The organism is Halomonas almeriensis (assembly GCF_030409235.1).
GTDB lineage: Bacteria > Pseudomonadota > Gammaproteobacteria > Pseudomonadales > Halomonadaceae > Halomonas > Halomonas almeriensis.
In genome coordinates this window covers 55757-113131 of sequence record NZ_JAUFPO010000006.1, presented here as the reverse complement: position 1 = coordinate 113131, position 57375 = coordinate 55757, and the positions used below count along the sequence as shown (strand labels likewise).

Sequence of the window (57375 nt, the reverse complement as noted above, 5' to 3'; positions counted from 1 at the left end):
GGCCACCGGCGAGCCCAGACCGCCGACCCCGACCACCAGGGCGCGGCCGTTCAACAGACGCTGCTGACCCTCGATATCGATGGCCTCGAGCATGATCTGACGGCTATAGCGCAACAGCGCCTGGTCGTCCATGGAGCTCACTTGTCGTCGAACTCTTCGATATCGGGCACATGCAGGGACACGTCTTCCTTGACCTCTTCCATGACCACATAGCTCTTGGATTCCTTGACCCCCGGCAATGTCAGCACTACATCACCAAGCAATTGGCGGTAGGCCGCCATCTCGGGAATCCGGCACTTGAGAATATAGTCGAACTGCCCCGACACCAGATGGCACTCTTGGATCTGCGGCAGGCTGGAGACGGCGCGGCGAAACTCATCGAATACCGAGGGCGACTGCGTTTCCAGGCTGATCTCGACGAAGACCAGCAGGTTCGCCCTAAGTGCCCGGGGATCGAGCAGCGCCTTGTAGCCACGGATCACACCGGTGCGCTCGAGTCGCTTGACCCGCTCCAGGCAGGGCGTGGTCGAAAGACCGACCTGGGACGCCAGGTCGACATAGGAAATTCGAGCGTTGTCCTGCAGGCAACGCAGAATGTTGAGATCAATGCGATCGAGAGAGCGAGCCTTGGTTTTCATTATCATCCTGACACGCGGTGGGCACAGGCCTGGCAGACGACTACAGGCATTCAGCCTGAACAGCCGGTCTTGAAGGCAGTTGCATGGCATTCCATCTCGCCAGCGTGGCGATGCGGAGTGCTTCATTCCAGAAACAGATGTAACACATGCCACCCGGACGGCTCCAGCCCGCGTGCCACGGCGGTGTAAACGGCTCAGGCAGGACGCTGGCCGAGGCTCACTCGTTCATGCCCGGCCAGGTCACATTCGCTGGTCACCGCGTCATACCCCCTCGCCACCAGGGCGCGACGGGCGGCCTCCGCCTGCTCGGCGCCATGCTCGAGCAACAGCCAGCCCCCGGGCAACAGATGCGCCCGGGCCGCCTCGATCAGATAATACAGGTCGGCCAGGCCCCGTTGGCCCGCCACCAGCGCGCTTCTGGGCTCGAAGCGCACATCGCCATGCGCCAGGTGCGGATCATCATCGGCCAGGTAAGGCGGGTTGGCGACAATGACCGAGAAGGTGCGCTGCTCGAGTTTCTCAAACCAGTCGCCGACCTCCAGGCTCACCCCGGTGAGCCCCAGCCGCTCGGCATTGCGCGTCGCCAGTGCCACGGCATCCGGATTGCAGTCAACCCCCTGAATGCGCCAGCCAGGCCGTTCACTGGCCAGCGCCAGGGCCACGGCGCCACTGCCGACACCCAAATCGAGCAGTTCGCCCTCTTCCGCCGGCATGCGTGCCAGCGCCGCCGCCACCAGGGTTTCGGTATCCGGGCGCGGAATCAGGGTGCTCGGCCCGGTGAGCAGCGACAATCCCCAGAATTCGCGCTCGCCGGTCAGGTACGCCACTGGCTGGCCACCTGCCCGCGCGGCCACCAGGGCGTCGAAGCGCGCATGCGACCAGGGGTCGAGCGGCCGGTCTCCCCAGGTATACAGCCAGGCACGGTCGACATTGAGGACATGGCAAAGCAGGACTTCGGCATCCAGCCGCGCCGTGGGTGACGCGGCCCGCGCAAGGCGCTGAGACGCCCGCGCCAAGAGAGTGTCCAGACGCATCAGGGCTCCTGCTGCAGGGCCGCCAGCTGCTCGGCCTGATATTCGTTGATCAGCGGCTCGATGACCTCATCCAGCCCCTCGCCGCTGACCACATCGTTGAGCTTGTACAGCGTCAGGTTGATGCGGTGATCGGTCAGCCGCCCTTGGGGAAAGTTATAGGTGCGGATACGTTCACTGCGATCCCCCGACCCTACCAGCGAGCGCCTGGCATCGGCCTGCTGCTGACGCTGACTGTCCTGGGCCGCCTGCTTGAGGCGCGCGGCGAGCAGTGCCATGGCCTTGGCACGATTCTTGTGCTGGCTACGCTCTTCCTGGCACTCCACCACGACACCGGTCGGCAAGTGCGTGATGCGAATCGCCGAATCCGTGGTGTTGACGTGCTGACCACCGGCCCCGCTGGCGCGAAAGGTGTCGACCCTGAGGTCATTGCTATCTAGCTCGACATCGCCGACCTCGGCGGCCTCCGGCATCACGGCCACCGTGCAGGCCGAGGTGTGGATGCGCCCCTGGGACTCGGTGGCCGGTACCCGTTGCACCCGGTGGGCCCCGGACTCGAACTTCAGCCTTGCGTAGACCCTTTCTCCGCGCACTCGCGAGATTACCTCCTTGTAGCCCCCCTGATCCCCATGGCTGACGCTGATGACCTCGATTTTCCAGCCCTGTTGCTCGGCATAGCGCGAGTACATGCGGAAAAGGTCACCGGCGAAGAGTGCCGCTTCATCGCCACCGGTGCCGGCCCGGACCTCCAGGAAGACGTTGCTGTCGTCATCGGGATCACGCGGCACCAGCAACTGCTTGAGGCGGGCCTCCAGCCCTTCGAGTTTCGCCTCACCATCGGCGCGCTCCATCTCGGCCAGCTCGCGCATCTCGGCATCGCTGTCATTGGCCATGCTCGCGGCGGTGGCCATGTCCTGCTCGACGGCACAATAGTCCCGCCAGGCCGCCACCAGGTCCTCCAGCTCGGCATACTCTCGCGAATAGTGTCGAAAGCTGGTCTGATCGGCAATCACGTCCGGGTCCGACATCAGGGCGGCAAGTTCCTCGAAACGCTCGGAGAAGCTATCGAGACGCTGACGCAGGGAAGCTTTCATCAACAGATCCTATCGGGGTGGGTCAGAGGGTTCGTCCAGCAACAAGGTGGCGGCGGCGTCCATCAGATCACGCCGGTCGTCGGACGCGGCTTTCCGCAAGGCCAGGGTGGGACGATGCAGGAGACGGTTGGTCAGCTGGTGGGCCAAGCGCTGCACGACCCGCTCAGGATCTTCGCCCTTGGCAAGGCGCGCCAGCGCCTGATCACAGGCTGCGTCGCGCAGTGACTCGCCGTGCGCGCGCAGATCGCGGATCAGCTCGCCCCCGCTACGCAGGCGGCGATCATGCTGCCAGCGATCCACACCGCTCTCGATCAGGGACTCGGCCTGGTCGGCTTCCACCTGACGATGGCGACGATTGGCATCGATGACTTCTTGCAGATCATCCACCGTATACAGGAAGACATCCCCCAGCTCGCCCACCTGCGGCTCGATATCCCGAGGCACGGCAATGTCAACCATGAAGACCGGCCGGTGCCGACGTTTCTTGAGCGCCCTTTCCACCATGCCCTTGCCCAGGATCGGCAGGGGCGCGGCCGTGGAAGAAATAACAATGTCGGCGTGCTCCAGCGCAGCGGGAATCTCATCCAAGAAGATGGTCTCGCCGCCCAAAGGCTCCGCCAACTGATGCGCGCGCTCATGCGTCCGGTTGGCCACGGTCAGATGGCGCACACCAGCTTCGTGCAGGTGGCGCGCCACCAACTCGATGGTCTCGCCAGCCCCGATCAGCAACGCCCGCGAACGCCCCAGGTTTTCGAAAATGCGGCTGGCCAGGCTGACCGCGGCATAGGCAATAGACACCGGGTTGCGACCAATGCCGGTTTCGGTCCGCACCTGCTTGGCGACGGCGAAGGTCTGCTGAAAGAGTGCCTCGAGCTCGCCGCCCAGGCCACTGGTATCGCGAGCGGTCTGATAAGCCTCCTTGAGCTGACCGAGTATCTGCGGCTCGCCGAGCACCATGGAATCCAGGCCGACCGCCACCCGCATCAGATGACGCGCCGCATCCGCCTCGAGGAAATGATAGGCACAGTGGGTCAGGGACTCCACGGGCATGTCATGAAAGCGTCCCAGCCACTCGTACAAGGTGCTCTCTGCGCCTTCTCCGATCACGCAGTAGAGTTCCGTGCGATTGCAGGTCGAGAGCACGACCGCCTCATGGACGGCCGGCAGTGCACGCAGCTCACTCAGCGCCTGCTCGAGCTGCGTCGGCGTAAAGGCCACCTGTTCGCGAACATCCAGGCTCGCGGTGCGGTGATTAATTCCCAGGGCAAGAAGCGTCATGCGTCGGAGTCTAAGCGGTAAGTGAGCCGGCAGCGACAAGGCCGGAAAGTGACGCGGCACCCGAACCGGGTCTGTCAGCGAACCACAGGATTCTACCACAGCGCATCGGGCCGGGGTGCTAACGCCCTCCTTTGCCCAGCGCAGACAAGCCGTTATGCTGGCGACTGGCCTATCTAGCGAGACCTCCATGTCCCGAAGACGAATCACGATACGCGCCGGCTCAGGTGGCATAGCGCTGTTCGCCCTGGCCATGATGCTGGTGGGTTGCCATAGCCTGCCATCCCCCCCTCCCCTGGAGGACCCGGTGGCCGAGGCACCGCCGGTTGCGCGCGGCCTGAATGCGCAAGGGCTGTCTTCCCTGCTGGTCGCCGAACTGGCCGGACAACGGGGCGATTACCAACGCGCCGGGCGTGGCTACATGGCGAGTGCCAGGCGCTATACCTCGGCCAGCCTGGCCGAGCGGGCCGCCCTGGCATCGCGCTTCAGCAATGACCGCGAGCTCGTCGAGGAAGCCGCCCGGCTCTGGCAGCGGCTGGCACCTAACGACACCAGCCCTGGTCGACTGCTGGCGGAACTCGCGGTGCAGCGCAACGACTGGGAGCAGGCCCTGGCGTATCAGCTCGACCTCCTAGGCCAGTCCGAAGGCAGTGAAACTGAGCAAGGAGCCCGGTCGCTGGTGCCCTTCGTCGAGACGGCACTCGAAGCCGGCGCGTCGCCGGCACCGCTGCTCGATCGCCTGCGCGAATTCAGCGCCCCTCCACAGGCTCGCCAGGAACTCGACCTGGCCCGCGCCCTGCTGGAAGCCGCCGGCGGCCTGGACGAAACCGCTGAACAGCGCCTTGCCCGCCTGGCTGACGAATCGCCACGTCTGCCCGGGCTGTGGCGCATTCGCGCCGCCGTGGCCCTGGAGGCCGGCCGGGCGCAACAAGCCGAACGCATGGCGCGCCGCGGACTCGGCTATCTGCCCGGCGACCCGCGGCTGATCCTGCTGCAGGTCCAGGCCGACATCCGCCAGGGCAATATTGCCGCTGCCGAAACCAACACTGACGCACTGTTGAAGAAGCATGGTGACACGCCCGACCTGCGTCAGGCCCTGGCCCGGCTGTATCTCGAGGAGGAACACCAGGATCCCGCCCGGCGTCTGTTGCTGCCCCTGACCAGCCGCGATTCCACACCGCCGGAGGTGTATCTGCTGCTGGGCACTATCGCCGAGCAGCAGAGCGAAGTCGACAACGCTCTGCTCTACTATCGACAGGTGCCCGAGGGTCAGAACTTCCTCACGGCAAGGTCCAATGCCGCGCGAATGCTGTTCGACAACAGCAGACCCCAGGATGCCCGCACCTTCCTGCAGGTCGAGCGACTGCGTCATCCGTCCTACGCAGCGGACTTGCTGTCACTGGAGGTGGAACTGCTGGAGCAGCATGCCACTCCCGAGCAGGCCGGCGCCCTGCTCGACCGAGCCATCGAGCGCCATCCGGACAGCAGCCAACTGCGCTACCAGCGTGCCATGCGAGCGGCCCGCCAGGGGCAACTGGCGGTCATGGAACGTGACCTGCGCCGGTTGCTCGAACAGCAGCCGGACAATGCCAACGCACTCAACGCCCTAGGGTATACCCTAGCTGACCTGGACGTGACCGAGCGCCTCGACGAGGCCAGGCAACTGATCGAGCGGGCCCTGGCATTGTCCCCGGAAAACCCGGCCATCCTCGACAGCATGGGCTGGGTTCGCTATCGCCAGGGCGAGCTGGAGGCAGCACTGCCCTGGCTGGAACGCGCCTGGCAGGGCATGAAGGACCAGGAGGTCGCGGCACACCTCATCGAGGTGCTCTGGCAACTCGGCCAGCGCGAGCGAGCCCGGGAGATACTCGAGCAATCGCTCCAGCGCTTCGAGACACAGCCCAAGGTTGACGAGTTGCTCGAGCGATTTCCCGAACTGGACCCCGACGCCTGAACCGCCCCATGCGCCATGAACAGAACCCTCAAGGCTCCGCATGTACCCCGCGCCCGAGAGCCGATCAGGGCCAGCGCCGCCTGCCTACCGACACAAAGGACATCATCATGCGATCTTCCCTCACGTTGCGCCTGGGTGGCATGACCTTGGCGCTCGGGCTGCTCGCCGGCTGTGCCGGCCAGACAGCCACTACCGGTGAAATGTCACGTAGCGAGGGCCAGTGGCAGGCCCAGCAATCCCGGCTGGGCCAGCTGCAAGGCTGGGACCTGCAAGGCAAGGCGGGGCTGCGCACACCGCAGGACTCCACCAGTGCCAATCTCGACTGGCTGCAGACCCCTCACTACTTCCGCATTCTACTCAGCGGCCCCTTCGGAACCGGGCGCAGTGTGCTGGAAGGCCGCGAGGGACGCGTTTCCCTGACCACGGGCGAGGGCCGTGCCGAGGCCGAGAGCCCCCAGGCGCTGATGCAGCAGGAACTGGGCTGGTCGCTGCCGGTATCCGCCCTGACCGACTGGGTCAGGGGCAAGCCCGCCGACCGAGCGCACGAGATGCAGAAGGATTCGCTGGGTTTTCCGACCCTGCTGAAGCAGGACGGCTGGACCATCGACTATCGTGCCTGGGCGCGTGTCGGCGAGCTCTGGTTGCCACGCCGCCTGAAGATGACCTATGACAACCTCGACGTCACCCTGGTGGTGACACGCTGGCAGCCGGAATTTAACGACGATGACTGACCCATCCCGGCTGACCCTGCCGGCTCCCGCCAAGCTCAACCGCCTGCTGCATATCACCGGCCGTCGTGACGACGGCTACCACCTGCTGCAGACCCTCTTCCAGTTCCTGGATCATGGCGACACCCTGACATTCCGCGAGAGCAGCGACGAACGACTGGAGCTCGACTCCCCGCTGGCGGAGATGGCCGATGACGACAACCTGGTGCTGCGCGCCGCCCGACGGCTGCAGCAACGGAGCGGGACGTCCTGCGGCGCCAGAATCCGGCTGCATAAGACATTGCCCATGGGCGGCGGACTCGGTGGCGGCAGCAGTGATGCCGCCACCACCCTGCATGGCCTCAACCGACTCTGGCGACTCGGCCTGAGGACACCGGAACTGGCCGAGATCGGCCTCGAACTGGGTGCCGATGTTCCGGTCTTCGTGCACGGACATGCGGCCTGGGCCGAAGGCATCGGCGAGCAGTTGACCCGGGTCGAGCTGGACACCCCCTGGTTCCTGGTGATTCACCCCGGTGTGAATGTCTCGACGCCGACGGTGTTCAAGGACCCGGAATTGACACGCGACACCCCCCCCATTACCATTACGCGCGCCCTCCAAGGGGGAGCATCAGGCTGGCGCAATGACTGCGAAGCCACGGTCAGAAGGCTGTATCCTGCTGTCGACGCGGCACTGGATTGGCTGGGCTCAAGGGCCCCGACAATGCTGACCGGCACCGGGGCCTGCGTCTTTGCCCGTCTGGAAAGCCAGGCAGAGGCGGCATCCCTGGCACGGGAACTGCCCGTGGCATGGCAGGCTTTCGTGGCACGCGGTGTCAACCGCTCTCCCTTGCAGGATGCTCTGGATCGCTGAGCGTCCACACGGACGCCAATCTCGATCCGGCATGGCAAATCGCTGGGGTATCGCCAAGTGGTAAGGCACTGGTTTTTGGTATCAGCATGCGCAGGTTCGAATCCTGCTACCCCAGCCAATGTCAGCCGACAGATCAAGGCAATCCGAACATTGAAGCCCTAACACTGCAAAGGTGGCTGCGCGTGTCAAATTTGATGGTTTTCGCCGGGAATGCCAACCCCGAGCTCGCCCAGAAGGTCGCCGAGAGCCTGGATAACCGCCTGGGTCATGCCACGGTCGGACAATTCAGTGACGGCGAAGTCGCGGTCGAGATCAACGAGAACGTGCGCGGCAAGGATGTTTTCATCCTGCAGCCAACCTGCGAACCGACCAATGACAACCTGATGGAACTCATCCTGATGGTGGATTCCCTGCGCCGCGCATCGGCGGCCAGGGTTACGGCCGTGGTACCCTACTTCGGTTATGCCCGCCAGGACCGTCGTGTACGCTCCGCCCGCGTGCCTATCTCGGCCAAGATCGTGGCCGACATGATGGTCAAGGCCGGCGTCGACCGCGTGATGACCATGGACCTGCATGCCGATCAGATTCAGGGCTTCTTCGACGTGCCGGTGGATAACGTCTATGGCTCACCGATTCTGCTCGACGACATCGAACGTCAGAACTACGAAAATCTGGTCGTGGTGTCACCGGATGTCGGCGGCGTGGTGAGAGCCCGCGCCATCGCCAAGCAACTCAACGCCGATCTGGCCATCATCGACAAGCGCCGCCCGCAAGCCAACCAGGCCCAGGTGATGCACATCATCGGCGAAATCCAGGACCGCACCTGTGTGGTCGTGGACGACATGATCGATACCGCCGGGACACTCTGCAAGGCCGGTGAAGCGCTCAAGGATCACGGCGCCTGCCGTGTGGTGGCCTATGCCACCCACCCCATCCTATCCGGCCCGGCGGTCGACAACATCAGTGGCTCGGTGCTCGACGAAGTCGTGGTCGCCGATACCATCCCGCTGTCCGAACACGCCCGCCGCAGCGGCAAGATTCGTCAGCTCAGCGTGGCCGGCCTGATCGCCGAAGCGATCCGCCGTGTCAGCAACGAGGAATCCGTCAGCGCCATGTTCCACTGAGCCAAACCTCAGTCAGCATGACGCCGGAAAGCGCCCCACGGGGCACCTGAGAGCGTCAGGGATTGGTCGCGATCCCTGGCGTTCTTGTTATCTTTCAGCAAGAGGCAACATCATGTCCGAATATACCCTCACCGCCAGCGTTCGCCACGACCTGGGGAAAGGTGCGAGCCGCCGCCTGCGTCGTGCGAACGAACAAGTGCCTGCCATCATCTATGGTGGCGAGCAGGCACCGCAGGCCATCGCCGTCGACAAGACCATCTTCTACAAGTCGATCGAGGAAGAAGCCTTTTTCTCTTCCCTGATCAACCTGGAAGTTGAAGGCAAGTCCCAGCAGGTCGTCGTCCGTGACCTCCAGCGCCACCCCTACAAGCCGCTGGTAACGCACGCCGACTTCATGCGCGTCGATGCCACTCACGAAATCAGCATGCGTGTTCCGCTGCACGTGGTCGGCCAGGATGAATCCACGGCCATCAAGGAGCAGGATGGCGAACCGCACCAGCTGGCCAATGACGTCGAGATCAGCTGCCTGCCGAAGGACCTGCCCGACTACCTCGAGGTCAACATCGCCGAGCTCGAGATCGGCTCTACCCTGCACCTCTCCGATATTCAGGTACCGGCCGGCGTGACCCTGGTCGAGCTGTCGCACGGCGAAGACCACGACCAGGCCATCGTCAACCTGACCAAGGCCAAGGAAATGCAGGCCGAGGAAGACGAGGAAGCCGAAGACACCACCGAGGCGGGTGGAAACGACCAGGCCGAGGAAGGTGACAAGGGCGACGACGAGGAAGAAGACAACAAGGAATAATCGCTTGTCGACCTCCTGGGGCCACTTCGGTGGCCCCTTTCGTTTGCCCCGCCGACGATTGGCCCCACGTCGACTTTGCCCGCCCTCTGTTCCGCGGGTGGCGCGCAAAGCCGACCTGACCTTCGTGTTACAGGATTTTGACGGAGACCCAGCATGGCACGTATCAAGGCCCTGATCGGGCTCGCCAACCCGGGCGAGAAGTATGCTGCCACGCGCCATAATGCCGGCGCCTGGCTGGCCGAGAGCGTGGCCCGGGAAACGGGCGCCAGCCTGCGAGCGGACAGGAAGTTTCTCGGGCTCTATGCCAAGGCCATGGTCGATGGGCAAGATCTGCACCTGCTGGTCCCGACCACCTACATGAACCGCTCCGGGGGCGCCGTGGCCGCCCTCGCCAACTTTTTCAAGCTGGCGCCCGAGGAAATCCTCGTCGCCCACGATGAACTCGACCTGGCGCCGGGCTGCGCCCGCTACAAACAGGGCGGCGGTCATGGCGGGCACAACGGCCTGCGCGACATCATCCGTGCCCTGGGTAACGCCAATACCTTTCAACGCGCCCGCATCGGCATCGGCCACCCCGGCCACGCCAGCCAGGTGACCCAGTACGTGCTCAACCGCCCCGGCAAGCAGGAACGCCAGGCCATCGACGACGCCATCAGCGAATGCCACGCCACTCTGCCCGACGCCATCAACGGCGAATGGCACCGCGCCATGCAGCGGTTGCACAGCTTCCAGTCAGCATAACGGACGAGCGGCGAGCCACGAGCTACGAGACGCGAGTAGCTCGTAGCTCGTAGCTCGTAGCTCGTAGCTCGTAGCTCGTAGCTCGTAGCTCGTAGCTCGTAGCCACTGTAGAATACCGGCCATTATATTTTCGAACACCTTTCCAGGATGCTCCCATGGGTTTCAACTGCGGTATCGTCGGTCTGCCCAATGTCGGCAAGTCGACCCTCTTCAATGCCCTGACCAAGTCCGGCATCGACGCCGAAAACTTTCCGTTCTGCACCATCGAACCCAATGTGGGCATCGTGCCGATGCCCGATCCGCGTCTCGACAAGCTGGCGAGCATGGTCCAGCCCGAGAAGGTGATTCCCACCACCATGGAGTTCGTCGATATCGCCGGCCTGGTCGCCGGCGCCTCCAAGGGTGAGGGCCTCGGCAACCAGTTCCTGGCCAATATCCGCGAGACCCAGGCGATCGCCCATGTAGTGCGCTGCTTCGAGAACGACAACGTCATCCACGTCGCCAACGAAGTGGATCCGAAGGCCGATATCGAAACCATCAACCTGGAGCTTGCACTGGCTGACCTGGACACCGTCGAGCGCGCCAGTCAGCGGCTGGCCCGTGTCGCCAAGGGCGGCGACAAGGACGCCATGGCCACCAAGGCCATCCTCGACCGCATCCACCCGCACCTGGCCGAAGGCCAGCCACTGCGCAGCTTCGGCCTGAATGATGACGAAAAGCACCAGCTCAAGAGCTATGGTCTGCTGACGCTCAAGCCGACGATGTACATCGCCAACGTCAACGAGGACGGCTTCGAGGACAACCCCTACCTGGATACCGTCAGGGCCATCGCCGAGGAAGAAGGCGCCGTTGTGGTGCCGGTCTGCAACCAGATCGAAGCCGAAATCGCCGAGCTCGATGACGAGGAACGCGCCATGTTCCTCGACGAAATGGGCATGGCGGAACCCGGTCTGGATCGCGTGATCCGGGCCGGTTATGCCCTCCTCGGCCTGCAGACCTACTTCACCGCCGGCGTGAAGGAAGTTCGCGCCTGGACGGTCAAGGTCGGCGCGACCGCGCCCGAAGGGGCCGGAGCCATCCACACCGACTTCCAGAAGGGCTTCATCCGCGCCGAAGTCATCGCCTATGACGACTATGTCAGCCTGGGCGGCGAACAGGGCGCCAAGGATGCCGGCAAGTGGCGCCTGGAAGGCAAGGACTACATCGTCCATGACGGCGATGTGATCCACTTCCGCTTCAACGTCTAGCCATGACGTCTGAAGACAGGAGCCTGGACACAAGGCCTTGACGAGCCCCGGAGAAATCCGTATTATTCGCTCCCGTTGTCGGCTACGTAGCTCAGCTGGTTAGAGCACATCACTCATAATGATGGGGTCCCCTGTTCGAATCAGGGCGTAGCCACCAGAACACCGAAAAGCCCGCCTGGTTCGCCCGGCGGGCTTTTTGCGTTTCTCGCCACGAGTTTCGAGATGCGAGTTTCGAGCTGCGAGCTGCGGGTAGCAAGTGCCGAACATGAGCCCCCGAGCTGGCTACCAACAGCTCGTTACTCGTTTCTCGCAGCTCGTTTTGAGCCTCGAGCAGCAAGTGCCGAACATGAGCCACAAACCCCGAGCTGGCTGCCAACAGCTCGTTACTCGTATCTCGCAGCTCGGTACTCGTTTCTCACAGCTCGTTTCTCGCTATCTCGCCACTCGCGCGCTTACAGCTCCTCCCGCTCGAAGAAGGCGGTCAGCACCCGGGTCAAGTGTTCAACGTCCCTGGCACCGGCCGTTTCGCGAATCGAGTGCATGGCCCATTGCGGCACGCCAACGTCCAGGGTCGGCACACCAAGCTCGGTGGCCGTGATCGGCCCGATGGTGCTGCCACAGCCCATGTCGGCACGCGTGACGAAGGTCTGCACCGGAACATCAGCCTGACGGCAAAGCTCACGGAACATGGCCGACGTGGCACTGTTGGTGGCATAACGCTGGTTGGCATTGACCTTGATCACCGGGCCGCCGTTGATGGCCGGGCCATGAGCCGCGTCATGCTTGTCGCGGAAGTTCGGGTGCAGGGCATGGGCGTTGTCACAGGAGATCATCCGCGAGGACTGAACCAGGCGGATGAAGCCCTCATCCCCCGGCTCACCCAGCGAGGCGTTGACCCGCTTGAGCACATCGCCGAGGAAGGGGCCCTGGGCACCGCAGGCACTGGCACTGCCGACCTCTTCGTGATCATTGGCGACCAGCACGGCCCCCTGGCGACCATCGCTCTGAAGCAGGGCTTCAAGCCCGATGAAGCACGACAGTAGATTGTCGAGGCGCGCACTGGCGATCAATTCGCCATCGACGCCGACGCGAGACGGTGGCTGAACGTCATGCAGGGCCAGCTCGAAATCAACGATCTCGACGCCCTCCAGCCCGTGCTGTTCGGCAACCCAGCGACGCAGCAGTCGATCCAGGTCGGCATCCTCGCCACCCTGCAGGAGCACTGGTGGCATTTCGGTCTGCGGATTGATGGAGCGACCATTGTTGGCTTCGCGGTCCAGGTGAATCGCCAAGCTTGGCACGATGGCCAGAGGGCGGTCCAGGTGCAACAGAACTCCTTCCAGCCGGCCATCGGCATGTCGCACCTGGACACGCCCGGCCAGCCCCAGGTCGCGATCGAACCAGGGGGCCAGCAAGGCCCCGCCATAGACCTCGACCCCCAGCTGCAGCCAGCCGGCGCCAACCTGCGGAGCATGCGGTTTGAGACGCAGTCCTGGGCTGTCGGTGTGAGCCCCGATCATGCGCAGGGCATCCAGCCGGCCTTGCGGCAGTTGCAGGGCCACCAGGGAAGAATCATTGCGCGTGATGTAGACACGCTCGCCGGGCGTCAGTTGCCAGGCGGCCGTTTCATCCAGTCGCCGGTAACCGGCGTCTTCCAAACGCTCGGCCATATTGGCGGTGGCGTGCCAGGGGGTCGGCGAGCGCTGCAGAAAGTCAAACAAGCGCGCCAGACGATCATGCTGGGACATAAGGTCCTCTTAATGGGTATTCAGGGCGGATCAATGCAGAAAGTGGCGGACGATTCAAGAGAATCCCGGCAGGGGGTCTTGGCATCTCGTCGTAGCTGCTACAATGCTCGCTCAGTCTATTGACTCGACCGCCGAGTCACCATCCGAATAGACAGAGTGTACATGATTCGGGGAGTCCATCATCGATGAGCCTGTTTGCCAACCCGGGGCGCCTATCGGCCCTGGCCATGCTGCTGGTCACCGCGCCGGCCCTGGCCGAGCTCTCGCCCAGCGATGCTCAACGCCAGACCGCCGAGGAAGTCGCCGACTCCCTGCTCAATAGCCACTACTCGGAAGTTCAGCTTGACGACGCCTGGTCGAGGCAGGCCTTTCAGGGCTACCTGGACGTCCTGGATGGCCAACGCGCCTATCTGCTACGCAGCGATGTCGAGGACTTCAAGGGACTGCGCACCGGCCTGGACGAGGCCGTGCTGGAGGGCGAGCTAGACGCCGCCTTCGATCTCCACGAGCGCTATCAGCAACGCGTCGAGGCACGCCTGGAGTGGCTGCTGGAACGTCTCGACCAGGGCCTGGACTTCAGCTTCGAGGGCAATCAGCGTCTGGCGCTCGACCGGGCCGACACGCCCTGGGCCACCCATCAGGACGAGCTCGACACCTTGTGGACCAAGCGCCTGAAGAATGCCGCCCTGCAACTGACCATCAACCGCCAGGATGCCGAAGCACGAGAGGACACTGACGACACGCGGAGCAGCGAAAAGGACGATGCCTCGAGCGGCCGCCAAAAGACCATCGAAGAGACCCTTCGCGAGCGATACGAGAGCCAGCTCAGCAGGGTACGCCAGACCAAGCGCGATGATGTCTTCGACTTGGTCATGACCGCCGTGACCGATACCATCGACCCCCACACCGATTACATGTCGCCCCGCGAGAGCGAGGACTTCGACATCCAGATGAAGCTCTCCCTGGAAGGAATCGGCGCCCTCCTCCAGGCCGATGGCGAGTACGTCAAGGTCTCCAGCCTGGTGCCCGGCGGGCCGGCCGAGAAGGCCGGGGTGCTCAAGCCGGCTGACCGCATCATCGGTGTGGGCCAGGAAGACGAGGAAATCGTCAACGTGGTCGGCATGCGCCTGGATGAAGTTGTCGACATGATTCGTGGCCCCAAGGGATCCGTTGTTCAGCTGGAAATCGTCCCCGGCCAGGCCATGGACATGACCCGCTCGAAGGTCATCGAGATCACCCGGGACACCGTCAAGCTGGAGGACCAGGCGGCCCAGAGTGAGGTCCTGGAAATCGAGCGCGAGGACGGCATGCATCGCGTCGGCGTTATCGAGGTGCCGGCCTTCTATGTCGACTTCGACGCCTGGCAGGCCGGAGAAGACGACTACCGCAGCACCACCCGGGACGTGGCCAAGGAGGTCAGAAAGCTGCGGGACCAGAACGTCGAGGGCATCGTGCTCGATCTGCGCAACAATGGCGGTGGCGCCCTGCAGGAGGCCAACTCGATGCTCGGCCTGTTCATCGATCGCGGGCCGACGGTGCAGGTTCGCGACGCCCGGGGACGCATTAACCTCTATGGTGACACCGAGAGCGGCAGCCTCTACGACGGCCCTCTGGTAGTGTTGATCAACCGCCTCTCGGCCTCCGCCTCGGAAATCTTCGCGGGGGCTATCCAGGACTACGGCCGTGGCCTGGTGGTGGGCAGCAACACCTTCGGCAAGGGCACGGTCCAGACGCTCAATGAGCTCAACGAGGGCCAGATCAAGCTGACACGCGCCAAGTTCTATCGCATCTCCGGCGACAGCACCCAGAATCGCGGAGTGGCACCGGATATCGAGTTCCCCAGCCTGGTTGACCCGGAAACCATCGGCGAAAGCAGCCTGGACAACGCCCTGGCCTGGGACAGCGTACGCAAGGTGCAATATCGCCAGTACGGCAACCCGCGTCGCTTCCTCGACATCCTGCGCCAGCGACATCAGCAGCGTGCCCAGGCGCACCCCAACTTTCATTACCTGGAAGAGCGCTCCACCCTCGCCGAGCGCCTGCGCGAGCAGCACACCAGCGTCAGCCTCAACCAGCAGCAGCGCCGCCGCGAGACCCAGGCCCGCGAGGACGAGCAGCTCGCCCTAGAAAACCGTCGCCGCGAGGCCCTCGGCCTGGAGCCGCTGGACAACTGGATCGACAGCCGCAGCCAGGAAGATGAGGACGATACCCAGCCACTCGAGCGCGCCCCGCTCACCGAGTCGGCCCAGATTCTGCTCGACTACTCGCGGCTGGATAGCGGTATTCAGTTCGTCGAACACCAACAATAGCCGTAACCGGCGCTGCCTAACCCGAAGACGCCGGCCCTCGAGGCCGGCCCTCTTTCATGGGTGGCGGCAAACCAACGCAGGCTCGGGAGTCAGGCGGCAGCGGGACAAGTCCGGGGGGTCAGACACTCGCGCGCACGCTGACGACCAGGCAGGAGTGGCCCGGCAGTAAACTGGTAACAACAGAAAAGCGTCTCAATCGAGAAAAGCGTCTCAATCGGCAAAAGGACGCGACGCATGGCGCATCATGGCTCCCCGAGCAGGACTCGAACCTGCGACCCAATGATTAACAGTCATTTGCTCTACCAACTGAGCTATCGGGGAATGATGACGATGCTGTCCCGGAACGGGCAGAAAGAAAGGGGGTAGGTGGCTCCCCGAGCAGGACTCGAACCTGCGACCCAATGATTAACAGTCATTTGCTCTACCAACTGAGCTATCGGGGAATAACCTGATGCGCCGTGATCAGCGCGGGTTCACATCTGACGAAATCAGATGATTGGCTCCCCGAGCAGGACTCGAACCTGCGACCCAATGATTAACAGTCATTTGCTCTACCAACTGAGCTATCGGGGAACGACCTCGAACACGGGACGTAGTATACGGATCGACTCGCCGACGTCAAGTCCTCGCCTGGAGTTTCGGGGGCCGGGGCTGAAACGACGTCGCCCGAGCGGCTGGACCGATCGGGCGACATTCGAACAAGACTGGTGGCTACGCCCTGATTCGAACAGGGGACCCCATCATTATGAGTGATGTGCTCTAACCAGCTGAGCTACGTAGCCTTTCGGCGGCTGGCCGAAACGAAAAAGGATTATGCATGCGGGCCTGCCGCCTGGCAAGCCCGCGTTGCGCCTCACTCCCCGATGGACAACGCCTGTTTGACGGCCGGCAGCGCGGGCTCGCCTTGCAGGGTGGACACGCCCTCGAGCCAGTCATCCAGCACGGCAGGGTTGGCCTTGAGGTAGTCGCGTGCCGCCTGTCCCGGCTCCACCCCTTCTTCCATGATGGTGCCCATCAACTGGTTCTCCATCTCCAGGGTGAAACGCAGGTTATCCAGCAGGTTGCCGACATTGGGACAGGCCTCGCTGAAGCCGCCGCGGATATTGGTGTAGACAGTCGCTCCCCCCAGGTTCGGGCCAAAGTAGTCATCCGCTCCCTCGAGGTAGGCCATCTCGAAATTGGTGTTCATGGGGTGCGGCTCCCAGCCCAGAAACACCATCCAGTCTTCATCGGGCACTCTGGCCCTAAGCTCCGCCAGCATGCCGGCTTCGCTGGAATCGACCAGTTGCCAGTCGCCCAGCCCGAAGGCATCGTCGTCGATCATCTGCTGGATCAGCTCATTGCCATCATTGCCGGCCTCGATGCCATGCAGCTGGCTGTCGAAACGCTCGGCATGTGCTGCCAGGTCCTCGACCGAGGTCACGCCGGCATCATGTACATACTGCGGCACCGCCAGGGTGTACTTGGCCCCTTTCAGGTTGGCTCCCAGACGCTCGACCTCGCCACGTTCGACATAGGGGTCACTGATCGAGGCCATGGAGGGCATCCAGTTACCCAGGAAGACATCGAAGTCGCCGTTTTTCATGCCCGAGTAGGCAATGGGAACCGACACCGTATCGATACGTGCCTCGTAGCCCATGGCGCCGAGCACCTGGGTCGTCAGCGCAGTGGTCGCGGTAATGTCGGTCCAGCCGACCTCGGCGAAACGCACCGGCTGGCAACTCTCGTCGGCCGCCATCGAAGGTGCGGCGGCAAGCACCAGCGTCGTACTCAGCAAACCCTTGGTCATCTTGTTCATCGAGCTATCTCCCTTGTCAAAGTGGACAGTCTGAACGAACGTCCGGATGGGACGTTGGCCGCTGTGCTCGTGCTATCCGCGACGAGGCGACAAATGCCTCTGGCAGGGCTATCGGCCAGACTGGTTATTTTTATTGATTGAACATTCAATAAAAAAGTGCCAGACTATCCCTATCGTAATCATGGCGGTACAGCAGATTGCAAGGCGACAACCGCTTCGCCGCTCAACGGTCAGCACTCACAGAGGAGGCAGCAAGGTGCCCAAGGTTGGAATGGAACCTATCCGCCGCCAGCAGCTGATCAAGGCCACCATGGCCGCCATCGACGATGTCGGCCTGGCGGATGCCACGGTGATGCGTATTGCCCGTCAGGCCGGCGTCTCGGCGGGGATCATCAGTCACTATTTCGGCGGCAAGGACGGCCTGATGGAAGCGACCATGCGCCAGATTCTCAATGATCTCAGGGCCAGCGTCGCGGCCCGGCGCCGGGCGTTGTCGAGCCGGGCCCCGCGTGCCCACCTGGAAGCCATCATCGACGGCAACTTCGATCGCAGCCAGGTGACCGGCCCCGTGGCCAAGACCTGGCTGGCCTTCTGGTCCAGCAGCATGCATCAGCCGCGCCTGCAACGCCTGCAGAACGTCAATGATCGGCGCCTATACGCCAACCTGAGCCATCAGTTCTGCCGCCTGATGCCACGCGAGGAAGGTCGTGACGCGGCCCGCGCCCTGGCCGCCATGATCGACGGACTCTGGCTGCGCGGCGCCCTCACCCAGGAAGGTCTGGATGCCGAGCAGGCGCGTCGCCTGGCGCGGGACTACCTGGATCAATTGCTGCCCTCCACCGAAGCCAGCGACTCACGGCCTTGCCCCCCTCTTCATGCCGAATCCTGACAGGAGCCACCATGACACAGCTTGATACCCAGACCCTCTACATCAACGGCGCTCATGTGGACGCCACCTCCGGTGAGACCTTCGAGGTTGTGAATCCCTACGACGGCAGCCTGCTGGCCAGGGTTCAACAGGCCAGCGAAGCCGACGTGGACAGCGCCATTGCGGCGGCCCGTCAAGGCCAGCGCACCTGGGCGGCCATGACCGGTGCCGAGCGGGGTCGCATCCTCGCGCGCGCCGTGGCGCTGCTGCGCGAGCGCAACGACGACATTGCCGAACTCGAGTCACGCAATACCGGCAAGCCGATCAGCGAGACCTCCGCCGTGGACATCGCCACCGGTACTGAGGTGCTCGAATACTACGCCGGCCTGGCCGGCGCCATCGAGGGCAGCCAGATCCCGCTGCGCGACACCTCCTTCGTCTATACGCGACCAGAGCCGCTGGGGGTGATCGGGGCCATCGGCGCTTGGAACTATCCGATCCAGATCGCCTGCTGGAAGTCCGCCCCGGCGCTGGCCGCCGGCAACGCCGTGGTCTTCAAGCCCAGCGAGGTCACCCCGCTGACCGCCATGGTGCTGGCCGAGGTGTTCAGCGAAGCCGGCATGCCCGATGGCGTCTTCAATGTGGTACATGGTGATGGCCGCGTCGGTCAACTGATCACCGGTCACGGCGGCATCGACAAGGTGTCGTTCACCGGCGAGGTGGGCACCGGCAAGAAGGTGATGTCGGCATCCGCCGCCTCCAGCCTCAAGGACGTGACCATGGAGCTCGGCGGCAAGTCGCCGCTGATCGTCTTCGACGATGCCGACCTGGACCGTGCCGCCGATGGCGCCATGATGGCCAACTTCTACTCAAGCGGCCAGATCTGCACCAATGGCACACGCGTGTTCGTCGACAGCTCCATCAAGGAGGCCTTCGAAGCGAAGATCGCCGAGCGCGTGGCACGCATCAAGGCCGGTGATCCGCTGAACCCGACGGTCAACTTCGGCCCGCTGGTCAGCTTTGAACATCAGGAAAAGGTTCTGTCCTACATCGAGCTGGGCAAGCAGGAAGGCGCCCGCGTGCTGGCCGGTGGTGATGCCTGGAATCAGGGCTCCTGGGCCAACGGAGCCTGGGCGGCGCCCACCGTCTTTACCGACTGCGACGACAGCATGCGCATCGTCCGGGAGGAGATCTTCGGGCCGGTGATGTCGATTCTGGCCTTCGATGACGAGGAGGACGTGATTCGTCGCGCCAACGACACACACTACGGCTTGGCCGCCGGCGTCTTCACCGAGGGCCTGAATCGCGCCCATCGGGTGATTCACCGCCTCGAGGCGGGCATCTGCTGGATCAACACCTGGGGCGATTCCCCTGCCGAGATGCCGGTGGGCGGCTACAAGCAGTCCGGTGTGGGCCGCGAGAACGGCCTGGAAACACTGGGCCACTATACCCAGACCAAGTCCGTACAGGTGGAAATGGGGCCCTTTGAGTCGGTGTTCTAGGTCACAGCCCCGAGCTTCGAGCCAAGAGCCACGAGCCAGAGCGGCGCCGGGGACAGGTCGTGGAGGGGGTCCGATGCCAGGGGTGAGGAGCATTGCTCCGAACGGGCTGGCCATGGATGGCCAGCACCGGACCTGCAAGCAGGGCATCGGTAGCGTCCAGGGAAGGATGCACAGCGCCCCCTCATAGACCTGTCCACGGATCAACCGCAGCGGGCCAGGCAACCACCGCCCGAAATCCACCTCCGTTTCAGCCTTGAGAGGCTCCCATGTCCCAGATTCGTGAATTCGATTATGTCATCATCGGCGCCGGTTCTGCCGGCAATGTCCTGGCCGCGCGCCTGACCGAAGACCCGGATGTCCAGGTCCTGCTGCTCGAGGCCGGCGGCCCCGACTACCGCTTCGACTTCCGCACCCAGATGCCCGCGGCACTGGCCTACCCCCTGCAGGGCAAACGCTACAACTGGGCCTTCGAAACCGACCCGGAACCGCACATGGACGGCCGACGCATGGAGTGCGGGCGCGGCAAGGGCTTGGGCGGCTCCTCGCTGATCAACGGCATGTGCTACATCCGCGGCAACGCCCTGGACTATGACAACTGGGCCAAGCGCGACGGCCTGGAAGACTGGACCTATGCCGACTGCCTGCCCTACTTCCGCAAGGCCGAGACCCGCGACATCGGCCCCAATGACTATCATGGCGGCGATGGACCGGTCAGCGTGACCACTCCCAAGGCCGGCAACAACCCGCTCTACCACGCCTTCATCGAGGCCGGCCAACAGGCCGGGTATCCCGCTACCGAAGACGTCAACGGCTATCAGCAGGAAGGCTTCGGTCCCATGGACCGTTTCGTCACGCCCAATGGCCGCCGCGCCTCCACGGCACGCGGCTACCTCGACCAGGTCAAGGACCGCCCCAATCTGACCATCGAGACCCGTGCCATGACCGACGTCATCACCTTCGAGGGCAAACGCGCCACGGGGGTACGTTACGCCCGCAAGGGCAATACCCAGCAGGTCCGAGCGCGTCTTGAAGTCCTGCTGTGTGCCGGAGCCGTGGCCTCGCCGCAGATTCTGCAGCGCTCTGGCGTCGGCCCGCGGGATGTCCTCGATGAGTTCGACATCGAGCCGGTGCTTGTCAACGACAACGTCGGCATCCATCTTCAGGATCACCTGGAGATGTACATCCAGTACGAGTGCACCCAGCCCATCTCGCTGTATCCGGCCCTGAAGTGGTGGAACCAGCCGAAGATCGGTGCCGAGTGGATGCTGCTGGGCAAGGGCGTCGGCGCCAGCAACCAGTTCGAGGCCGCCGGTTTCATCCGCAGTCGCGACGAGGAGGAATGGCCCAACCTGCAGTACCACTTCCTGCCCATCGCCATCAGCTACAACGGCAAGAGCGCGGTCGAGGCCCACGGTTTCCAGGCACATGTCGGCTCCATGCGCTCCGAGAGCGAGGGCCGCATTCGGCTGACATCCCGGGATCCGGCGGCGGCGCCCAGCATCCTGTTCAACTACATGTCCACCGACAAGGACTGGCAGGAATTTCGCGACGCCATTCGCCTGACCCGAGAAATCATCCAGCAGCCGGCGTTCGACGACTATCGCGGCCGGGAGATCGCCCCGGGGCCGGACGTTCAATCCGATGCCGAGCTCGACGCCTTCGTCCGGGCGCACGCCGAGACCGCCTACCACCCGTGCGGTAGCTGTCGCATGGGCGAAGGCGAGGACAGCGTGGTCGATGGTGCCGGGCGGGTGCATGGTCTGGAGGGCCTGCGCGTCGTCGATGCCTCCCTGTTCCCGGTGATACCCACCGGCAACCTCAACGCCCCGACGATCATGCTGGCCGAGAAAATGGCCGACAAGATCCGTGGCCGCGAGGCCCTGCCGAAGAGCGATGCGCCCTATTACGTGGCCCAGGGAGCCCCTGCCCAGAAGACGCCCATGCGCAACACTACCCGCCCGCCGAGCAACGCGTAACGAGCAGCGAGTGGTTGGCAGCCGCAGCTCCAGGACCGAGAAACGAGCAGCGAGAAACGAGCGGTTGGCAGCCGCAGCTCCAGGACCGAGAAACGAGCAGCGAGAAACGAGCGGTTGGCAGCCAACTGCTCGTGGCCCGACTGGCCTACTGGTCAGTTGCAGGGAAGTGGGCTATTCTGCAAGAATTCAAACATACGTTCGAACTCTATCTCACACTCGGAGATGCTCATGTTGACCTTGATACTGCTCGTGCTGGCCGTGGCCGGCTTGCTGATCGTGATGCGCCGTGAGGCAGGCGCCCTGCCGGCACTGGCGGTCACCGGCGTTACCGGTCTGATCGGTGTTGCGGCCGGCGCCTCGGTGATCGGCATACTGCTGCTGATCGTCACCGCCGCCATTGCCGCCTGTGGCCTGGCCGGCATTCGCGGCGCCTGGTTGACTCCCCGCCTCTTTGCCGTCTTCAAAAAGATAGCGCCAAAGGTCTCCGAGACCGAGCACACCGCTCTGGAGGCCGGCAGCGTGGCCTGGGACGGCGAGATTTTCTCGGGCCGCCCCGACTGGCAGCGTCTGCTGGACTTCAAGGATGATGGCCTAAGCGACGCGGAGCGCGCCTTTGTCGACCAGCAGTGCAGTGTCGCGGCCGGTATGTGCAATGCCTGGGACATCGCGCGCGAACGCGCCGACCTGCCCCAGGAGCTCTGGGACTATCTCAAGCGCGAGCGCTTCTTCGGCATGATCATCCCCGAAGAGTATGGCGGCCTGGGCTTTTCCGCCAAGGCGCAATCGACCATCCTGCAGAAGCTCTCGGCCAATGAGACGCTGATGGTCACCGTCGGCGTGCCCAACTCCCTGGGGCCGGGCGAACTACTGCTCAAGTATGGCACCCAGGAACAGAAGGATCACTACCTGCCACGCCTGGCCGATGGCCGCGAGATCCCCTGCTTCGGCCTGACCGGCCCCAGGGCCGGCAGCGACGCCACTTCCCTGCCGGATGTCGGTGTGGTGGTCAAGCGCGAAGTGGATGGCGAAGAGATGCTGGGCCTCGAGCTGACCTTCGAGAAACGCTGGATCACCCTGGCGCCGATCGCCAGCGTGGTCGGCCTGGCCTTCCGCCTGTTCGATCCGGAGCACCTGCTGGGCGACGAGGAAGACCGCGGCATCACCCTGGCGTTGGTGCCACGCGAGACCGAGGGCATGCAGATCGGCCGCCGTCACCATCCCATCGGCAGCCCCTTCCTCAACGGCCCGATCAAGGGCAACAAGGTCTTCGTGCCGCTGTCGACCATCATCGGCGGCGAGGAAATGATCGGTCAGGGCTGGCGGATGCTGGTCGAGTGCCTCTCAGTCGGCCGCTGCATTACCCTGCCTTCCGGCGCCACCGGCACGGCCCGCTACGCCATCGGCTGGAGCGGCGGCTTCGCGCGCATCCGTCGTCAGTTCAACGTGCCGGTCGCCGAAATGGAAGGCGTTCAGGAGCCCCTGGCGCGCATGACCGCCATGGCCTACATCGCCCAGGCCGCGGTCTACCAGACCGCCAACACCATCGACTATGGCCAGAAACCCGCCGTGCCCTCGGCGATTCTCAAGAGTCAGCTGACCGAATTTCAGCGCGTGATCCTCGCCGATGCCATGGACATCCATGGCGGCAAGGCAGTGACGCTCGGGCCACGCAACTATCTGGGTATCGGCTACAGCGCCAACCCGGTGGCCATCACCGTCGAGGGCGCCAACATCATGACGCGCAATCTGATGATCTTCGGTCAGGGGGCGATTCGCTGCCATCCGTATGTGCTCGAGGAGCTGGCCGCCAAGGACGCCGATGACATCAAGGCCTTCGACCGCGCCTTCTTCAATCATGCCGGTCTGATTCTGGGCAATGCCGCCCGCGCTCTGACCCAAGGCATGGGCATCGGCAAGCCGGACGTGCCCTTCGATAAGGTCGCCGCGCCCTACGCGAAGGACATCGCGCGCCTCTCGGCTGGTTTCGGTCTGGCCGCGGATGCCGCCATGGCTAGCCTAGGCTCGAAGCTCAAGCAGCGCGAGATGCTCTCCGCACGCCTCGGTGACGTGCTCTCCAACCTCTACCTGGCCAGTATGCTGCTCAAGCAGTGGCAGGAAGGCGAACGCGTGGAGGGCGAGGACACCCTGCTGCACTATGCCGCTCGCTTCCTGCTGAATCGCGCCGAGCAGGCCTTCGTCGAGCTCTTCGACAACCTGCCCAATCGTGCTCTGGGCCGCACCCTGCGGCTGATCATCATGCCCCGCGGGCGTCGCTGGTCGCGCCCAGAAGATAACCTGTCACGCGGGATCGCCCAGGCCATCACCCGCGACAGCGCCCTGCGCCACAAGCTGACGGCCAATACCTGGGACGCCGACGACGGTCCCCAGGACAACCCCCTGGCCCGCTACAATGCCCTGCTGGCCACGCAGGAGCACGCCGAGGCACTATATCGCACGGTCGGCAAGGCCCACTCCAAGGGCGAGATCCCCACCGAGGCATTGCATCCGGAGCAGCAAGTCGACGCAGCACTGGAAGCCGGCCTGATCAGCGAGGACGACGCGAACTTCATGCGTCAGCGCGAGGCGGAGGTGCTGGACATGCTCAGCGTCGACGACTTCGAGTACGACGCCTTCGTCACCGACAAGTCCAAGGTGCTGCGCCACCATCCAGCGTAAGTTGTAAGGGGCGTGAGGGGTGATGAGCACCTCACCCCTCACTTCTCACCCCTACCCTTCCCCCTCACCCCGCGGCGGTTCTGCGAATGGCAGGGGGTCGCTGCCGCGACGCACCTCGAAGACGTTCAGGGTCATGGCGACCAAGGCGTAGTAGCCGAAAACCCCGACCAGCTCTACCACCGCGGCTTCGCCGAGGGCCGCGACCGCTTCGGCATAGAGGCCATCATCAACGCGCTTGTGGGAATAGATGGTCTGCCCCAGGCGCACCACCAGCGCCTCGTCGTCATGCTCGAGGTCCAGCGCTCGCCCCTCGCGCAGGGCCTCGATCAGCGATTCGGACACACCTGCCTCGCGGGCGATCGGGGCGTGGATCTGCCATTCCGCCTGGGACTGCCACCAGGCAGCAGTAACCAGGATGGCCAGCTCGGTCAGTCGCAGCGGCAGGCGTGTGCCGTAGCGGCAGAAGGCCCCCAGCCGCTGGGCATGATCGGCCAGGCCGGGGCTGTGCACCCAGGCCAGAAAGGGGCCATCCAGATTGCCCCGCGGACCGCTGAGAATCTCCTCGAGCACACGACGCTGCTCGGCATCCATGTGTTCCTGCTGCAGAGGAGACAAACGGGATTCGATGTTCATGCGGGGCCTCCTTCAGCGCAGCGGCAGAACGCGTTCGAGTGTCGCATCGAGCTTGTCGACGATTTCGTCCAACTGGGCGTCTTCGAGGATGAAGGGCGGCGCCAGCAGGATATGATCACCGGTTCGCCCATCCAGGGTGCCGCCCATGGGATAGCACATCAGGCCGGCGTCCATGGCCGTGCGCTTGATGGCGGCATGCAGCTTGTGCGAGGGGTCGAAGGGCGTCCTGAGCTCACGCTCCGCGACCAGTTCAAGACCGCGTAAGAGGCCTCGTCCGCGAATATCGCCGACATGGGGGTGCTCGCCGAAGCGCTCGACCAAGCGGTCCTGCAGGCCCTCCCCGAGCTTGCGTACTCGCGCCAGCAGGCCGCGCTCCTCGATGCTTCGCTGTACCGCCAGGGCCGCCGCGCAGGCCGTGGCATGGCCGATGTAGGTATGGCCATGCTGGAAGAACCCCGAACCCTCGGCAATGGTCCGCCGGATCTCGTCACTGACCAGGGTGGCACCGATCGGCTGGTAGCCACCGCCCAGGCCCTTAGCGATGGTCGTCAGATCGGCGGTAACGCCTTCCTGCTCGGCGGCAAACAGGCTGCCGGTGCGGCCCATGCCGCACATGACCTCGTCGAGAATCAGAAGGATGCCATGTCGGTCACAGATCTCGCGCACGCGCTTGAAGTAACCGGGCACGGCGGGCACCGCCCCCAGGGTCGCCCCGACCACCGGCTCGGCGACGAAGGCCATGACCGTCTCGGGGCCGAGCCGCTGGATCTCCTCTTCCAGCTCCACCGCCAGGCGCTCGCCATAGGCCTCGGGGGACTCGTCCGCCGCCTGCCCCCGGTAGGCATAACAGGGACTGACATGGCTCACGTCAGACAGCAGCGGCTCGAACTGGCGGCGGCGCCAGGCGTTGCCGCCGGTGGCCAGTGCGCCGAGCGTATTGCCATGATAGCTCTGACGGCGCGCAATCAGCTTGTGGCGCCCCGGCTCACCACGCTCGAGAAAGTACTGACGCGCCATCTTCAGCGCAGCCTCGATCGCCTCCGAACCACCGGACACGAAATAGACCGAGGAAAAGCCGGCGGGCGCCCGCTCGATCAGGAAGTCCGCCAGCGCCTCCATGGGCTCGGTGGTGAAGAAGGAGCTATGGGCATAGGCCAGCTGTCCGACCTGCTGCTGGATGGCGTCGATCACCCGGGTATCGCTGTGGCCCAGACAGGACACGGCGGCCCCGCCACTGGCATCCAGATAGCGCCGCCCCTCGGCATCGATCAGATAGGCGCCCTCGCCGGCCACGGCGGTAGGGTAGGCGTGTGACAGCTGTCGATGAAACACATGGCTCATGGTGACTTCCCGGATTTTGCAAATATAATTGCCATTTTCAATTTATGGAAAAATATTTGCAATATATGGCAACATGGTGCCACAGGATACCGCTCACCGACTCTCCAGGATGCCCCATGTCGCCCACCGAAACGCCCTGCCCGACCCGCCTCGAGGATCTGGAAAGGCTGCTGAGCGAGCTGGCCGATGACACCAGTCCGATTCGCCTCGGCAAGCGCTCGCGTCAGGTGCTGGCGGCGCTGGTCGCAGCACCCCAGGAGACCGCGGTGTCGTCGATCAGCCATCTCGCCGAGCGCCTCGGCGTCAGCCCCTCGACCCTGTCGCGCCTGGCTCAGCGTCTGGGCTTCAGCGGCTTCGCCGGCCTGCAGGATATCTTTCGTCGTCATGTCACCCAGGGCCGGCATTTCTACAGCGACCAGGTCTCGCGCCTGCTGGCCGACCAGCCGGAAAATGGCGGCATGGAGCGGCTGTCGCGGCTGGAAAAGCAGGAAGGCGCCAACCTGGCAGACCTGTTGGCGGGCCTCGACGCACGGACCTTCCAGCAGGCTGCCGAGTTACTGGCCGAGGCGCCGCGGGTCCGGGTGCACGGCATGCGCCAGTTTGCCTCCCTGGCATCCTTCATGACCTATGGGCTGGGCATGCTGCGTGGCGATGCGGCCATGCTGGATGCGGCCCGCCATGGCGCCGCCGACGCTCTGGCCCAGCTGGATGAAGACGACGTCCTGGTGGTGGCGAGCGGCTTCCCCTATACCCCCAGCGTGCTGGCCACCGCCGAGGTCGCGGCGCGTCAGGGCATTCAGGTCATTGCCTTGACGAACTCGCCCGCCTCGCCCCTGGCCGGGCTGGCGAAATACCACTTCGTGGTTCCCGACCAGAGCCTGTTCTTCAGCAACAGCATGTGCGCTTTCATGCTGCTCGCCGAGGGGCTGCTCAGCGAGACCGCCAGCCGCCTGGGCAATGCCGGCCTGGAAGCCCTCAAGCGCCGCGAGCGGCTGATCGGCGAGCTCGATGCATCCTTGTAAACGCCCCGGGCCCCCTCAGGGCAGCAGAATGGTCGAGCCGGTGGTCTGACGGTCGGCCAGCGCCTGCTGGGCCTTGCCGGCGTCGGCCAGCGGGAAACGTTGACCGATGTCGATGGTCACCTCGCCGCTTTCCAGCATGGCGAACAGATCGATGCACATCGACTCGAGGCGCTCGCGGGTATCGGCGTAGCCGTTGAGGCTGGGCCGCGTCACGTACAGCGCACCCTTCTGGTTGAGGATACCGATGTTGACGCCTTCCACCGGCCCGGAGGCGTTGCCGAAGCTGACCATCAGGCCACGCTTCCTGAGGCAGTCCAGCGAGGTTTCCCAGGTATCCTTGCCCACCGAGTCATAGACGACATCGCACATCTCGCCGGCGGTCAGTTCGCGCACTCGCTCGACGACATCCTCGCGCGTGTAATCGATGGTCGCCCAGGCGCCGTTGCGCTCGGCCAGCGCCGCCTTCTCCGGAGAACTGACCGTGCCGATGAGCTTGACGCCGAGTGCTCGCGCCCATTGGCAGGCGATCGAGCCGACACCGCCGGCCGCCGCATGAAAGAGGATGGTTTCGCCGCCCTGCAGCGGGTAGGTCTGACGCAGCAGATACTGGACGGTCAGCCCCTTGAGCATGGCCGCCGCCGCCGTCTCGAAAGCGACGCCATCCGGCAGCGCCACCACATGATCCGCGGCAATGACACGCTCCTCGGCATAGGCGCCCAGCGGCCCCTGGGCATAGGCGACCCGGTCGCCGACGGCCAGATGCTCGACCCCCTCGCCCACCGCCTCGACGACACCGGCGGCCTCGGTGCCCAGTCCGGAAGGCAGCGAAGGCGCCGGGTAGAGGCCGGTACGGAAATAGATATCGATGAAGTTCAGGCCGACGGCATGATGCCGAACGCGCACTTCGCCCTCCCCCGGGGCGGCAACGGAGGTCTCGACCAGTTGCAGCACCTCGGGGCCACCCGTTTGCGAAAACTCGATACGCTGTGCCATGAGCGGATTCCTTGATTGGCCAACCACGATCAGTCAATCGCTTGAAGGGCGCCGGGTCAAGCCGGCACTGGCGAGGCCATGCCCGACATGGCGCGCAAGACAAGCGTAACTCAGGCGTTATAATGGTGTCCTAGGGATATTCACCGAACGATACACGAGGCACTCATGACGATACTCAAGGGACTTCTGGCGACGGCCGGCCTGGCCACTGCTCTGATCGGCACACCAGTAATGGCCAGTGACGACGCCTGCCAGCTGACCATCGAGAGCAACGACCAGTTGCAGTTCGACCGAGACTCGCTGAGCGTGCCGGCCAGTTGCGATAGCGTCTCCCTGACGCTGGAACACACGGGCTCCATGCCCGCTGATGCCATGGGACACAACTGGGTACTGGCGGCCACGGCGGATGCCCAGGCACTGGCCATGGACGGCATGCGGGCCGGCCCGGACGCCGACTATCTACCGGAGGGAGACGACCGGGTGATCGCCGCCACCGAGATCATCGGCGGCGGCGAGAGCACGCGCATCACCTTCGACACCGCGGGGTTGGCCGGACGTGACCTGACCTTCTTCTGTTCCTTCCCCGGGCACTTCGCGTCCATGCAGGGCAGTTTCCGGGTCCAGGAATGACGCTCACAGCGTGGCCGGAAAGGACTCCAGGCCACGGATGAAGCGGCGCTTGTAGTCCTCGAAGGCCTCGGGGTCACGCTTGAAGGATTGCGCCACAGCTTGCTCGTCCACCGTCAGGGTGCGGGGCAGATCACTGAGGTCACGGGTCGGATGCTTGGGCCCGAGGCCGATGCGCACGCCGCTCTTGCCATCCAGCCAGCGTGTGATGCCGGCGGCTTCGAAGCGTTGCTGCTGGGCCTCGTTCATGGCGTCGACGCGCAGCGGGGCGCGGTTGGCCAGCTCGGCGATCAGCCGCATACCGGGGTCGGTGCCGTCCGCCTCGACGAGCGAGGCGACCTGCATGACATTCATGCTCTGGCCCGTTTCATCCATCGCCAGCAGCGCCAGCGCAATCGGCCGAGCGTCGTCATCGACCAGCGCCAGCACGCGGGCCGCCTCCTGCTTGATCAACACGCCCAGCACACCGGCAAATACCGACAGCGGTGCCAGACCCGCCTGATGGCCGTAGACTTCCGCACACAACCGCGCCAGGCAGGACTCGCGCTGCGCCTCGTTTTTGATATGCATCACCCGCATCGACTTCTCCCTCGTCCGTCGCTCACCACGCTAGAAACCGCGCAGCCTACCACACTTGGCACTCCCGGCTCATGGCGAGAAACGAGTGGCGAGAACCAGCGGCGAGAAACGAGTGGCGAGAAACGAGTGGCGAGAAGCGAGCGGTTGGCAACCCGCAGCCCGCTTCTCGTAGCTCGTAGCTCGTGGCTCGTGGCTCGTGGCTCGTGGCTCGTGGCTCGCATCTGCAACATGGCGTCGGCGACAACCATGATCTAACTTTCATGCAACTGTCATCAGCCACGTCTGATAATGGAACCTGACCCGAAAAGACAAGGAGAAACCGATGCTGCGTATCCATCATCTGGGAGCACTGACGCTAAGCATGGCCGCCGCCAGCCTGTCACTCTCGGCACATAGTGCCACCGAGATCGACTGGTGGCATGCCATGGGCGGGGAACTCGGCAACAAAGTCGACGAGATCGCCGCCAACTTCAACGAATCCCAGGACGAATACGTCGTCAAACCGTCGTTTCGCGGCAACTACTCCGAAACCATGACCGGCGCCATCGCCGCCTTCCGTGCCAACGAGGCTCCGGCCATCGTGCAGATCTATGAAGTCGGCACGGCCACCATGATGAACGCCAAAGGAGCCATCGTGCCGGTCCATGAGCTGATGGCCGAGTCGGACCTGGACTTCGACCCGGATGCCTTCCTGTCGGCCGTCACGGGATACTACACCACCCCCGAGGGCCAGATGCTGTCCATGCCCTTCAATTCCTCGACTCCCGTGGTCTATGTCAATCGCGACATCATGGCCGAGGCCGGCGTGGAAGAGGTGCCGGCCACCTGGGAAGGCCTGGGCGAGACACTGGGCACCATTGTCGATTCCGGCGCCGCCGAGTGCGGCATGACCACTACCTGGCCGTCCTGGATCCAGCTCGAGAACTTCTCCGCCCGTCACGACATCCCCTTCGCCAGCCAGCAGAACGGCTTCGGTGGCCTGGATGCCCGCCTCAAGATCAATGAAACCGCAGCGGTCGATCACATTCAGCGCCTGGCCGACTGGCAGCAGGATGGCCGCTTCGATTACGGTGGCCGCTTTGATGAAGCTGCACCGGCCTTCTATACAGGGCGCTGCGCCATGATGATGGCCTCCTCCGCCTCGCTGGCCGGCGTGCGTTCCAATGCCGAGGGCTTCGAGTTCTCCGTGGAATCGCTGCCCTACTCCAGCGAAGTCATTGAGACACCGCAGAACAGCATCATCGGCGGAGCTTCGCTGTGGGTCCTCGAAGGCCAGAGCGACGAGGTCTACCAGGGTGTTGCCGAGTTCTTCGACTACCTGTCATCCGCCGAGGTACAGGCCGACTGGCACCAGTTCTCCGGCTACCTGCCCATCACCCAGGCCGCCTACGACCTGGGCCAGGAACAGGGCTTCTATGATGACAACCCGGGCAGTGCCGTCTCCATCGAGCAGATGACCGGCGTGACGCCGACGGCAAACTCCAAAGGGCTGCGCCTGGGCAACATGCCGCAGATCCGCGATGTTCTCGAGGAGCAACTGGAGAAAATCTTCAACGGCGACGTCGAGGTCCAGGAAGGCCTGGATGAAGCCGTGCGCCGCAGCAACGAGCTGTTGGAGCGCTTCCAGCAAGCCAACGGCTGATCCCCCGGTCGCGCGCCGGAACGTCCTTTGGGCGTTCCGGCGTTTCCGCTTTCACGATAACGGACGATCATGGCGACCTTTCAACGTCACCGCCTCACCCCCTGGCTGCTTCTCTCGCCACAACTGGCCATCGTCGCGATCTTTTTCTTCTGGCCGGCTGCCCAGGCGGTCTTCCAGGCCTTCTATGTCGAGGACCCGTTCGGGCTCGGCCGAACTTTCGTGGCCTTCGAGAACTTTACCCGACTGTTCGGCTCGGCGGAGTACTATCGAGCCCTGGGCATCACCATCACCTTCAGCATCAGCGTGGCGCTGGGCGCCATGGCCCTGGCATTGCTGCTGGCGGTTCTCGCCGACCGGGTCATCAAGGGCGCGAATGGCTACAAGACCCTGCTGATCTGGCCCTATGCCGTGGCGCCTGCCGTGGCGGGGGTCCTGTGGGTCTTCATGCTCGACCCGGAGCTTGGCCTGATTAGCGCCTGGTTGGGCGCCGTGGGCATCGACTGGAACCATCAGCTCAACGGCGGCCAGGCCATGGCACTGGTGATCATGGCCTCGATCTGGAAGCAGATGAGCTACAACTTCGTGTTTTTCCTGGCCGGGCTGCAGGCCATTCCGAGGAGCCTGCTGGAAGCCGCGGCCATGGACAACGCCGGCCCCTGGCGACGCTTCTGGACGATCACTTTTCCGCTTTTGTCACCGACCAGTTTCTTTCTGCTGGTCATGAACAGCGTCTATGCCTTCTTCGAGACCTTCGGCACCATCGATGCCACCACGGCGGGCGGCCCCGGCGGCGCCACGCGCACCCTGGTCTACAAGGTCTATGAAGACGGCTTCATCGGTTATGACCTGGGGTCCAGCGCGGCCCAGTCGGTGTTGCTGATGCTGCTGGTGGGGCTGCTCACTCTGTTGCAGTTCCGCTACCTCGAAAGCAAGGTCCAGTACTGACTCCGGAGACCCGTCACGATGCGCTATCGCCGCCCCGGCCTCGACGCCATCAGTCACATCCTGCTGATCCTTGCCCTGCTGGCCTTCAGCCTGCCGGTGTGGCTGGCGATCATCGCCGCCACGCACGATCAGTCTTCGCTGTACACGGGCACGGCCCCGCTGTGGTTCGGCGACCAGGGGCTGGACAATTTTCGCGCCATTCTCAGCGAGCCGGTGGCCCGGCTGGGCACGGATGTCGCGCGGCTGTTGTTCAACTCCACGGTCATGGCCCTGGGCATCGCCTGCGGCAAGATCTTCATTGCCATCCTCGCCGCCTATGCCATCGTCTTCTTTCGCTTCCCGCTACGGCGGCTGTGTTTCTGGCTGATCTTCATCACCCTGATGCTGCCGGTGGAGGTCCGCATCATGCCGACCTACAAGATCGCCGCCGACCTCAACCTGCTGAATTCCTATGCCGGACTGATCCTGCCGCTGATCGCCAGCGCCACCGCCACCTTCCTGTTCCGCCAGTTCTACATGACGGTTCCGCCGGAACTGCTCGAGGCGGCACGCGTGGATGGCGCCGGCCCCTGGCGGTTTCTCAGGGACATCCTGCTGCCGTTGTCGAAGACCAATATCGCGGCACTGTTCGTGATCATGTTCCTCTACGGCTGGAACCAGTATCTTTGGCCATTGCTGATCACCACCGAATCGGACTACATGACCATCGTCGTCAGCCTCAAGCGCATGCTGTCCTCGGCCGACAATCTGGTGCCCTGGCAGGCCGTGATGGCCACCGCCCTGCTGGCCATGCTGCCGCCGGTCGCTGTCATCGTGCTGATGCAGCGCTATTTCGTGAAAGGCCTGGTCGATGCCGAGAAATAACCCTATGACTGTATGGATCGCACCCCCATGGCAACCCTGAGTCTGGACGCCCTGAGCAAGACCTATCCCAATGGCGTCACCGCCCTGCATGGCGTCGACCTGACCATCGACGACGGCGAACTGATCGTCGTGGTCGGCCCCTCAGGCTGTGGCAAATCCACCCTGCTGCGCATGCTGGCCGGACTGGAGTCGATCAGCAGCGGCGAACTCGCCATCGATGGCCGGCGCGTCAATGACTTGGAACCCGCCGAGCGGGATATCGCCATGGTCTTCCAGAACTACGCCCTCTACCCGCACATGAGCGTGGCCGACAACATGGGCTATGCGCTGAAGAACCAGGGCGTGCCCAGGGCCGAACGACGCCGCAAGGTCGAGGAGACGGCGCGCCTGATCGGCCTGGAGGACTTGCTCGACCGGCGTCCCAAGCAGCTTTCCGGCGGCCAGCGTCAGCGCGTGGCCATGGGCCGGGCCATCGTCCGCGAGCCCAAGGTGTTCCTGTTCGACGAGCCGCTGTCCAACCTGGATGCCAAGCTGCGCGTGCAGATGCGCATCGAGATCCGCCGATTGCAGAAGCGACTCGGCGTGACGGCGGTCTACGTCACCCATGACCAGGTCGAGGCCATGACCCTGGCCGATCGCCTGGTGGTGATGAACGGCGGGCACATCGAGCAGGTGGGCACGCCCATGCACCTCTATGACCAGCCGGCCAGCCGCTTCGTGGCCAGCTTCATCGGCTCGCCGTCGATGAACTTCATCGAGGCTCGGCATGCCGATGGCGTCCTCACGCTGCCCTGTGGCACACACCTGCCGCTGCGGGACGGGGCATCGACCGAGAGCGGCGATGCCGTGTGTCTGGGAGTACGGCCGGAGCATCTGGTACAAGTCGGCCAGGGCGATGACACCACCCTGACCACGCAGGTCGAACTGGTCGAGCCCCTGGGGGCCGACACCCTGGCCCATGTCAGGCTCGACGGTCAGGCGGAACTGCTGGTGGCCCGCCTGAATGGCGCCCAGCAGATTGCCGAGGGCGACCGGCTCTATCTACGCCCGGACCCCGAGCGCCTGCACCTCTTCGACCCGCAGGAGGGACACAGTCTGGCCGCGCCGGAGACCGTCTCATGACCCATGCGCCACGCCTGATCGCCCATCGTGGTCTCTCGGCTCAGGCGCCGGAAAACACCCTGACGGCCGTACGCGCGGCCCACGATGCCGGCATCGACTGGGTGGAACTGGATGTCCAGCTACTGGGCGACGGTACACCGGTGATCTGGCACGACCGCGACCTCAGGCGCTGCAGCAACGGGCGTGGCCGTCTCGACGACCTGAGCCGCTACGCCGCCGCCCGCCTGGATGCCGGAAGCTGGTTCGGCGCGGCCTTCGCCGGCGAGCCCATGGCCACCCTGGCGCAGATGCTGGAGCTGATCGACGCCCTCGATATGGGCCTCAACCTGGAGCTCAAGGTCAATCGCGGCCGCGACCCCGAGGCACTGGCCGACCGCGTGCTGCCCATGCTGCTCGAGGCCCGCCCTGCCCAGCGCCTGATCGTGTCATCCTTCCATGCCCCGGCCCTGGCACGCGCTCGTCGCCATGCCCCGCCGGAAAGACTGCCGCTGGGCGCCCTCTTCGAGCGCGTCCCCGGCGACTGGGCGAGCCGCTGTGAGGCCATCGACGCCTACAGTGTGCACACCGACTGGCGCCGCCTGCGGCCCGCCCGGGCAGGCGAGATTACTCAGGCTGGCTACCCCCTCTTGTGCTACACCGCCAACGACCCCATCGCCTTCGCGTCACGCTGGCAATGGGGCGTCAGCGGCGTGATCAGCGACGACCCGCGAGTCTTTCGGGCGGCCGGGTAGCCGAGTTCCGGGTGGCAGCCAGATCATCGGCCCGGAGCAATTGGCGATGGTCGAAATCCTTGGCCAGGGTGGGCTTGATGATCCGGAAATACGGCGACATACCGACATCACGCGGCACGCAGTACGAGTCGTGGCGCTGGTTGAGGTTGCCCCCAGGCCACCGGTAACAGTTCAGACCCGCGGCACGAAGACCGGCGCGCCGTCGGCCTCGACGAGCGTCAGCGGTTGATCGTAGAGCTTCTCCAGGGCCGCGGGCTCCAGCATTGCCTCCGCCGGGCCCCAGCAGGCCTCGCCATCGGGATACAGCAGCAAGAGGTGGCTGCACCAGCGCGCCGCCAGGTTGAGGTCATGCAGGCACATCACCACGCCGCACCCGGCGCTGGCCTGCTCCTCGAGCAGGCGCATGGTGGCCACCTGGTGATGCAGGTCGAGATGATTGGTCGGTTCATCGACCAGCCACCAGCCGGGTGCCTGGGTCAGCACCGTGGCCAGGCTGACGCGCTGCCGCTCGCCTCCGGACAGGGTCGAGACCAGTCGCGAGGCGAGATGTTCGAGGTCGAGGCGCCGCAGCGCCGCCTGCGCGAGCGCCACCTCGGCATCGCTTTCGCGCTGCCAGGGGGAGAGATAGGGATGCCGGCCGATCATGGCGGTTTCCATGACCGTGGCGGGGAAATCGTCGTGACGCTCCTGGAAGACCACGCCCAGCCTGCGGGCCAGCTCGCGGCGTCGCCAGCGCGCAAGCGCCCGCTGGTCGAGCCATACCTCGCCGGCCCGCGGCGCCCGCAGCCCCGCCAGGGTATGCAGCAGCGTCGTTTTGCCGGCGCCGTTGGGGCCCAGCACGCCCCAGCGCTCACCGGGCTGCATCCGCAGGTCGAGGCAACGGCCGTCGGCGCGGCCCGGCACATCGATGAGCAGTTGATGGGTCTCGAGGCTGGCCATCAGCGGCTCCGGTAGAGCAGGTAGAGGAAGCTGGGCACGCCCAGCAGGGCGGTAATGACCCCCACCGGCAGTTGCTGAGGCGCCACCATGGTACGCGCCAGAGTGTCGGCCAGGGTCAGCAGGGTACCACCGGCCAGCAGGCTGGCCGGCAGGATGAGGCGTTGGTCGTTGCCGAGCTTGAGGCGCAGCATGTGCGGCACCATCAGGCCGACGAAGCCGATGCTGCCGGCCGTGGTCACGGCCACGGCGGTCAACAGGCTGGCCAGCAGGTACAGCAGCCACTCCATGCGGCGCACGTTGACGCCGAGCACGGCCGCCTGCAGACCGCCGCGGGCCAGCACATTGAGGGTGCGACCCAGCGGCAGCATGACCAGCAGGCTGGCGGCCGCCACGCCCAGCACCGGCCAGGGAGAGTCGGCATAGGCCAGATCGCCCATCAGCCAGTAGAGCATGCCGGGCAGCTGCTCGACCGGGCTCACCGTCAGCAGGAAGCTGATCAGTGCGCCCCAGCCCGCCGCCATCACCACGCCGGTAAGCAGCATGCGGGTCGGCGTCCAGCTGCCGGTGCCGTGGGCCAGGCCGAACACGATCAGCGTCGAGGCGAGCGCGCCGGCAAAGGACGAGCCGGCGACCAGGCTGGTGCCGAACCCTGCCAGCATGGCCAGCAGGGCCGCCACCGAGGCCCCGCCGGAGAGCCCGAGCACATAGGGGTCGGCCAGCGGATTGCGCAACAGCACCTGCATCAGCGCGCCGGCCAGCGCCAGCAGGCCCCCCGTGCCGAAAGCGGCCAGGGCACGCGGCAGGCGCAGTTCGAGTACCAGGGTGCGATGCAGTGACTCGCCGCCCCCGGCGAGCACCGCGCCCAGGGCATCCAGCGGGATGGCGACACTGCCCAGTACCAGCGCCAGCCCCTGGGACAGCAGCGCCGCCAGCAACAGCCAGACCAGGGGTGGCATGCGCCCTGCCCGTCCCCGGAACGAAAAGTCAGCGTCGTTCACGCACCGCCTCCAGGTGGCGACAGATATCCCGGGTGCCCTCCACCAGCCGCGGTGTCGCGCGCTGCACCAGATCCGGGTTGATGAAGAAGAGGTTATCCTGTCGCACCGCTGTCATGTCGGGGAATTCGCGCCAGGCATCCAGCCAGGCGGCGTCGGCCTTGCCCCTGCCGCCGGTGATGATGGCCTCCGGGTCCCGCCCGAGCACGGCCTCGACGCCGATGCGCGGCACCAGCGCCGACTGCTCGGCGAAGAGATTCACGCCGCCGCACAGGGCCAGCGCCTGGCTGACCCAGTGCTCGCCATTGAGGGTCATCAGGGGCGACTCCCAGACCTGATAGAAGACACTGACTGGCTCGGCATCCGCATGCCGCCGGCGCAGCGCTGCCACTTCGGCCCTCAGTTGACTCGCTGTCTGATGTGCCGTGGCTTGGGTATTCGCCAGCGCGCCCAGCCGTTCCAGGCTGGAGGCGATGGTGGCGAAGTCATCGGCAGCGGAGTAGAAGACCGGTATCCCCAGGCGGATCAGGCGCTCGACCTGTTCTTCAGGGTTGCCGCCCGACCAGGCCACCACCAGGTCCGGCGACAGCGCCAGCATGGCCTCGAGGTCCAGCCGATCGGAACTGCCGACACGCGGCAGCTCGGCGGCCGCGGCGGGATGGTCACTGAAGCTGACCGCGCCCACCAGCCGCTCCCCTGCCCCGGCGGCATACAGCAGCTCGGTCACTCCCGGCGACAGGGCGATGATGCGCTCGGCCGGGCGCTCCACACAGACCTCCCGGCCGGCATCATCGGTCACGCACACCGCCGCGCCTGCCTCGCCTGATGCCGCCCCTGCTACCCCCAGGGCCAGCGCGACCACGCCGAGAACGATCAACAGGCGTGTCATTGGTCACCTAGGCTCACGCTGAAGAAGGCTGTGCGTCCGGCGCTGTCGTAGCCGCCGACGGTCTGGTACGCCTTGTCGAACAGGTTTTCCAGTGTCAGACGGGCCGACCAGCCCGGCGCGAAGTCCCAGCCGGCGCGCAGGTCGAGGGTCGCGAAGCCGCCGAGGCGCTGCGTATTGTCGGCATCATCAAAGCGCTCGCCCTGCGCAATCACCGAGCCACCCAGCGTCCAGTCACCCAGCGCGCGGTCGGCGTCGAAGCGCAGGCTCTCCGAGGCGCGACCTGCCAGGCGCTTGCCGGTCTCGCGGTTCTCGGGGTCGGTGTAGGTCAGGGCGGCGCGCAGCGTCCAGTCGTCGACCTCGGCACCGGTGGCGACTTCCACGCCACGAATCCGCGCGCGTTCCACGTTCTGCGGTGTATCCACGAAGCCATCGCCGTCGGTATCGATATTGGTAATCAGGTCGTCGACCTCGCTGCGGTAGACCGCCAGGTCCCAGAAGCCGCGACCGAACTGCCCCCGCAGGCCCAGCTCGACGCTCTTCGAGGTTTCCGGGTCGAGATCGGGGTTGCTGAAATCGGGATAGTAGAGCTCATTGAAGGTCGGTGCGCGGAAGGCCGTGCCATAGCTGGCACGCAGGGTATGCTGCTCGTCCAGCGCATAGCCCAGCGCCAGGCTGCCGGTCGTCTCCTCGCCGAAGGCCTCGTTGTCGTCGTGGCGCAGCGAGGCCTGGACGGTCAGCGGCGAGGCGTCCATCAGTGCCTGGATGAAGACGGCCGTGTTGTCGCGGCTGTCTTCGTCATAGTCGATGCTGGCGTCGACGTCGTCGCGCGAATGCTCGGCCCCGGCGACCAGTTCGTGACGGCCGAGGGACAGGGTGTTCTCCCAGCGGGCGGTGCGAGTCTGGGTATCGAAGACCGACACGCCGGGACCGCCGTGGGTCTCGCGTTCATCGCGGGCATCGCTGAGCGTCAGGCGACTCGTCCAGGCCTCGGTGACCGGCAGTTCGCCGTACACACCGGCCACCTGCTGGACATAATCGGTGTCGCGAGGCGAGCCAAAGGCATCGAATTCGGTATTGCCGCGCGCCCGCAGCGCCAGCACGCCCAGCTCGGCGTCGTCGGCGAAGGTATGCGAGAGCTTCATCAGTCCGGTGGTATTGTCATAGCCCTTGTCACCCTCGCCCTCGACGATTTCGTAACCGTCGCTCTCCAGGCGGCTGGCGGCCATGTAATAGCGGGTGCCGCCCTCACTGCCGGACAAGGAGGCGCTGGCGCGGCGGGTATCGAAGCTGCCGGCGCCGAGACTGAGATGCGGGCTCGGTGCGCCCTCACCGCGGGGCGTGAACAGCTGGACCACGCCGCCCACGGCATCGGCACCGTAGAGACTACCGCGCGGGCCGCGCACTACCTCGACGCGCTCGAACATGCGCGGCTCGAGAAACTCCCAGGCCGGCGCGCCGGCGGTCGCGGAACGCAGGCGAATACCGTCGATCATCAGCGGCGTGGACTGGCTGCCGGTGCCGCGCAGGTAGACGCCGGTGTTCTTGCCGAAGCCGCCGTTGGACGACACGTCGACGCCGGGCTGGGCACGCAGCACATCGGTGAGGTCCGTCGGGTCCTGACGACGCAGCTGCGCCTCGTCGATCACCGTGACCGAGGCCAGACTCTGGTCGGCCGTCAGCGGGGCCAGAGCGGCGGTCACCACCACGGGGTTGAGAGTCTCGGAGGCGCTGTCAGGGGCCACAGCGGAATCGTCGTTCTGGGCCTGGACGGCCAACGGCATGGCGGCCAGGACGAAGACCGCCCGGCCACGAGGGGAGTTGCGCTTGTTCATGGGTATCCTTGCTCACCGTACTCACCCGCACGGCTTGTCGGTTATATCGAGCCACGGGGCGATCCGACACATCGTGGCGTTGGCTCACAGGCCGGTCTCCGGGCTGACGAGCAAGCACCTGGCTTGAAACTGCCGCCTTCCCGTGCAGCGCGGCACAGTGGCATAGGGCAGTTCTTGGCTCGATCACCGTTGCGGGGGCAGCGTCGGATTGAAACGCCATGAGCGCACCGACTTCCCGTTTCATCCGGCCCTTCATGGCAAGGGCCGCGACACCTGAGAGTGCGGGTAAGCTAGCAACCCGGTCACGGCCCGTCAACGCGGGCCGAGAGAGCGCCAGCGTGTCAGGACAGGGCGCGATTGCGGGACACCGGCAGGACGTTATACTGTATATATAAACAGCTTTAACACCTGGTGCCCCGACATGACCTCGTCCGCGTCCAATCCAGCACGACCCTATCGCGGCCGGGGCGCGACCTTCGCCCCGCCCAACCGCTTCGCGCCGACTGTCAGCGAGGCGGTCGACGATGGCTGGTGGCAGGACGCGGTACCCGAACGCCTGGCCACCGAGGTCACCACCGAGGCGTCACGCAGCGCGCTGTCCTGGAACCGCTCGCCGGACCTGCCCTTCGATCGTTCCCTGAACCCCTATCGGGGCTGCGAGCATGGCTGCATCTACTGCTATGCCCGCCCCAGTCACGCCTACTGGGACCTCTCCCCCGGCCTCGATTTCGAGACCCGGTTGATCGCCCGCGAGGGGCTGGTGGAGCGCCTGGAGGAAGAGCTGGCCCGACCGGGCTATGTCTGCCGCCCGATCAACCTGTCCGGCAATACCGATGCCTATCAGCCGCTGGAAGCCGAGCGTCGGACCACCCGCCGGCTGCTGGCGGTGCTGCTCAAGCATCGCCATCCCGTCACCCTGGTGACCAAGGGAGCCCTGATAGTGCGTGACCTCGATTTGCTGGCCGAGCTGGCCGAACACCGGCTGGTGCGCGTGATGATCAGCCTGACCAGCCTGGACACCGACCTGAAGCGCACCCTGGAACCCCGAACCGCTTCGCCCGAGGCGCGGCTGAGAGTCATCCGCCGGCTCAGCGCGGCCGGCGTGCCGGTGGGCACCCTGATATCGCCGGTGATTCCCGGCCTGACCGATCACGAACTGGAAGCACTGCTGAAGGCCGCCCACGCAGCCGGCGCCAGCAGTGCGTCCTGGATGCTGCTGCGCCTGCCGCGGGAGGTGGCTCCCCTGTTCGAGGACTGGCTGCAGACCCACTACCCGGAGCGCGCCGCCAGGGTCATGAGCCTGATGCGCCAATGTCGCGACGGCCAGACCTACGACTCGCGCTTCGGCCACCGCATGCGCGGCCAGGGTGTCTTCGCCGAACTGCTCGCCCAGCGCTTCGCCAAGTGCTACCGCCAGCTCGGCTTTGAGGGTGACATCAGCCTGGATACCTCGGCATTTCGACCACCGGGCGCACAGGGGGACCTGTTTGCGCCCTGACACAACTCACGCCATAACGGCATGTGGCTCAGAACAGTCCAGGGTTGGCGGGCTCATCTGATGACGGCTCGACGCCGTGGAGCTCGACCTCATAGCCGGTAAACTTGCGCAGATTGATGACGCCGGTATCGAGGATCAGATACTGGCCCTTGATCCCCAGCAGGCGGCCGCTCACTGAGGCCTGCTTGTCGAAGTTGTGCGAGGTCACCTTGCCCGGGAACTCGAGCACCGGATAGTCGAAGCGGTACGCCTCGGCATCGAGCTCTTGAATGGCCTGCTCGCCAAAACGCTGGCGCAGCTCATCCAGGCCATCGCCGAGCCGGGCCAGCAGGCGGTCGCGCTCGGCGGCCAGATCCAGCACCGGCGCCTCGCCCTTGAGCATGGTGCGCCAGTTGGTGCGATCCGATACGACTTCCTTGAACAGGACCTCGACCAGCCCCGACTGCTGACGCGAGGCCACTTCGAGAATCGGCAAGGCCTGGGTGGCGCCCTGGTCGAGCCAGCGCGTCGGGATCTGGGTGAGGCGCGTGATGCCGACCTTCAGGCCGGAGGCATTGGCCAGATAGACCAGATGCGGCTGGAAACAGTGCGCCTCGCCCCACTCCGGCTCACGGCAGGTGCCCTGAAAGTAGTGGCAGAGCTCGGGTTTCATGATGCAGGTGTCGCAGCGCGCCAGCTTCTTGAAGCAGGGATAGCAATGCCCCTGGCCGAAGCTCTTGCGGGTGGCACGACCGCAGTGGGTGCAGGCAATGGCACCGGTCCAGTCGAGCAGCAGGGTGGCGCCGAGCCAGTCCGCCAGTGGCACCCGGTCCGCGCCGGCAATCAGGGTGTAGCGCGCCGGTGATCCCGGCTCGACGGCCATCTTGCTCAGGCAACCACGTGCCAGGGGTTCAGCCACGGCTCACGTCCTGGCCCAGGCCGGCCTGCTCCGGCGACACATCGCTGCCGCTGCTGTCGGCGCCACAGGTGCGACGCTCCAGATAGCCGACACGCTGCTCGGCGGGCACGTTGTTCTCGGCTTCATAGCGCATCACCGCCTCCAGGCAGAGCTCGGTCTGCTCGGCGGTGAGAAAGCGTCCATCCGGCCACTTGCGCAGGGCCACCGCCTGCTTGAGGCTTTCGTAGATGGTGGGCGTCATCTGCTGGATCATGCGTTCGAAGGTCATGTCGCTCATCGTGAGTCTCCCGTTGAATCCTGGGCTCAGGGCTGACGCCTGGCGTGACGAGAATAATACCAGCCCAACAGCAGACCCACGACCAGGCCGCCCAGATGGGCTTCATTGGCAATGTTGCCAAAGCCGACCAGCCCGGCCATGTCTGTCATGGTGAAGACCATCCAGCCCAGCATGAGCACGACCAGCATTTGCGGCACGAAGAAGCCGCTGCCCGGCGATCGACGCGACATCAGCCAGACATAGCCCAGCAGGGCAAAGTCGACGCCGGACATGCCACCGAACAACACCGTCCCCGTGGCATATTGCGCGAGGTTGCCGCCCAGGGCCGCTAGCAGCACCACCAGCAGCATGCGCCGGCTGCCGTGCAGTGCCTCGACCTGCCGGCCGAACACCCACAGCCAGAGCATGTTGAAAATCAGATGCATCCAGCCGAAATGCAGCAGCACCGGCGAGACAAGACGCCAGGCCTGGCCGGAAGCCAGCCCGGCGCCGAGGCTTTCGGGGACCGGTTGTCCGCCGACGATGCCCACGGGCACGATCGCCAGGGCGGTAATCACGGCATCCCCCAGCAGCCCGAGGGCGGCAAACACCAGGATGCACAATGCCAGTGTCAGGCTCGTCACCGGCAGCTGACGCAGCAGTGCCATGCCGTGAGACAGGCTGGCGCCGCCCGCGCCGCGGGGAACTTTTCCTTTCTCGGGCATCAGGGGCTCGCCCCTTTGCCACTGATTGAGCAGGGTCAGCATGGCTTGCTGCTGGGCGGGATCGACCAGCCACAGGACCTGTCCCTCGCGCTCCTCGGTGATGCGATGACCGATACGGTGCGCCCAGAGCGCTTGCCGCAGGGTGCTCAAGTCGGCATCAAGGGGCAGCAGTATTACCCGATACATGGGGCCTCCGTCGTGCGGTTGCCGAGGCAAGGGGCCTTGTGCAGGCACGCAACTCGAGCGCTGAATGAAAAAATCCGGCGGAGGGGGCCGCCGGACAAAGCAAGGGATCATTCAAGGGAACACCTTTTTGGAGGGGCCCTGACGTCAAAAGTTCCATGGCTGACCCGGCAATCATCAAACAGGGCGTCTCAATCGACATCGGTTTCCCAGGGCATCGCGGGGACGCCCTCCTCCCCGGACACCTCGACCCAGGCAAAGTGGTCCGCCGTCAAACGCGCCTCGCCGCTCCAGCGATAGGCCACCAGGCGCCCGAACTTCACGGCGCTGTAGTCGAGACAGGCGATGTTGGGAGCCGGCAGCGCGGGTATCCCCGCGCACCAATAGTGGCCGATGAAAAGAGGGGGCTGGCGGGTGTCATAGTGACCCAGCCGTACCCGTTCGTCCTCGCTCAGCGCGCGAGACTCCAGCGCCGCGGGCAGACGGTCCGGCTGAAAGACCACATCCCCCCAGGTTCTCGGCTGTCTCGCCCAGAAGTGGGCGCGGGCAGTACGGCGCACGGTGCCATCCTCGGAGTGGATATCCATGCCCTCGGGCAACACCAGGTAGTGTCCCCGGGTCAGGCGTTCCACGATACAGGCCTCCTCGGTACCCGGACGCATGGCAGCGGCAAGGAAGTCCAGGTCGATCCGCCCCTCCTGGCGCAGGTCGCGCAGCCGTTCGACACACGACGGATCCCAGCAGGCATGCACGACGCGCAGCCCCGGAAGCTCCAGATAGAGCGGTTGCTGGAGGAACCACGCCAGGGTCTGCTGCCATTCCGTGGGGTGGTCCTGGTACTGCGCCAGGGTTTCCTCCAGGATGCGCGCATTGCGTGGCGTGTGGGCGCGCATCCAGTCATCTTCAGAGCCGCCGGGGGATCGATGGCAATAGGCCAGGGCGTGGATTTCATGATTGCCAAGCACCATGTAGGCCTCACCGGCCTCGACCATGCGCCGGGCAATCGTCACCGCCTGGCGGATGCGCGGGCCACGGTCGATCAGGTCGCCGAGAAAGATGACCCGGCGATCAGGGTGGCGATAGACGCCGTCTTGCTGATGATACCCCAGCCGCTCGAGCAGCAACGCCAGGGTGGCGCCGCAGCCATGAACATCGCCGATCAGGTCATACCCTTCCACCGCCGGTGCATCGTCCACCTCAATCTCCCAGCCGGTTGCTCCACCCCAGCTTTCTGCGCAGGATCTCGTAAAAGTTGTGCCCCAGCGGATGAACCAGCTGAACTCGCTGAGGCTTGCGCCGTATCACCAGCACATCGTCGGGCTTGGCCACGGCACGGGTCTGCCCGTCACAGCTGATGTGGGGATAGGTCTGATTGGTCTCGCCGATGTGCACTCGAATTTCGCTGTCGGCGCCAATGACGATGGGCCGGCTCGACAGGGTATGCGGGAACATCGGCACCAGCGAGATGGCTTCCAGCCGCGGGTGCAGGATGGGACCACCACCGGATAGCGCATAAGCGGTGGAGCCGGTCGGCGTGGCGATGATCAGGCCATCGCTACGCTGGCTGTGCACGAACTGATCATCAATGAACAGTTCGAACTCGATCATGCGCACTGCCTTGCCGGGGTGCAACACGATCTCGTTGAGCGCATCCCCATTGCCCACGGGATCCCCTTCTCGATACAGCTCGGCATCCAGCAGGAAGCGCTCCTCGACCTCGTAATGGCCATCGAGCACCGCCTCTACCCGGGCCTCGAGCTCATCCGGCGAAATATCGGTCAAGAAGCCGAGGCGCCCGCGGTTGACGCCGAGCACCAGAGTGCCGCTGTGGCACAGGGTGCGGGCCGCACCCAGCAGGCTGCCATCGCCGCCCACCACGATCACCAGGTCACATAGTTCGCCGAGCAGGCGCCGGCTGGCTTCGGCGTGCCCATGATCCAGCAGCACGGTCGCCGTGCGATCCTCGATGATGACGTGGTAGCCGGCACCATCGAGAAAGCGACTGAGGCGCTTCAGGGTATCGACCACCTGGGCACTCCCCAGGCGACCGATAAGACCAATGTTTTTAAAGACTTGCATGCGCGGGCCCCTCGCTTCGCGACGAACCATTATGGCCAGCCGGCGGCCGGGGGGCAAACCCGGCGACATGGCCGACTCGCGGAGCTGAAGGTTCCTCAGGCGGTAACCGGCGTGCGCCGCTGCCACCAGTCATTGAGCAACAGGGAAGCGACGATGATGGCACCGCCCAGCGCCAGGCGCAGCAGGTCGGCATCGCGATTCCAGATCAGCAGGTTGACCAGCAGCCCCGCCGGCACCAGAGCGTTGTTCATGATGGCCAGGGCGCCGGCATCGACCCGGACGGCGCCGAGGTTCCACAGGAAGTAACCGACGCCGGAGGCCACCAGCCCCAGCCAGGCCAGGACGCCCCATTGCACGCCGGTTATGGGCAGTGCCGAGGCGTCCCCCAGCACCACGAACGCCGGCAGCGCCACCGCCAGGGCCCCCAGATAGAACCAGGCAAACACCGACAGGCGCGGCAGGTCATCCGGCAGGCCGGCCGAAAGGCGTCGATAGCCGACCTGTCCCAGGGCGAAGCAGAGGTTGGCGCCCTGGACCACCAGAAAGCCTAGCCAGTAGTCATCGGTCAGGCCCTTGAAGCGAATCACCGCGGCCCCCAGCACGGCCAGTGCCGCCGTCAGCAGATGAAACGGCGTGAAGCGCCGGAAGAGCGCGTCGTCGAGCAAAGCAATGTAGAGCGGTGTGAGAACGGTGAACAGCAGCACTTCGGGAACCGAGAGCAACAGAAAGGACTGATAGAAAAAGATGTACATCACGCCAAGTTGCACGGCTCCCAGCGCCATCAGCGCCAGCCGCTGCCGCCCCTTCAACAGGCGGGGCCGAAGCAGCGGCAGAAACACCAGGGCCGCCAGCGCAATGCGCAGCATCACGGCAAAATAGCTGTCCACCTGCCCCGCTAGGTAGACACCGATCAGCGAAAAGGAAAAGGCCCACAACACCGTGACACCGACGAGATAGCCCAATGGTCAACTCCTATTTACTGGAAAGTTGACGGGATTATACGCACATCGGCGCCGCCGCATAGCGGTGATCGAAGCTCAGCGTCGCCGCAACCAGAGGACCGCATCCAGGGCCCCGGGGATCCAGAACAGCAGGGTCAGGCCCAGCGAGACCAGGATGCGTCGCCCCCCGGCACCTCCGAGGGCCATGGCCAGCGGCGGCATCAATACCGCCAGCATAATGATGGCGGCATATGGCTCCGGCCGACTCGGCGCCGCCTGACGTGGAGCGCTTCGCCGGGCATAGGACTCGGCCTGAGCCTGAGCGGCATCGGCCGCCGCATCCGCCTGCCACACCGCATCGGCCGTGTCCGTCGCGTCAGGGGTCTTGCCGGGAATGAAGTGCTCCACCCCACCGCTGGCGGCGTCGGGGGTCGCGTCCTCAGGCGGACGATGCGCCTGGTGGTCGATCTTCTGTTCGATGGCTTCGGCACCCTCGGCCAGCGTCTGGTGATAACGCTCCCAGTCCTCCCAGTCATGCGGTGTGCCGGACCGGGGGCGATGGTCAGCGGACTCCCGGGCACGCGACCACGCCTTCTCTTCCAGCGTGTTGGGACGCTCCTTGTCGCGCTCTCCGTCGAGGCCCTTGCGAGCCAGGTATTCACGGGCATCCATGGGATCACCTCCTCAATAGTTGACACACCGCCCACGGGACGGATTTATTAGCACCATTGTGACATATTGGAGTGGCTGGGCCCGATCACGGTTCCCACGACTGGAGAGCATCGCATTCGACGCCAGCCGCGCTATGATGAAACCGAGACCTCCCGGTGGAACGGCCCCACCCTCTGTACGCTGCAGAGCCCACAGGCCAACCGGTCAGGCTCACTATCGCCGGCACAAGGAGAACCGCCATGCCCAACAAGGCCCCTACCATCGTCCGCGAGATCATGTCCCGCGACTGCTACCGGGTCACCGGCAAGACCTCTGTCTCCAACCTGGCCAAGGGTCTGTCCCTGCACCGTTTGCCCGGCGCGCCCGTGGTCGACGCACACGATCACCTGACCGGCTTCATTTCCGAACAGGATGTCATCGGCAAGGTGCTGGAAAGCGCCTACCTCAATGACGAGCCGCCGCTCGTCCAGGAACTGATGCGCAATGAAGTGCTGACGGTAACCCCCAACAAGAGCATCACCGACCTCGCTCAGGAAATGCTGGGCGCCAAACCCAAGGTCTATCCGGTCACCGAACAATCCCGACTGGTGGGCATCGTGACGCGACGTGACGTGCTCAACGCCCTGCTGCGCATGCGGCATCGCTGACCGATGAATCGCTCCGGCACCCGAAGTGGTGCCGGTCATTCTGGCCGAGCCGCTGATGTCAGGCGGCCGGGACGTCCGCCAGGCAGTCCGGACAGCACCCATGCACCCACGCAAAAAAACGCCCCAAGCGGATTGGGGCGACAAGGATCGATTCTGCAAGCCAGCACAACATTGCTAGAGACTGCCATCGCGTGGAGCCAATGTTGCTGCCTGTGTCTCCTGTGACAGTCATGAGGGAGAAAGTTCGCCCGGGTCACAATTTTTTTCTCTATCCCTGGAAAGCCAATCGCCAGCGGGCCTTCAAGCAGCCCCGCTTGTAATCATTAAACTGCTGGATATACTGGGAAACTACGCGGGTGTAGCTCAATGGTAGAGCAGAAGCTTCCCAAGCTTAAGACGAGGGTTCGATTCCCTTCACCCGCTCCATTCCGTTTTCGTCGTGCTGCCTGCCGACCCTCGAGCGCCCCATGGCATTATTCCTGACCGTCTTCGCCACCTGCATGCTGATCTTCGGCGGTGTCGCCCTGGTGCTATTACTGACCCGCACCCCCCGCTATCGCACCGAACCCGAACACCTGCTGGCGGTATTCGACAAAGCGCTGGACAACCGGGTCAGCGAAACCGAGTGGAACACCGTGATTGACTATCCCATCCGCCACGATGAATACATGGAAAATGTCCGGCGACGGGCCCGGTTGCTGATGGATGAGCATGGTTGGCACGGCCGATTGACACGCGGCAAACCTCTGCTGGATGAGGAGGGCCGCAGCGAGCTTGCCGCCTTGCGTCAGCATCTGGCAGCCCGCACGCGACTCAAGCGTGACAGCCAGACCAGGTGAGAGTCCGGGCTTGATTCGTTATCATGACCGGGCATGCCTCGGAATCGTTTCGCCGGAGGTTCGCCATGACCAGTGCGATCCGTCAGATCCCGCTCGATACTGCCGTTCACCATCATAGCCATGACTTCCACCAGATCGTCATCGGCCTGCGGGGTCAGGCAGAATTCGAGATCGAGGGCCTGGGAGGCTCCATCTCGGCCCTGTCGGGATGCATTGTCCCGGCCAACCATGTGCACTATTACGCCGGCACCGGGGACAACCATCAGCTCATTCTCGACCTGCCCGACAGCGCCCTCTCGCTGACCGGCCACCAGCATGAGCTCGTGCGCCTGTTCGATGCGCCGCGATTCTTCGCTTTGGATGGACCACTCGAACGTTATCTGGAATTCGTCATCAGCGAGCTGGCCCAGCTGTCCCAGCAGGGACGTCTGAGTGGTCTTCAGCAGGAGCGACTGGCCACTACCCTGCTCGGCTCTTTGCATGCCCGACTGGCCCAGGAGCCGGCACCCCGCGGCCGTCATCTCGACCTCGCGGCACTGGACCGCTTCATCGATCGTCACCTGGGAAGCAACCTGCGGGTGGCCGATCTCGCTGCGGAGGCCTGCCTCAGCGAAGCTCACTTCAACGCACGCTTTCGCGAGCAGACGGGGCTCTCGCCCTGGCAATATGTACTGCGCCGCCGGCTCGAAACGTCCGAGCAGCTGTTGCGGGACAGCCGAATGCCCTTGTCGGAAATCGCTGCCCTGACCGGTTTTGCCACACAGAGCGCCTTTTCACGGGCCTTTCGACGCGCCTTTGGTCATCCACCCAGTCAGGTGCGCAGCCAGGCAGGACGAGCCCTGGCCAGCACCTCCCAGTATTAACAATCACCAGCCAGCATTATGGACGCTTCACCGTGATTCCTGGCTGTCACTCACCCGCGGGCCAACGCCTGCCAGCGGCTAGACGAAGGTCTAAACGGCACAAGTCAAGCCGCCAACTACGTTGGAAACGTTAAATCCACCCGTGAATTCGACAAGCAGACCAATCCAATGCCCCCTACCCTCATCAGGATGCCCATGGTCCGCTGGCCTCCTGATGTCGGGCGGACAGACAACACGCTGTGAAGACGGGCCTTGAACGGGGAAGATTCATGCTGAATGCCAACAAGATGCTGGACGACGCCGCTTGGCGCCAGGAACTCGACACACTGTTTGCCACCGTCAGCGATCACTACGTGGTCGATGAAGAGGCATTTGTCGAGGAACTGATCAAGGCGCTCGACACGAACGAGCGCGACTTTGCACGCATTGCCGACAATACAGCGGAGCTGGTTCGCGAGATCCGCGAAACCGACACGGCGGTGGATACCATCGACGAGCTTCTGCAGCAGTACAGCCTGGACACCCATGAAGGCTTGATGCTGATGTGCCTGGCCGAGGCCATGCTGCGCATCCCCGATAAGGCCACGGCCGATGCCTTGATCGAGGACAAGCTGGGCCCGGCTGACTGGAAGTCCTACGTAGGGCGCAGTGAGTCCTGGATGGTCAACGCCTCGACCTGGGGGCTGTTGATGACCGGCCGGGTGGTGACCATGGACAACCAGAAGGACGGGCGCCCCTCCGGCTTCATCAACAAGATGGTCAACCGCATGGGCGAGCCGGTCATTCGCCGCGCCATGGTGGAAGCCATGAAGATCATGGGCAAGCAGTTCGTGCTCGGGCGCGACATCGACGAAGCCCTCAAGCGCTCTCGACCCCAGTTCGACAACGGCGACACCTATTCCTACGACATGCTGGGCGAGGCCGCCCGGACCCGCGACGACGCCAAGCGCTACTTCCAGGATTATGCGCGCGCCATCGAGCAGGTCGGCAAGACCAGCGCCAGGCTAAGTGACACGACACCGGCGCCCTCGGTCTCCATCAAACTGTCGGCCCTGCACCCCCGTTATGAGTTCGGGCGTCGCGAGCAGATCCTCGACGAGCTGGTTGCCAGCACCCTGGAGCTGGTCAAGATGGGCCGCGAACGCAACGTGGCCGTGACCATCGATGCCGAGGAGGTCGATCGCCTGGAGCTCTCTCTCGAGGTGTTCCGCGCCATCTACGAGCACGATGTGTGCCGCGGCTGGGGCCACTTCGGCCTGGTCGTTCAGGCCTATGCCAAGCGCGCCCTGCCGGTTCTGCATTACATCAATCGACTCGCCGAGACCCAGGGCGACGAGATTCCGGTTCGCCTGGTCAAAGGCGCTTACTGGGATACCGAAATCAAGGAGTCGCAGCAGTTGGGCGTCGAGGGGTATCCGGTCTATACCCGCAAGGCTTCCACCGATGTGGCCTACCTGGTCTGCGCCCGCTTCCTGATGTCGGAGTCGACACGCGGTCGTATCTTCCCGCAGTTCGCGACCCACAACGCGCACACCATCAGCACCATCCTGGAGGTGGCCAACGAAGCCGACCGGCACTTCGAGTTCCAGCGCCTGCACGGTATGGGCGAGGCGTTGTATTCCTCGGCCCTGAAGCGTGCCCCCAAGGGCACCTACTGCCGCATCTACGCGCCAGTGGGCGCGCACAAGGATCTGCTGCCCTACCTGGTGCGCCGCCTGCTGGAGAATGGCGCCAACTCCTCCTTCGTGCACCAGCTGGTCGACCCCGAGGTACCGGTCGAATCGCTGTGCGTGCATCCGGTGGAGACGCTGCGCCAGTTCGACAGCCTGGTCAATCCGCAGATTCCGCTGCCGCGGGACATCTACGGCGAGGACCGCCTCAACTCGCGCGGCGTCAATCTCAATATTCGCAGTCACCATGACCCGCTGATGCGTGCCATGCACGAGTTCATGGAGCGTCGCTACGAGGCGCGTCCGCTGCTGGCCTTCGATGTCGCCACCGACCATAACCTGCTGCATGACGTGACCTGCCCGTATGACCGTCACCACAGCCTGGGCACCGTGCTGTGGACCAGCAAGGAGCAGGCCGAGCGTGCCGTCGACGCCGCCTGGCAAGCCTTCCCGCGCTGGGAAGAGACGCCGGTCCAGGAGCGCGCCGACATCCTGCGTCGCTTTGCCGACCTGATGGAAAAGCACATGGCCGAGCTGATGACCCTGTGCTGCCGCGAGGGTGGCAAGCTGCTTACCGATGGCGTCGACGAGATCCGCGAGGCGGTGGATTTCTGCCGCTACTACGCCACCCGGGCCGAGGAACTCTTCGCTGAACCGACCGAACTGCCCGGGCCGACCGGCGAGTCCAACCACCTGGTGATGGGTGGCAAGGGCGTGTTCGCGGCCATCAGCCCCTGGAACTTCCCGGTGGCCATCTTCTGCGGCCAGATGGTGGCCACCGCCGTGGCCGGCAATACCGTGCTGGCTAAGCCGGCTGAACAGACCTCGATCATTGCGCATCGTGTCGTCGAGCTGCTGCACGAGGCCGGGATGCCACGCGACGTGGTTCAGTTGCTGCCGGGCGATGGCCCGACCGTGGGCAGCGTGCTGACCGGCGATGCGCGCATCACCGGGGTGGTGTTTACCGGCGGCACGGATACCGCTCAGTTGATCAACCGCTCACTGGCCGAACGCGAGAATGCTCCGCTGCCCACCCTGGTGGCCGAAACCGGTGGCATGAACGCCATGATCGTCGACTCCACGGCCCTGCCCGAGCAGGTCGTCAACGATGTCATCCACTCGGCCTTCCAGAGCGCCGGCCAGCGCTGTTCGGCGCTGCGGGTCCTCTATCTGCAGGACGACGTGGCCGATCGGGTCCTCGAGATCCTCAAGGGGGCCATGGACGAGCTGCGCGTGGGTGACCCCCGCGACCTGGGGACCGATGTGGGGCCGGTCATCGACGAAGACGCACGCCAGGGCCTGCAGGAACACATCGACAAGCTCAAGGCCGAGGGTCGCCTGATCGCCCAGACCACACTGGACCCGGAGCAGACGGCCGATGGCACCTTCATCGCCCCGACGGCCTTCCAGATCGACGCCATTGATGCGCTGGAGCGCGAGCAGTTCGGGCCCATCCTGCACATCGTTCGCTACAAGTCGCAGGAGATCGACCAGGTGATCGACTCGATCAATGGTCGCGGTTATGGGCTGACCTTCGGCGTGCACAGCCGCAACGAGTCCTATGCCGAGGAGATTGCACGGCGCATCCGGGTCGGCAACGTCTACGTCAATCGCGACATCATAGGTGCCGTGGTCGGGGTGCAGCCCTTCGGGGGACAGGGGCTTTCCGGCACCGGCCCCAAGGCTGGCGGCCCGCACTATCTGCTGCGCTTCGCCACCGAAAAGACGGTCACCATCAACACCGCTGCACTGGGCGGCAATGCCTCGCTACTGGCTCTGGGAGATGACTGACATTCCCGACTGAGCCTCACGACAGGGCACGGCATGCCCACCAATGACAAGATGCATGCCGGCCTTACCCGATCCGGGCAGACGCCGCGGCGTCTACCCGGTTCACTCCCCGATACCGGGGAAACATCGCCACAATGGTCTTGTAATAAACAACACAACTGGAGGCCTTCATGGAAGACTCGTCGCAAAGCGAATCGGCCCGGGCTCCAGGCTTCGGCCTGGCCCTCATCCCCATTCTCGGAACGCTGGCCGTGCTCGCGGTCCAGCTCTTTTACTTCGGAGACTTTACCCCCCATATCCCGCTGTCCATCGGCATTGCCCTGACCAGTATCCTGGGTATCTATCTTGGCCATGGCTGGCCGAATATCGAGAAGGGGATTTTCCACGTCATCAATGTGTCGCTCCCTTCCGTCTCGGTACTGATCATTGTGGGTATCATCGTCGGCGTCTGGATCGCCAGCGGCACGGTCCCCACGCTGATCTATTATGGGTTGATCATACTTTCGCCGGAAATCTTTCTGGCTGCCGCCATGATTCTGTGCTCGGTTGTCTCCGTGTCACTGGGCACATCCTGGGGCACCGTCGGCACCATCGGCCTGGCCTTGATGGGCATTGGTGCGGGCTTTGGCATTCCGCCCTACTGGACGGCCGGCGCGGTGGTCTCCGGTGCCTTCTTCGGTGACAAGATCTCCCCGCTTTCCGATACCACCAACCTGGCACCGGCCGTCACCGGGACCAATGTGTTCGATCACATCAAGAACATGATGCCGACCACGGTTCCCGCCATGCTGATCGCCCTGGCCATCTACCTGGTTGCCGGCTTCACGGTCATCGACTCTACCCAGACCTCTTTCGAAAGCATCAACGCCATTACCACGGCACTCAACGAGACGTTCTGGATTTCTCCGTGGCTGCTTTTACCTGCAGTTCTGGTCATTGGCCTGGCGGTCACCAAGCAACCTCCCATTCCGTCCTTGTTCGCGGGGGCGGTTGCCGGCGGAATCATGGCCATGCTCTTTCAGGGTGTCGGCTTGCATGACGTCTTCACCTACGGCAACTCGGGCTACTCCATCGACACCGGCGTCAGTGAAATTGATTCGCTGCTCAACAGTGGTGGTATCCAGTCGATGATGTGGACCATCTCGCTGGTCCTGCTGGCGCTGGGCTTTGGCGGCGCACTCGAACGCACCGGCTGCCTGGAAGCGGTCATCAGCAAGATCATCTCGCGCTTCAAAAAGTTCGCCAGCATTCAGACTTCGGCCGTGTTGACCTCAGTGGCCACCAACACCGTGGCCGGTGACCCCTACCTATCTGTCGCCCTGCCAGGACGCATGTATGCGCCGGTCTATCGTGGCATGGGGTACTCCACGCTGAACCTGTCGCGGGGTATTGAAGAAGGCGGCACCCTGGTGTCTCCGCTGGTGCCCTGGAATGCCGGCGGCGCCTTCGTCATCACGGCCCTGTCCTTGAACATCGGCGATGGCAATTTCGAAAACCTGCTCTACATTCCGCTGGCTTTTGCCTGCTGGACCGCCCCCTTCATCGGTATTTTCTATGCCAACATGGGGTGGTTCTCGCCCAAGGCAACCGATGCCGAAAAGGCCAAGTGGGATGCGGATGGTGAACATCGTATAGATCCGGAAACTGGCAGGACCACAGAAGCCAGCTATGCGTAAATAGAGGGAGTTTTGCTTTCAACAGTCCAGTGGGGATACCCTCTGCTGGACTGTTGGTTTTCATCCCGGCAGTCATCACGCAACATTCAGGAAGACGGTGTTTACCGGAATGAACACCCCGGTTTCTCTGGTAACAAGCTCAAGACGCAAGGAACTCTAATGGTCGACGCAACAAGTCCAACCGACTGCAGGTTAAACCTCCCACCGTTTACGGTGCACGCCAATGGCCGACTGGCTTGCATGCATGACAACAACCTGCCCGAGCTCCCTCAGGGCGCATAAAACTGGAGACGCTTTTCATGGCTATCGGTGTCTGGATTAGTCTAATTGGTTACTTTGTGCTCATGATCGCCATCGGCGTGTATGCCATGCGCACTTCCACGTCCTCATCGGAGGATTACATGCTGGGTGGGCGCTCGCTCAGTCCGAAGGTCGCCGCCCTTTCCGCCGGTGCCTCCGACATGAGCGGCTGGCTGCTGCTGGGCCTACCCGGGGCTCTCTTCGCCTCCGGCCTGGGCTCTGCCTGGATCGGCATCGGCCTGCTGGTCGGCGCCTTCCTCAACTGGACGCTGGTCGCCCCGCGCCTGCGCGAACAGACCGTTCACTATGGCAATGCCATCACCATTCCGTCCTTCCTGGCCAACCGCTTTCCGACTCGGGCCACTGCCCTGCGCACCGTCTCGGCCGTGGTCATCGTCATCTTCTTCGCCGTCTATACGGCCTCCGGCCTGGTTGCCGGCGGCAAGCTGTTCGAAAGTGCCTTTGCCGGTATCTTCAACTTCGGCGGCCTGAGCGATTACGGCGCTGGCGTGATCATCACCCTCGGCGTTGTCCTAGTCTACACCGTGGTGGGCGGCTTTTTGGCCGTGAGCATGACGGACTTCGTGCAGGGCTGCATCATGATGCTGGCGCTGATCATCATGCCCGCGGTGGTACTGTTCGGCGAAGGCGGTGGTGGTTTCTCGCAAGCCTCGCAGACCCTCAATGAGGTCGACCCCAACCTATTGACCTGGACCGAAGGCCTGACGCTGATCGGCTGGCTCTCCGCCGTGACATGGGGGCTGGGCTACTTCGGTCAACCGCATATCATCGTGCGCTTCATGGCCATTCGCGAGCTGAAGGACGTTCCCACGGCACGCAACATCGGCATGGGCTGGATGCTCATCTCGCTGATCGGTGCCGTCTCGCTGGGCATCTTCGGTCGCGCCTACGCCGTGCGCAACGGCATGAATATTGAAGACCCGGAAACCATCTTCATCATTCTGGCGGACCTGCTGTTCCATCCGCTGGTCACCGGCTTCCTGTTCGCGGCCCTGCTGGCGGCGGTGATGAGCACGGTTTCCAGCCAGCTGCTGGTGTCCTCGTCCTCGCTGACCGAGGATTTCTATCGCCTCTTTCTGCGCAAGGAAGCCAGCGAGAAGGAATGCGTCATGATCGGTCGTGTCTGCGTGGTGCTGGTTGGCCTGGTGGCCGCGATCATCGCCTCCGAACCGGACTCTCAGGTGCTGGCACTGGTCAGCAACGCATGGGCCGGCTTCGGTGCCGCCTTCGGCCCGCTAATCATTCTCTCGCTGATGTGGCCGCGCACCAATGGCGCCGGCGCCATTGCCGGCATGGTGGTAGGTGCGGCTACCGTGATGATCTGGATCAGCCTGGGCTGGAATGGCTCCTTCATGGGTGGCCCCGGTGTCTACGAGATCATCCCGGGCTTTATCGCCGCCTTTGTCGCCATTATCGTGGTGAGCAGCGTGACCAAGGATGCCGGCGAGTACCAGGCCATCACCGAGTAAGAAAACCGGCCTGTGTCCACCCCCTTCAGGGCTCCTTCGGGAGCCCTTTTTTGTGGATATTCAGAGCAGATGGTGGACCAGCGCGAGGCCAAACGTGCACAGCGCGAAGCCCCAAAGGGCGGCACTGCTCCAGGGGCTGTTGACCACCGACATCAGCCGGAACATTTCCAGGTCCTGCGCCAGGGGCCGCACAAAGGCAGCTCCAACCGCCCAGACCCCGAGGACCACCAACGGCAACCGCAGGCTCAGGGGAAGGGGCGCCAGCAACTCAGGCCGTAACAGCCACCAGACAGACAGCAGGGCCGCCACCAGCAGCGAAATCACGGCCCCACTGCCATGCGAGTATCGAACCCAAGATGCCATTGCCATGCCTCCCCGGTATCTCCGCTCAGTGAAGACCCAATTCGCCCAACAGGCGAGCCCTGTACTGGCGCTGAGAGATGAACCTCCAGAACAGCCGGGCACCGCCCTTGCTCAACGCCCCGATTGACATCAGAAAATCGCGGCCCACCTTTCATAGTTAATTTCTATGAGACGTTCAGAAACACTGTTTTATAATAAGGCTCAATGAAATGTAGCCCATGTTCACTGCATTTCACTAATATCCAAGGGAGAATTTTCGCATGCAAGCGACTCGATTGATTTCCGCGACTGCTATCGCTGTAGCCAGCCTTTGCGCTGCTCAGGCCGCCATGGCCTACCAGGCCGGTGACATCTATGTCCGCGGTGGCTATGCCAAATCCGACATCCGCGACGACAACGATGGCTTCGCGGACCGCGACATCAATGTCGAGAATGCCCAGGGCATCACCTATGGTGCGGGCTATCTGTTCAGCGACCATCTCGGCGTGGAATTGAATGGGGCCGAGGCCATCGAGCACGACATGACCGGCGGCAGCTTCGAGCGCACGCCCATCAATCTGATGGCCAACTACTTTCCGCTGGGCGGCACGGACTCCCGCGTACAGCCCTATGCCGGCGTCGGCGTCAACCATACCTACTTTTCCAACGAGTCCATCGACGACCTCGACCACTCGACCAGCCTGACCGGCCAGCTGGGCGTGGACTTTGCCATCAGCGATCAACTGATGATCGGCTCCTATGCCCAGTACGCCGATGTGGACAGCGACGTCAGCCTGAATGGTGACGGCACGGGTCAGATCAAGCTGGACCCGCTGACCATCGGTGGCAACCTGACCTTCCGGTTCTGATCAGCGCCAGGCCTGGCTGAGCCAAAAAAAGCCGCCGGATCACTCCGGCGGCTTTTTTCATGTTGCAGCAGACCCGTCCAGCCGATCACGGCAGAGCTGTTATCATCCCTGAGAG

Annotated in this window: 51 protein-coding genes, 7 tRNA genes and 1 riboswitch (2 of these 59 only partly in view); of the genes, 30 read left to right on the top strand and 28 right to left on the bottom strand. The window is 64.3% G+C overall.

Going from position 1 to position 57375, the window contains the following annotated elements; translation table 11 throughout:
• From QWY74_RS04445 to hemA, 5 genes are all read right to left on the bottom strand, one after another.
• A protein-coding gene (locus tag QWY74_RS04445; protein WP_264825499.1) for a HesA/MoeB/ThiF family protein crosses the window boundary here: on the bottom strand, positions 1-132 show its beginning. 621 nt of this gene lie to the left of the window's left edge; 132 of the gene's 753 nt are visible here — the first part of the coding sequence; it begins with the start codon at positions 130-132; its stop codon lies beyond the left edge, outside the window.
• Between the two features lie 5 nt (positions 133-137).
• Positions 138-638 (bottom strand): Lrp/AsnC ligand binding domain-containing protein, encoded by a 501-nt coding sequence (locus QWY74_RS04440; protein ID WP_264825498.1) that lies wholly within the window; start codon positions 636-638, stop codon positions 138-140.
• A gap of 194 nt (positions 639-832) precedes the next feature.
• The gene (gene prmC, locus QWY74_RS04435) at positions 833-1672 is read right to left on the bottom strand and encodes a peptide chain release factor N(5)-glutamine methyltransferase (RefSeq protein ID WP_264825497.1); all 840 of its coding nucleotides are present in this window, start codon (positions 1670-1672) and stop codon (positions 833-835) included.
• Positions 1672-2763: a peptide chain release factor 1 gene (gene prfA / locus QWY74_RS04430; RefSeq protein WP_264825496.1), complete on the bottom strand. Its 1092-nt coding sequence runs from the start codon at positions 2761-2763 to the stop codon at positions 1672-1674. The genes prmC and prfA overlap by 1 nt, the downstream gene beginning before the upstream one ends.
• 9 nt (positions 2764-2772) lie before the next feature.
• Complete coding sequence (gene hemA / locus QWY74_RS04425; RefSeq protein WP_264825495.1) at positions 2773-4041, bottom strand: glutamyl-tRNA reductase; 1269 nt, start codon at positions 4039-4041, stop codon at positions 2773-2775.
• 187 nt (positions 4042-4228) lie between these two features.
• On the opposite strand from hemA, the gene QWY74_RS04420 reads away from it, so the two are divergent.
• The 9 genes from QWY74_RS04420 (at position 4229) to QWY74_RS04380 (ending at position 11647) form a co-directional block, all read left to right on the top strand.
• On the top strand, positions 4229-5992 hold the full coding sequence (locus QWY74_RS04420) for a tetratricopeptide repeat protein (RefSeq protein WP_290313860.1): 1764 nt from the start codon (positions 4229-4231) through the stop codon (positions 5990-5992).
• Positions 5993-6099: 107 nt separating this feature from the next.
• Entirely contained in the window at positions 6100-6723 is a 624-nt protein-coding gene (lolB, locus tag QWY74_RS04415) for a lipoprotein insertase outer membrane protein LolB (protein WP_290313859.1), read from the top strand.
• On the top strand, positions 6716-7573 hold the full coding sequence (ispE, locus tag QWY74_RS04410) for a 4-(cytidine 5'-diphospho)-2-C-methyl-D-erythritol kinase (protein ID WP_264825492.1): 858 nt from the start codon (positions 6716-6718) through the stop codon (positions 7571-7573). The genes lolB and ispE overlap by 8 nt, the downstream gene beginning before the upstream one ends.
• Positions 7574-7616: 43 nt before the next feature.
• Positions 7617-7691: transfer RNA gene (locus QWY74_RS04405), tRNA-Gln, on the top strand.
• 64 nt (positions 7692-7755) lie between these two features.
• Positions 7756-8697 (top strand): ribose-phosphate pyrophosphokinase, encoded by a 942-nt coding sequence (locus tag QWY74_RS04400; RefSeq protein WP_264825490.1) that lies wholly within the window; start codon positions 7756-7758, stop codon positions 8695-8697.
• A 112-nt stretch (positions 8698-8809) separates the two neighbouring features.
• Positions 8810-9502: a 50S ribosomal protein L25/general stress protein Ctc gene (locus tag QWY74_RS04395; protein WP_264825489.1), complete on the top strand. Its 693-nt coding sequence runs from the start codon at positions 8810-8812 to the stop codon at positions 9500-9502.
• Between the two features lie 153 nt (positions 9503-9655).
• The gene (pth, locus tag QWY74_RS04390) at positions 9656-10243 is read left to right on the top strand and encodes an aminoacyl-tRNA hydrolase (protein WP_264825488.1); all 588 of its coding nucleotides are present in this window, start codon (positions 9656-9658) and stop codon (positions 10241-10243) included.
• Positions 10244-10398: 155 nt separating this feature from the next.
• Positions 10399-11490 carry a redox-regulated ATPase YchF gene (gene ychF, locus QWY74_RS04385; RefSeq protein ID WP_290313857.1) on the top strand — a complete coding sequence of 364 codons (1092 nt, stop codon included), beginning with the start codon at positions 10399-10401 and terminating at the stop codon, positions 11488-11490.
• Between the two features lie 80 nt (positions 11491-11570).
• Positions 11571-11647: transfer RNA gene (locus QWY74_RS04380), tRNA-Met, on the top strand.
• A 295-nt stretch (positions 11648-11942) separates the two neighbouring features.
• On the opposite strand, the gene QWY74_RS04375 is transcribed toward QWY74_RS04380, so the two are convergent.
• Positions 11943-13238, bottom strand: a complete 1296-nt coding sequence (locus tag QWY74_RS04375) for a M18 family aminopeptidase (protein WP_264825486.1) — start codon at positions 13236-13238, stop codon at positions 11943-11945.
• Between the two features lie 185 nt (positions 13239-13423).
• On the opposite strand from QWY74_RS04375, the gene QWY74_RS04370 reads away from it, so the two are divergent.
• Positions 13424-15547: a carboxy terminal-processing peptidase gene (locus QWY74_RS04370; protein WP_264825485.1), complete on the top strand. Its 2124-nt coding sequence runs from the start codon at positions 13424-13426 to the stop codon at positions 15545-15547.
• A gap of 245 nt (positions 15548-15792) precedes the next feature.
• On the opposite strand, the gene QWY74_RS04365 is transcribed toward QWY74_RS04370, so the two are convergent.
• From QWY74_RS04365 to QWY74_RS04345, 5 genes are all read right to left on the bottom strand, one after another.
• Positions 15793-15868, bottom strand: a tRNA-Asn gene (locus QWY74_RS04365).
• A 46-nt stretch (positions 15869-15914) separates the two neighbouring features.
• Positions 15915-15990, bottom strand: a tRNA-Asn gene (locus QWY74_RS04360).
• Between the two features lie 54 nt (positions 15991-16044).
• Positions 16045-16120 (bottom strand) — tRNA-Asn (locus QWY74_RS04355).
• Positions 16121-16252: 132 nt separating this feature from the next.
• Positions 16253-16329: transfer RNA gene (locus tag QWY74_RS04350), tRNA-Met, on the bottom strand.
• A 71-nt stretch (positions 16330-16400) separates the two neighbouring features.
• Complete coding sequence (locus QWY74_RS04345) at positions 16401-17345, bottom strand: choline ABC transporter substrate-binding protein (RefSeq protein ID WP_264825483.1); 945 nt, start codon at positions 17343-17345, stop codon at positions 16401-16403.
• A gap of 271 nt (positions 17346-17616) precedes the next feature.
• Here QWY74_RS04345 and betI point away from each other — a divergent pair, with 271 nt between their 5' ends.
• From betI to QWY74_RS04325, 4 genes are all read left to right on the top strand, one after another.
• Positions 17617-18234, top strand: coding sequence for a transcriptional regulator BetI (gene betI / locus QWY74_RS04340; protein ID WP_435389121.1), 618 nt, complete (start codon positions 17617-17619; stop codon positions 18232-18234).
• Between the two features lie 11 nt (positions 18235-18245).
• The gene (gene betB / locus QWY74_RS04335; protein ID WP_264825481.1) at positions 18246-19715 is read left to right on the top strand and encodes a betaine-aldehyde dehydrogenase; all 1470 of its coding nucleotides are present in this window, start codon (positions 18246-18248) and stop codon (positions 19713-19715) included.
• 266 nt (positions 19716-19981) lie between these two features.
• Complete coding sequence (betA, locus tag QWY74_RS04330) at positions 19982-21691, top strand: choline dehydrogenase (RefSeq protein ID WP_264825478.1); 1710 nt, start codon at positions 19982-19984, stop codon at positions 21689-21691.
• Between the two features lie 228 nt (positions 21692-21919).
• Complete coding sequence (locus tag QWY74_RS04325; RefSeq protein ID WP_264825477.1) at positions 21920-24367, top strand: acyl-CoA dehydrogenase; 2448 nt, start codon at positions 21920-21922, stop codon at positions 24365-24367.
• A 51-nt stretch (positions 24368-24418) separates the two neighbouring features.
• Here the strand turns inward: QWY74_RS04325 and QWY74_RS04320 are convergent, their stop codons facing one another.
• Together QWY74_RS04320 and QWY74_RS04315 are read right to left on the bottom strand one after the other, a co-directional pair.
• Positions 24419-25000 (bottom strand): carboxymuconolactone decarboxylase family protein, encoded by a 582-nt coding sequence (locus QWY74_RS04320; RefSeq protein WP_264825476.1) that lies wholly within the window; start codon positions 24998-25000, stop codon positions 24419-24421.
• Positions 25001-25012: 12 nt separating this feature from the next.
• A complete protein-coding gene (locus tag QWY74_RS04315; protein ID WP_290313855.1) occupies positions 25013-26341 on the bottom strand; it encodes an aspartate aminotransferase family protein in 1329 nt (442 codons plus the stop codon).
• 116 nt (positions 26342-26457) lie between these two features.
• Here QWY74_RS04315 and QWY74_RS04310 point away from each other — a divergent pair, with 116 nt between their 5' ends.
• Complete coding sequence (locus QWY74_RS04310; RefSeq protein WP_264825472.1) at positions 26458-27363, top strand: MurR/RpiR family transcriptional regulator; 906 nt, start codon at positions 26458-26460, stop codon at positions 27361-27363.
• Between the two features lie 15 nt (positions 27364-27378).
• Here the strand turns inward: QWY74_RS04310 and QWY74_RS04305 are convergent, their stop codons facing one another.
• A complete protein-coding gene (locus tag QWY74_RS04305) occupies positions 27379-28356 on the bottom strand; it encodes an NADPH:quinone reductase (RefSeq protein ID WP_264825471.1) in 978 nt (325 codons plus the stop codon).
• A 165-nt stretch (positions 28357-28521) separates the two neighbouring features.
• Here QWY74_RS04305 and azu point away from each other — a divergent pair, with 165 nt between their 5' ends.
• The gene (gene azu / locus QWY74_RS04300) at positions 28522-28986 is read left to right on the top strand and encodes an azurin (RefSeq protein WP_264825470.1); all 465 of its coding nucleotides are present in this window, start codon (positions 28522-28524) and stop codon (positions 28984-28986) included.
• Between the two features lie 3 nt (positions 28987-28989).
• Here azu and QWY74_RS04295 read toward each other — a convergent pair whose 3' ends face one another.
• Positions 28990-29553, bottom strand: coding sequence for a hypothetical protein (locus QWY74_RS04295; protein ID WP_353960318.1), 564 nt, complete (start codon positions 29551-29553; stop codon positions 28990-28992).
• A gap of 331 nt (positions 29554-29884) precedes the next feature.
• Between QWY74_RS04295 and ugpB the strand changes: the two genes are divergently transcribed.
• The 5 genes from ugpB to QWY74_RS04270 all read left to right on the top strand — a co-directional run bounded on the left by ugpB (position 29885) and on the right by QWY74_RS04270 (position 34866).
• The gene (ugpB, locus tag QWY74_RS04290) at positions 29885-31204 is read left to right on the top strand and encodes a sn-glycerol-3-phosphate ABC transporter substrate-binding protein UgpB (protein WP_264825468.1); all 1320 of its coding nucleotides are present in this window, start codon (positions 29885-29887) and stop codon (positions 31202-31204) included.
• Between the two features lie 69 nt (positions 31205-31273).
• Positions 31274-32149, top strand: a complete 876-nt coding sequence (gene ugpA, locus QWY74_RS04285) for a sn-glycerol-3-phosphate ABC transporter permease UgpA (RefSeq protein ID WP_264825467.1) — start codon at positions 31274-31276, stop codon at positions 32147-32149.
• 18 nt (positions 32150-32167) lie between these two features.
• On the top strand, positions 32168-33013 hold the full coding sequence (gene ugpE / locus QWY74_RS04280; RefSeq protein ID WP_264825466.1) for a sn-glycerol-3-phosphate ABC transporter permease UgpE: 846 nt from the start codon (positions 32168-32170) through the stop codon (positions 33011-33013).
• Between the two features lie 27 nt (positions 33014-33040).
• Positions 33041-34135, top strand: a complete 1095-nt coding sequence (locus QWY74_RS04275; protein WP_290313851.1) for a sn-glycerol-3-phosphate import ATP-binding protein UgpC — start codon at positions 33041-33043, stop codon at positions 34133-34135.
• Entirely contained in the window at positions 34132-34866 is a 735-nt protein-coding gene (locus QWY74_RS04270; RefSeq protein WP_290313850.1) for a glycerophosphoryl diester phosphodiesterase, read from the top strand. Before QWY74_RS04275 ends, QWY74_RS04270 begins: the two co-directional genes overlap by 4 nt.
• A gap of 171 nt (positions 34867-35037) precedes the next feature.
• On the opposite strand, the gene QWY74_RS04265 is transcribed toward QWY74_RS04270, so the two are convergent.
• The 4 genes from QWY74_RS04265 to QWY74_RS04250 are packed head-to-tail and all read right to left on the bottom strand — an operon-like array spanning position 35038 to position 39521.
• Entirely contained in the window at positions 35038-35805 is a 768-nt protein-coding gene (locus tag QWY74_RS04265; RefSeq protein WP_290313848.1) for an ABC transporter ATP-binding protein, read from the bottom strand.
• On the bottom strand, positions 35805-36761 hold the full coding sequence (locus QWY74_RS04260; protein WP_290314008.1) for a FecCD family ABC transporter permease: 957 nt from the start codon (positions 36759-36761) through the stop codon (positions 35805-35807). Before QWY74_RS04260 ends, QWY74_RS04265 begins: the two co-directional genes overlap by 1 nt.
• Before the next feature lie 28 nt (positions 36762-36789).
• On the bottom strand, positions 36790-37689 hold the full coding sequence (locus QWY74_RS04255) for a cobalamin-binding protein (RefSeq protein ID WP_290313847.1): 900 nt from the start codon (positions 37687-37689) through the stop codon (positions 36790-36792).
• Positions 37686-39521, bottom strand: coding sequence for a TonB-dependent receptor domain-containing protein (locus tag QWY74_RS04250; RefSeq protein ID WP_290313846.1), 1836 nt, complete (start codon positions 39519-39521; stop codon positions 37686-37688). Before QWY74_RS04250 ends, QWY74_RS04255 begins: the two co-directional genes overlap by 4 nt.
• Positions 39522-39593: 72 nt before the next feature.
• A riboswitch (cobalamin riboswitch) is annotated at positions 39594-39813 on the bottom strand.
• A 129-nt stretch (positions 39814-39942) separates the two neighbouring features.
• On the opposite strand from QWY74_RS04250, the gene QWY74_RS04245 reads away from it, so the two are divergent.
• A complete protein-coding gene (locus QWY74_RS04245; RefSeq protein ID WP_290313845.1) occupies positions 39943-41019 on the top strand; it encodes a PA0069 family radical SAM protein in 1077 nt (358 codons plus the stop codon).
• Positions 41020-41047: 28 nt separating this feature from the next.
• Here the strand turns inward: QWY74_RS04245 and QWY74_RS04240 are convergent, their stop codons facing one another.
• The 7 genes from QWY74_RS04240 to QWY74_RS04210 all read right to left on the bottom strand — a co-directional run bounded on the left by QWY74_RS04240 (position 41048) and on the right by QWY74_RS04210 (position 46773).
• Positions 41048-41881 carry a DUF2797 domain-containing protein gene (locus QWY74_RS04240; protein ID WP_290314007.1) on the bottom strand — a complete coding sequence of 278 codons (834 nt, stop codon included), beginning with the start codon at positions 41879-41881 and terminating at the stop codon, positions 41048-41050.
• 28 nt (positions 41882-41909) lie between these two features.
• Positions 41910-42194, bottom strand: coding sequence for a YeaC family protein (locus QWY74_RS04235; protein ID WP_141318471.1), 285 nt, complete (start codon positions 42192-42194; stop codon positions 41910-41912).
• 26 nt (positions 42195-42220) lie between these two features.
• Positions 42221-43084, bottom strand: a complete 864-nt coding sequence (locus tag QWY74_RS04230; protein WP_290313843.1) for a rhomboid family intramembrane serine protease — start codon at positions 43082-43084, stop codon at positions 42221-42223.
• Positions 43085-43272: 188 nt separating this feature from the next.
• Complete coding sequence (locus QWY74_RS04225) at positions 43273-44259, bottom strand: metallophosphoesterase (protein WP_290314006.1); 987 nt, start codon at positions 44257-44259, stop codon at positions 43273-43275.
• A 19-nt stretch (positions 44260-44278) separates the two neighbouring features.
• On the bottom strand, positions 44279-45160 hold the full coding sequence (locus tag QWY74_RS04220; RefSeq protein WP_264825456.1) for an NAD(+) kinase: 882 nt from the start codon (positions 45158-45160) through the stop codon (positions 44279-44281).
• Positions 45161-45255: 95 nt separating this feature from the next.
• Positions 45256-46122, bottom strand: a complete 867-nt coding sequence (locus tag QWY74_RS04215; protein WP_290313842.1) for an EamA family transporter — start codon at positions 46120-46122, stop codon at positions 45256-45258.
• Positions 46123-46197: 75 nt separating this feature from the next.
• Positions 46198-46773: a YqaE/Pmp3 family membrane protein gene (locus QWY74_RS04210; protein ID WP_264825453.1), complete on the bottom strand. Its 576-nt coding sequence runs from the start codon at positions 46771-46773 to the stop codon at positions 46198-46200.
• Between the two features lie 239 nt (positions 46774-47012).
• Between QWY74_RS04210 and QWY74_RS04205 the strand changes: the two genes are divergently transcribed.
• From QWY74_RS04205 to putP, 7 genes are all read left to right on the top strand, one after another.
• Positions 47013-47420 carry a CBS domain-containing protein gene (locus QWY74_RS04205; protein ID WP_290313840.1) on the top strand — a complete coding sequence of 136 codons (408 nt, stop codon included), beginning with the start codon at positions 47013-47015 and terminating at the stop codon, positions 47418-47420.
• Positions 47421-47772: 352 nt separating this feature from the next.
• Positions 47773-47846, top strand: a tRNA-Gly gene (locus QWY74_RS04200).
• 41 nt (positions 47847-47887) lie between these two features.
• A complete protein-coding gene (locus QWY74_RS04195) occupies positions 47888-48259 on the top strand; it encodes a hypothetical protein (RefSeq protein ID WP_264825443.1) in 372 nt (123 codons plus the stop codon).
• 65 nt (positions 48260-48324) lie between these two features.
• Entirely contained in the window at positions 48325-49122 is a 798-nt protein-coding gene (locus QWY74_RS04190; RefSeq protein ID WP_290313839.1) for an AraC family transcriptional regulator, read from the top strand.
• 269 nt (positions 49123-49391) lie between these two features.
• Entirely contained in the window at positions 49392-52583 is a 3192-nt protein-coding gene (gene putA, locus QWY74_RS04185) for a bifunctional proline dehydrogenase/L-glutamate gamma-semialdehyde dehydrogenase PutA (protein ID WP_290313837.1), read from the top strand.
• A 170-nt stretch (positions 52584-52753) separates the two neighbouring features.
• Complete coding sequence (gene nhaC / locus QWY74_RS04180) at positions 52754-54259, top strand: Na+/H+ antiporter NhaC (protein WP_264825438.1); 1506 nt, start codon at positions 52754-52756, stop codon at positions 54257-54259.
• 299 nt (positions 54260-54558) lie between these two features.
• Positions 54559-56049 (top strand): sodium/proline symporter PutP, encoded by a 1491-nt coding sequence (gene putP / locus QWY74_RS04175; protein ID WP_264825437.1) that lies wholly within the window; start codon positions 54559-54561, stop codon positions 56047-56049.
• Between the two features lie 60 nt (positions 56050-56109).
• On the opposite strand, the gene QWY74_RS04170 is transcribed toward putP, so the two are convergent.
• Positions 56110-56412, bottom strand: a complete 303-nt coding sequence (locus tag QWY74_RS04170) for a hypothetical protein (RefSeq protein WP_264825436.1) — start codon at positions 56410-56412, stop codon at positions 56110-56112.
• Between the two features lie 260 nt (positions 56413-56672).
• Here QWY74_RS04170 and QWY74_RS04165 point away from each other — a divergent pair, with 260 nt between their 5' ends.
• On the top strand, positions 56673-57260 hold the full coding sequence (locus QWY74_RS04165) for an OmpW/AlkL family protein (protein WP_290313835.1): 588 nt from the start codon (positions 56673-56675) through the stop codon (positions 57258-57260).
• A gap of 102 nt (positions 57261-57362) precedes the next feature.
• Here QWY74_RS04165 and QWY74_RS04160 read toward each other — a convergent pair whose 3' ends face one another.
• Positions 57363-57375, bottom strand: partial view of a gamma-glutamylcyclotransferase family protein gene (locus QWY74_RS04160; protein ID WP_290313834.1) — the 3' end only. It continues 497 nt past the right edge of the window; the window shows 13 of its 510 coding nt (coding positions 498-510); its start codon lies off the right edge, out of view — the gene reads right to left on this strand; its stop codon occupies positions 57363-57365.

Coding starts and splice junctions, on each gene's coding strand:
- QWY74_RS04440 (WP_264825498.1), bottom strand. CDS start 638: ATGAAAACCAAGGCTCGCTCTCTCGATCGCATTGATCTCAACATTCTG.
- prmC (WP_264825497.1), bottom strand. CDS start 1,672: ATGCGTCTGGACACTCTCTTGGCGCGGGCGTCTCAGCGCCTTGCGCGG.
- prfA (WP_264825496.1), bottom strand. CDS start 2,763: ATGAAAGCTTCCCTGCGTCAGCGTCTCGATAGCTTCTCCGAGCGTTTC.
- hemA (WP_264825495.1), bottom strand. CDS start 4,041: ATGACGCTTCTTGCCCTGGGAATTAATCACCGCACCGCGAGCCTGGAT.
- QWY74_RS04420 (WP_290313860.1), top strand. CDS start 4,229: ATGTCCCGAAGACGAATCACGATACGCGCCGGCTCAGGTGGCATAGCG.
- lolB (WP_290313859.1), top strand. CDS start 6,100: ATGCGATCTTCCCTCACGTTGCGCCTGGGTGGCATGACCTTGGCGCTC.
- ispE (WP_264825492.1), top strand. CDS start 6,716: ATGACTGACCCATCCCGGCTGACCCTGCCGGCTCCCGCCAAGCTCAAC.
- QWY74_RS04395 (WP_264825489.1), top strand. CDS start 8,810: ATGTCCGAATATACCCTCACCGCCAGCGTTCGCCACGACCTGGGGAAA.
- pth (WP_264825488.1), top strand. CDS start 9,656: ATGGCACGTATCAAGGCCCTGATCGGGCTCGCCAACCCGGGCGAGAAG.
- ychF (WP_290313857.1), top strand. CDS start 10,399: ATGGGTTTCAACTGCGGTATCGTCGGTCTGCCCAATGTCGGCAAGTCG.
- QWY74_RS04375 (WP_264825486.1), bottom strand. CDS start 13,238: ATGTCCCAGCATGATCGTCTGGCGCGCTTGTTTGACTTTCTGCAGCGC.
- QWY74_RS04370 (WP_264825485.1), top strand. CDS start 13,424: ATGAGCCTGTTTGCCAACCCGGGGCGCCTATCGGCCCTGGCCATGCTG.
- QWY74_RS04345 (WP_264825483.1), bottom strand. CDS start 17,345: ATGAACAAGATGACCAAGGGTTTGCTGAGTACGACGCTGGTGCTTGCC.
- betI (WP_435389121.1), top strand. CDS start 17,617: ATGGAACCTATCCGCCGCCAGCAGCTGATCAAGGCCACCATGGCCGCC.
- betB (WP_264825481.1), top strand. CDS start 18,246: ATGACACAGCTTGATACCCAGACCCTCTACATCAACGGCGCTCATGTG.
- betA (WP_264825478.1), top strand. CDS start 19,982: ATGTCCCAGATTCGTGAATTCGATTATGTCATCATCGGCGCCGGTTCT.
- QWY74_RS04325 (WP_264825477.1), top strand. CDS start 21,920: ATGTTGACCTTGATACTGCTCGTGCTGGCCGTGGCCGGCTTGCTGATC.
- QWY74_RS04320 (WP_264825476.1), bottom strand. CDS start 25,000: ATGAACATCGAATCCCGTTTGTCTCCTCTGCAGCAGGAACACATGGAT.
- QWY74_RS04315 (WP_290313855.1), bottom strand. CDS start 26,341: ATGAGCCATGTGTTTCATCGACAGCTGTCACACGCCTACCCTACCGCC.
- QWY74_RS04310 (WP_264825472.1), top strand. CDS start 26,458: ATGTCGCCCACCGAAACGCCCTGCCCGACCCGCCTCGAGGATCTGGAA.
- QWY74_RS04305 (WP_264825471.1), bottom strand. CDS start 28,356: ATGGCACAGCGTATCGAGTTTTCGCAAACGGGTGGCCCCGAGGTGCTG.
- azu (WP_264825470.1), top strand. CDS start 28,522: ATGACGATACTCAAGGGACTTCTGGCGACGGCCGGCCTGGCCACTGCT.
- QWY74_RS04295 (WP_353960318.1), bottom strand. CDS start 29,553: ATGCATATCAAAAACGAGGCGCAGCGCGAGTCCTGCCTGGCGCGGTTG.
- ugpB (WP_264825468.1), top strand. CDS start 29,885: ATGCTGCGTATCCATCATCTGGGAGCACTGACGCTAAGCATGGCCGCC.
- ugpA (WP_264825467.1), top strand. CDS start 31,274: ATGGCGACCTTTCAACGTCACCGCCTCACCCCCTGGCTGCTTCTCTCG.
- ugpE (WP_264825466.1), top strand. CDS start 32,168: ATGCGCTATCGCCGCCCCGGCCTCGACGCCATCAGTCACATCCTGCTG.
- QWY74_RS04275 (WP_290313851.1), top strand. CDS start 33,041: ATGGCAACCCTGAGTCTGGACGCCCTGAGCAAGACCTATCCCAATGGC.
- QWY74_RS04270 (WP_290313850.1), top strand. CDS start 34,132: ATGACCCATGCGCCACGCCTGATCGCCCATCGTGGTCTCTCGGCTCAG.
- QWY74_RS04265 (WP_290313848.1), bottom strand. CDS start 35,805: ATGGCCAGCCTCGAGACCCATCAACTGCTCATCGATGTGCCGGGCCGC.
- QWY74_RS04260 (WP_290314008.1), bottom strand. CDS start 36,761: ATGCCACCCCTGGTCTGGCTGTTGCTGGCGGCGCTGCTGTCCCAGGGG.
- QWY74_RS04255 (WP_290313847.1), bottom strand. CDS start 37,689: ATGACACGCCTGTTGATCGTTCTCGGCGTGGTCGCGCTGGCCCTGGGG.
- QWY74_RS04250 (WP_290313846.1), bottom strand. CDS start 39,521: ATGAACAAGCGCAACTCCCCTCGTGGCCGGGCGGTCTTCGTCCTGGCC.
- QWY74_RS04245 (WP_290313845.1), top strand. CDS start 39,943: ATGACCTCGTCCGCGTCCAATCCAGCACGACCCTATCGCGGCCGGGGC.
- QWY74_RS04240 (WP_290314007.1), bottom strand. CDS start 41,881: ATGGCCGTCGAGCCGGGATCACCGGCGCGCTACACCCTGATTGCCGGC.
- QWY74_RS04235 (WP_141318471.1), bottom strand. CDS start 42,194: ATGAGCGACATGACCTTCGAACGCATGATCCAGCAGATGACGCCCACC.
- QWY74_RS04230 (WP_290313843.1), bottom strand. CDS start 43,084: ATGTATCGGGTAATACTGCTGCCCCTTGATGCCGACTTGAGCACCCTG.
- QWY74_RS04220 (WP_264825456.1), bottom strand. CDS start 45,160: ATGCAAGTCTTTAAAAACATTGGTCTTATCGGTCGCCTGGGGAGTGCC.
- QWY74_RS04210 (WP_264825453.1), bottom strand. CDS start 46,773: ATGGATGCCCGTGAATACCTGGCTCGCAAGGGCCTCGACGGAGAGCGC.
- QWY74_RS04205 (WP_290313840.1), top strand. CDS start 47,013: ATGCCCAACAAGGCCCCTACCATCGTCCGCGAGATCATGTCCCGCGAC.
- QWY74_RS04195 (WP_264825443.1), top strand. CDS start 47,888: ATGGCATTATTCCTGACCGTCTTCGCCACCTGCATGCTGATCTTCGGC.
- QWY74_RS04190 (WP_290313839.1), top strand. CDS start 48,325: ATGACCAGTGCGATCCGTCAGATCCCGCTCGATACTGCCGTTCACCAT.
- putA (WP_290313837.1), top strand. CDS start 49,392: ATGCTGAATGCCAACAAGATGCTGGACGACGCCGCTTGGCGCCAGGAA.
- nhaC (WP_264825438.1), top strand. CDS start 52,754: ATGGAAGACTCGTCGCAAAGCGAATCGGCCCGGGCTCCAGGCTTCGGC.
- putP (WP_264825437.1), top strand. CDS start 54,559: ATGGCTATCGGTGTCTGGATTAGTCTAATTGGTTACTTTGTGCTCATG.
- QWY74_RS04170 (WP_264825436.1), bottom strand. CDS start 56,412: ATGGCATCTTGGGTTCGATACTCGCATGGCAGTGGGGCCGTGATTTCG.
- QWY74_RS04165 (WP_290313835.1), top strand. CDS start 56,673: ATGCAAGCGACTCGATTGATTTCCGCGACTGCTATCGCTGTAGCCAGC.